A 44,101-nucleotide genomic window follows, 5' to 3' on the forward strand; every position below is an offset into this window, starting at 1 on the left:
AATCCGGTAACACTCAGACGTTATTCATGCCATTAAATCCGGCATTGCAGGGTCATTAAAATGTTTCCCAGTCATCGTCTGAGCTGTCTGTTTTTTTCTTCACTACAGGTGACGGCACCGGTATATTTTTACTGCTGTGATTCCGGAGATTCAGAGCGGATGCCTGAATGTTAAACACCGCTACCGCCTGAGTTAACCGGCTCGCCTGCTCTTCAAGTGATCCGGCAGCCGCTGCGGATTGCTCTACCAACGCCGCATTCTGCTGAGTCACTCTGTCCATCTCAACAACCGCCACACCAACCTGATCAATACCACGGCTCTGCTCATCAGACGCTGAAGCAATCTCACCCATAATATCGGTCACCCGGGTGACAGCACTGACGATTTCACCCATGGTTTCACCGGCACGTTCAACCAGAACGGATCCGGCATCAACTTTACTGACGGAATCCTCAATCAGGCTCTTGATCTCACGGGCCGCCTGCGCGCTGCGCTGGGCCAGATTACGCACCTCACCGGCCACGACAGCAAATCCGCGGCCCTGCTCGCCGGCACGGGCGGCTTCCACCGCCGCATTCAGTGCCAGAATGTTGGTCTGGAACGCGATACCATCGATCACGCTGATGATATCAGCAATTTTTTGTGAGCTGCCGCCGATATCACGCATCGTATCGACCACATCGTCCACAACCTTGCCACCGCGCTGAGCGGTATCAGAGGCCGTCTGAGCCAGATTACTGGCCTGACGGGCATTTTCCGCATTCTGACGTACCGTTGCCGTTAATTCTTCCATACTGGCTGCGGTTTCCTCAAGGGATGCCGCCTGCTGTTCAGTACGGGCCGACAGGTCGTTATTACCGGCAGAGATTTCACTTGCACCGTTGTAAATCGCATTAGCACCATCACGGACATCACTGACCGTATTTGCAAGTTCAACCTGCATATGACGTAATGCATCACCTAACTGCCCGATTTCATTCTTCCCGGTAACATCAATCGTTCTGACCAGATCGCCTTTGGCAATATACTGAATACTTTCAACAATACGGTTTAATGGTGAAATCAGTATCCGGCGGATACCTAACCATACTAAGCTGATAATAATAAATACACTGACAATAATGGCCAGAAGTATCCATATAGAACGGTTATATTCTATTGTATTCTCTTCAACGACTTTATTATAAAGAACACTGTTTAACTGCATATAATCATTATATTGATTTTCAAACGCATCCTGGAAATCCTGCGTCGGCTGAGCAATATATTCATCTATTTTCTCAGCGCGTAAAAAATTCACCAAACTACGCTGAGCGCCAAGGTATTTACTATATTCTTCTTCAAGGTATTTTGAATTATCATTTTCCAGTGTTGTCGGTAATGATTTAAACAGCGCCCACTGTTTTTCAGCATCTGCCATTGATTTTTCAGCAGAACTGATAAACTCCAGTGATTCCGGTGTTATTTTATCATTATTACGCAGCAGCCGTGATGATGCCCGGCTCAGTTCCATTCTGGATTTTAATAAATCAATCCAGACATCACCAAGGGCATCTGAACGTGCTTTTAAGTTATTAATCATGGTGAATTTTTCATTGTCATTCTTTACAGTCTGTAAGAAAAATCCACCGGAGACTAATTGCAACATACAAAAAATACCCAAAACAAGCAGTATGCTTGTCAGAATTCTTATTCTACTTAACATTTTTACCCTTTACCTCTATAGTAATTAAACAATTAAAATTTTCATTTTAAAATAAAGCAGCCATCCATTACGCGTTATTTTACAGCCAAACTTTTTTAAAAATATAAAACCACAAATCTAATTTTAATTACCGCAATTAAACCAAAAATTCAGAAATATAATTAATTTTAAAACCAGGAAACAACCAAATAAATCATGAAGCTATCGCCTTATAACCATAATATAAGGATGGTTATTCTTATTAATCACCAACCTTACTATTACTATCAAAACCGTCATCTTATTAACAGATAGGAGGCCAAAACCATATAAATCTAAGTGATTCAGAAAGATAGCCTCTTGCCACTCACACTTGTCACACTGACACTATCGGGAATTACACAAAAAAATATATTTAAAATAACGGAATAATGTCGTTTCATTATTGATATTTAATTACTACCAATAAAATTATTTTATAAAATCAAATCACTACTAAGATTTTTCTTAACCGTAGTATATTACATCACAGTAAAATCCTAATCGTTTATAAACGCTCAAAAATGCCTGTTTATATTAAACTAACATATCGTTATTTGGTTGGTTAATACTCTACCGATGTTTATAATATAAATATTGCAGAGGAGGATATTGACATGAGTTACAAAGCTGATCTAAAAGAAATGATGACAGAAATGCAGGAAATTATACATAACTATGTCGGGAACAATGCCAAAACAAAAATATCTGTAAATGAAAACAGGTTATCTATAAGCATTGGTATTGAAGGTGTTTCCGATATAGATATATCAATATCAAAAAATAAACCATCGGAAACACATGACACCAGAAAACAATAATGGTGGATCATCAATGATAGTGGTCCGTATTTTATGAAAAACGTTTGTCTTACCTCTGTTTGGATTCTCTGGCTTTACTTCCTGTACTCTGCGGTAACAAAAAATACCTTATGGCCTGTGCTTTTAATTTGCACTGTAATTTTGTCTGTAATAATCATTATATATAACCGGAAAAAAAACATGTTCAAGAATAAAAAAAATGTGAAACCTCAGGAAAAAAACGATCTGCAAAAAAAATCCAGTGCCATCAATGATAGTACAGATAATATCAATCTTCAGTCCGGTGATGCATCTCTGGTGCAGGAAGAAAAGCAAAAGGCACAGGAAGAACGACAAGTTACTGTTATAAGTAAAAAAACAAGTTTAACCGGTGATATTGAGTTTAACGGTGATCTGCAAATATGCGGAAAGGTAAAAGGACAGATCAAATCAACCTCAGGCACTGTCAGTATTATGCGTTCCGGGTTAGTTGAGGGTGATGTCTTTGCTGAAACCGTATTAATTGACGGATCGCTTGTCGGTTCCTGTAATGCCAAACAATTAGATATTCTTGAACATGGTGAATTAAAAGGAATTTGCCGTGTATCTAACCTGGCTATCCGCAAAGGTGGTTCGTTTATCGGACAATCTGAAGAATACGATGAAAAGAACGCAATAAAATCGTAATCGCAGGATAAAAAAAGGGCGGAATATCTATTCCGCCCTTTCGTATGTATGCCGGCAAATTATATAAAAAAGATCACTATCACATCATACTAAACAATGATGTATTCTTCATGGACTGAAAAACTAACATCGATGTCTGAAGCGCCAGCTCAGCCATTACCACCTGAGTCGGCATCTTCATAATTGAATCAGGATCAGCACCAATTGTTTCCGAATAACTGGTTTCAACCTGAATTTTGGTCAGATCAGAACTGAATCCCATCTGTTCCAGTTGTTGTAAATTAGTACCAACCTCAGCCTGTACCTTACCCAGGTTATCAATGCATTTATTGATTGAACGGTTTGTATCGTCAAGCACATCCCGTAATGCTTCACGATCCGCATCCGTTTCAATAGGTTGTCTTAATGCAGTAATCGCATTATCCAGTGCAACGAACAGGTCATCACCGGTTCCGCTCATAAAAACGTCGCTGCCGGTATGACCAATCTGCATTTCTGCACTGTCACCGACCTTCTGGGTCATCGCTTTATCACCGCCGACATAAGTACCATCCGGTAAAAATGGCGGAGAATCAGAATTATACCCACCAAAAATATAGTGGCCATTACTGTTCTTGCTGTTACCCAAATCCACCAGGCTATCACGGATACCTTCCAGCTCGACGGCTAATGCCTCACGGTCTGCATCTGAATAGGTATCGTTACCTGCCTGAACTATTTTTTCGGTCAGATTTTTGGTCAGAAGATTTGTAATCGAACTCAGTGCATTATCTTCATAACCTAATGCATCCTGGGCAAACATCCTTGCTGTACCGTACTGATTTATATCGGATAACGCATTCTGATAAACAATCGCCTGAGAAGCAGCGCCCGGGTCATCTGACGGTCTCAGCAGAGTTTGTAAAGCCGAGAACCGTTCAGCAATATACTGCCTGTTAACTTCCGCATTACTCATGCTGTTAACATTAGACTGATACATATAACTGGTACTAAGACGCATAATTAAACCTCTTGCTATCTCTGCTGATTAGCGAATGCTCAAAATCGTATCAAAAATCGTCACTGCCGTTTGCAGAACCTGGGCGTTGGCCTGGTAATACTCAGTGAACATCATTAAGTTCATATATTCTTCATTCATGTTAACCCCGGAAACGGATTGTTTCTGGAGTTCCCATTCATTTAAGACTTTCACAGACGTGTCCAGATTACCCTGAAGTCCTTTGGTCGTACTGCCGACGGAACTCACCATGCTGGCATAGGCTTCCGTAAACGTGGCATTACCGACCATTTTTTTATCTTTTAACGCCAGTAACTCCAGCAGGTTTTCATTATTGCTGCTTTCCGCGGTATCCGGTGAGCTTGACGCTGCAATGCCGTCACCATCGGTAAGTGCAACCGTGAGGCTGCCGGCAACACCGGAAACCGGATTCATGATAAAGCTGTCACCTTCCTCCGGGGTACCATTCGGTGTTACTGATATGCCTTCAAATAACAGTTCACCATTCGGCCCCACATCAGGGGTAATGCTGCGACCGTCACTGGTCTTAACCTGCCAGTCCGTGCCGTCAAAGGTCAGGTTGTATTCAACGGCATTAACTTCACTGATATTGGTGTACGCAATATCTAACGTTGTATCACTTTGATTATTCCGGTTAGCCAGTGCAACAGGATCAGAAATATTAAAAATATCCCCGCCCGGTCTACCCTCTGCGTCATAACCCTGAGCATTCACCGTATTGAACTCATTTGCCATCTGCAATGCCAGCTGGTTCAGTTCATTACGGGCAGTCACCAAATCATTATTACGGAACTCAAATAATCCGCCGAGCTTGCCGCCGGTGAATTTCTGTTCATCCAGCAACAATGCATTGCCTGATGCATCAATATAGGCAACTTCAGTAATATTCGGATTCGACGGTGATGGTCTGGCTTCCAGCGCGTAGGCTTTATCACCATTAACTAATGACAGACCATTGGCCAGTGTAACGTCAACCCGCCCTGTCTGCGGATTTTCATTGACTCTGATATCAACCTGACTACTCAGTTTATCCAGTAACAGATCCCGCCGATCTAATAAATCCGCCGGTAATGTACCCGTCTGACCATATACTTTGTCGATTTCTTTATTGACGTCAGCGAGTTGCTGAGCATAACTGTTAATATCATCAACTGATTGGCTAATCTGAGTATTCGTACTTTTTTCCAGGCCATCCAGTGTGTTACTGTCAGTCCGGAACTTGTAGCTGATTGAATTAAACTGAGCATAGGTTTCCTGACGTGCCGCAGGATCCGAAGGATTGCTGCTCATCTTTTGCATTGACTCAAAGATGCCGCCAAAAGCATTAGAGATATTGTTAGATAGATCGCCGAACATATTATCTATCTGGCTGACATTTTGATAACGTGAATACAGTGAGTTGAACTCAGAACTTGAATTTCGCACCTGATTGTTCAGGAACCCATTATAGGCACGCTGTACACCATCAACCTGAACACCGTATCCGAAAAAACCATAACTCGTCGTTTTACCGCCCGCCTCGCCCAGCATGATCATCTGACGGCTATAACCCGGCGTCAAAGCATTATTCATGTTATTACCAATGACATTTAACCCTGCCTGTGCAGAATTCAGCCCGCTGCGGGCCAGGTACATGAGATTCATTATTCACCTGCTTATGACAAATTTATTGAGTCTGATATTAAAAATATCGGCGAATTAAAAAATGACTAAACCTTTCCGGATTAAAATAATTCAAAAGCATCATTTTTATAGGCACTGATAGCCTGACCCGTGCTGTTTTTAACCTGCTGAATAATATTAATCAGCTTGCCGGAGTAATGCGGATCCGTTGCATATCCGCCGGATTGCAACGCTTTTGCCGCTATTTCAGGTGATGGGGCACTGACCACATGTTTATAACGCGGATTCTTACTCAATAAAGACGTATAATCAGATAACGCCGCAGCATAAGACGGATATACCCGGAACTCGGCTTTTACTTTCTGTTTTACACCACCGATATATTCTGTTGTGGTGATTTCTGTCCTTTCACCTTTCCAGTTCGGGGTCGCTTTGATACCAAATAAATTATGACTCGGTTTTCCGTCTTTGGTCACAATCTCTTTTCCGCCCCATCCGGATTCCAGTGCAGCCTGAGCAATAATCAGCTGGTGATGGATGCCGCTTTTTCTTTCCGCTTCAATCGCCGGTGCCAGCATTCTGGAAATAAAGCTGCCTGCCGGGCTCCCTTCCGATAACCGCGCCATCGCTGCTTTAGCCTGAGGCAGAACCTGTTCCGCACCGGCCATCAGTGCATTTCCGACTGTCCGTGACAGGCGGCCGGGCAGCTCAACGTGATTACCGCCGGTCAGCTGTTCACTGCTGACCTTTTCACCGGTAAGTTGCGACACAATCAGATCAGCAAGCCCCAGTTTGCCGGTCGCGGCAATTTCCTGGGAGATTTGCTGATCGTACATCGATGTAAACATATTGGACTGAGGGCTATCCAGAAGTCCGCCTTTGAACGAGGCATCCCGCATACTTTTCAGCATCATCTGGACAAACAGCCCTTCCATCTGATTAGCAACGGCCCTGACACCCTCTGAAGAGTCACTTTTGACCGAGGCTTTTAATGTATCCAGAGAACGTAAATCAAATACAGCGTCCCGGTTCAGTAACTCATTCATCAGTTTATCTCCAGTCGTGCCCGCAGACACCCTGCACTTTTCATTGATTGCAGGATAGACATCAGATCATTCGGTGTGGCTCCCAGGCTGTTAAGCGTCCGGATCACATTATTCAAATCAGCACTAGTATTGATCCGGTGAAGGGCGCCGCCTTTATCCGTCAGTGAAACCTGTGTTTCCTGTGTTACGACAGTCTGTCCGCCGCCAAACGGGGTATCCGGCTGACTGACCTGATTCGTTCTCGAGACCTCAACAGAGAGATCGCCCTGCGCCACCGCACAGGATTCCAGCGTGACGTGTCTGTTCATGACAACAGAGCCGGTTCGTGAATTGACGATAACCAGTGCATCCCCGGCATCCACTCTCACCGGCAGGTTCTGAATTTCCGCCAGGAAACGAACCCGGGCAGCGCTGTCCATCGGCGCATGCAGTAAAATACTCCGGGCATTTTCCGGTGTCGCCGCTGCGCTGTACCGGCGGTTAATCACATCACTGATTGCCTGCGCAACAGTAAAGTTTTCCTGATTCAGCTGTAACTTAAGTACCCGCTGATTGGCAAAATCCATCGGCACTTCACGTTCGACGGTCGCACCATCACTGATACGGGCACCGTTAAGCTGATTAACCTGGACACGGGAACCGCCGCCTTGTGCCGACGCACCGGACATCAGCAGGTTTCCCTGAGCAAGGGCGTACACCTGATTATCCGCCCCTTTTAACGGGGTCATTAACAGTGTTCCGCCGCGTAAGCTCTTGGCGTTCCCCATCGAGGAAACCACCACATCTATTTTTTCCCCGGGACGGGCAAACGGCGGTAAGTCCGCCGTTACCATCACCGCAGCCACATTTTTAAGCTGCATATTGGTCCCCGGCGGAACCGTGATCCCCAGCTGGGATAACATGTTATTCAGACTCTGCGTCGTAAATGGCGTCTGCATCGTCTGGTCACCGGTACCATCGAGCCCGACGACCAGTCCGTATCCCATCAGCGAGTTGCTCCGGACACCTTCGATCGTCGTTAAATCACGGATTCGCTCGGCATAAACGGAGTGTGAAAAAGTCAGCGTACTTAATACGCACAACATTCCCATCCAATACCTTAAAAATATATTTTTCATGATTCACTTAATCAGAATGGAGAAATATTGAGGAATAAACGCTGCAGCCATCCCATTTGCTGCGCCTCGTTGATGTAGCCGTTACCTACGTATTCAATACGTGCATCAGAGACCTGCGTTGACACCACAGTGTTACTGCCGCTGATAGTACGGGGGTTAACCACACCGGAAAAACGAATAAACTCAGTCCCCTGATTGATGGCTATCTGTTTTTCCCCCACCACACTCAGGTTACCGTTATCCAGCACCTGCCGGACCGTTACTGTAATCGTACCGCTGAAGGTATTTTTCGCTGCTGCACCACCTTTTCCGGCGAAATTACTGTCTCCGCTGATGGCCGTGTTCGCACGGTCGCCACCAAAAACACCCTGCAGCATATGAGGCGTCGCATCAAAAGACAGCCCCGTTGAACCGTCACGGGAAGCACCGGCAGAAGAACTTTTGCTGGCACTGACATTTTCCTGCAACAGGATAGTCAGCGTATCCCCGATGTTACGCGGGCGGCGATCTTCAAACATCGGCTGATAACCATAATTCATCATCTGCCCTGTCTGGAAAATAGAGCCGTTGGCGGCGACGGGTGAAGCCTGCTGCGGTGTGGCGGTCGTCGTTCCGGTCACCAGCGGTGTGTGCGGAAACTGCACACAGGCAGTCAGCAACAGTGGTAATGTCAGCGGGAGGATGCGGCGGGAAAGTGACTTATTCATCACGTTTTTTATCTGCCTGTCCGGCCGGGCGAAAAACAAAGTAGTTGTCATATTTTTCACTATAAGAAAGACAGTGACGGGCCATTGACATGACCCGTCACTGAAATCAAAGCTGTGCCAGACGTTGCAGCATCTGATCCGAAGTGGAAACAGCTTTACTGTTTATTTCATAAGCGCGTTGCGTCTGAATCATGCTCACCAGTTCTTCAGCAACATTGACATTGGAGGTTTCCACATAACGTTGTTTCAGCATACCTGCCCCGTTTAAGCCCGGTGTGGACTCATTCGGTGCGCCGGAAGACTGAGTTTCGAGATAGAGGTTACCGCCCATGCTTTCCAGGCCGGTATCATTAATAAACGTAGCCAGCGTTAACTGTCCGATTTGCTGTGATCCGGTTTGTCCGTTAACCGTGATACTGACGGTACCGTCATTACCGACCGTCAGTTGTTTCACATCCTGCGGGATCATGATAGCCGGCTGAACAGGATAACCATTCGACGTCACTAACTGACCATTCTGATCCGGCTGGAAAGAACCATCACGGGTATACGCCGTTGTTCCGTCCGGTAACAGCACCTGAAAGAATCCTTTTCCTTCAATTGCCAGATCCAGCGGATTATTGGTCTGCACCAGGCTGCCCTGAGTATGCAGACGCTCCGTGGCAACCGGACGAACACCGGTACCAATCTGCAGACCGGACGGGATCGTTGTCTGCTCAGAAGACTGAGCCCCCGGCTGACGCAGTGTCTGATACAGTAAATCTTCAAATACCGCGCGCTGACGTTTAAATCCGTTGGTACTGACGTTTGCCAGGTTATTGGAGATAACATCCATGTTCGTTTGCTGCGCTTCCAAACCTGTTTTTGCTATCCATAAAGAACGAATCATATTCCTGCTTCCTCTTCCTGTGACTAGCCGGCACTTAACAGCTGGTTAGCACTTTTGGCATTACTGTCAGCACTGGTGATCACTTTCATGTGCATATCGAAACTTCTGGCCGTGGCAATCATATCGACCATCGATTTAACCGGGCTGACGTTACTTCCCTCGAGCATTTCCGGCATCAGCTGTGCTTCCTGGTCAGCCGGTAACGGAGGTGCATCCGCAATTCCTGAGCGGAACAGGCCGTCATCGCCTCTGACCAGTGTCTGCACAGGGGCATTGACCAGTTTGATTCGTCCGACCTGAGCCAGTGCTGACGGTTCATCCCCTGCACCCTGTGCCGTGATGGTACCGTCAGAACCGATAGTCAGTGTTGATTGCGGCGGAACAGTCAGAGGACCGCCGTCCCCCATCAGAGGACGTCCGCGCACCAGTAATTGCCCTTCACTGTCAATTTCAATATTCCCGTTGCGGGTATATCCTTCCCCGCCGTCCGGCAGTTCAACCGCCAGCCAGATATCCTGAGGCAGTGCAACATCCAGTGCGCGCCCGGTCATATTGACAGGCCCCATTGCCGAACTGGACCCGGGGGTTGATTCAACAACCAGTGTCCGCGTTTCAACAGTCGGGCCGATAACAGGCACTGCACGATAGGCAGAAATCTGCTCCCGGAAACCGGTTGTTGATGCGTTAGCAAGGTTATTACTGGTAACAGCCTGACGATTAAGGGCGGCATTCGCGCCGCCCAGAGCTGTATAAATGACGTTATCCATAATTTATGTCAGCTTATGTTGACCAGTGTCTGTAACAGCTCAGACTGCGTCCGGATAGTCTGGGAGTTAGACTGGTAGTTACGCTGGAAAACAATCATGTTGACCATTTCCTGGCTGAGATCGACGTTGGATGCCTCAAGGCGTTGCCCGTAGAGCTTACCCAGATTTCCGGTCCCTGAAATACCGGTTGTCGGCTGACCGGATGACGGTGTTTCACTCCAGCAGTTATTACCTTCCGGCGTCAGTCCGCCCGGGTTGGTAAAGTTGCTCAGCAGAATCTGTCCCACGGTCTGACGCTGACCATTGCTGTAAGAGGCAATCACTTCACCGTTTTCACCGATAATGAAGCCGTTCATCTCACCCGGCGCATAACCTGTCGTGCTCGGGCTTTTCATTGAGGTGTCCGACGCCTGCTGGGTCATCCCGGTCAGATCCAGCTCAAAATCCAGCGCCTCCGCACCATTGTACGGATCACCTTTGACGCCCAGTTTAACCGGCGTCGTTAACTGGCCTGATGTATCGAATTCAAGGGTTGTTTCCTGCCAGGCCGGGTTAGTTGTCGGTGATGTGGTGTCCATAGAATAGGCTTTCCACTCGTTATCACCGGTCTTAACGTAATAAACGTTAATCGTATGTTTATTTCCCAGGCTGTCATACGCATCGACCTGGCTGACCGAGTTGTAACTGTTGCCATCTTCAGGATCAAACGGGTTCGTTGTCTGGTCGATAGCTTCCGTTCCGGAGGAGAGGTTTCCGTTCATTTTACCGGCGTCAGACGCACGCGGCGGCATATTGCCGTTCGGGATCTGAATAGGTTCAATAGCGGCACCCTGCTCAATGGTCGGTGGCGTACCGGTTGCCTGATAACCGGTCAGGTACATACCCTGGTTATTAATAATGTAGCCATCTTCATTCTGTTTGAACTGGCCGTTACGGCTGTAAAATACTTTACCGCCGCCATCAACCAGACGGAAAAAGCCATCGCCCTGAATACCCATATCCAGCTGACTCATTCCCATGCTCAGCACACCATCGCTGAAATTCTGGTTTACACCGGCAACCTGAACACCCATACCGATCTGTGAGCCTGCGAAAACATCCGCAAACGCGATAGAACCTGATTTAAAACCAACCGTCTGTGAGTTGGCGATGTTGTTACCAACAACATCCAGAGCCTGGGACGCGGCATTTAATCCACTGAGACCTTGTGAAAAACTCATATTTAATATATTCCTGAGGGGTTAATAACTGCGGTCCGGCCGTTACTGAACCTGATAAATCTCACCGAGCATAACGGTGCCGTTTAAGCCATTGAGATGTAAAACAGCCACACCGCTTTTTATGTCAACGCTTTCCACTTCAGCCGATTTTAATCCGACGATATCCGGTGCATCACCGCTGGCCGTTGTCGCCGAATACGTGACAGTGAACGGTCCGCCTTCCGGTTCTGCCGGCTGGAAGTTGGTCACATCGTCCATGGTGTAGGTATTGATACCTTTCTTCACATCCTGAATTTCACCAACATACGCATTGCCCTGATCATCGGTGAAGGTAACTTTGACTTTTTCAACATCACTGTTGATAGAAAATGCCAGCTCCGGATTTCCGTCTTCCGTGATGGTTACCACCGTATCGCCCTCAACGAGAACAGTACGGCCTATCCAGTTAACCGCATTATTCTGATGCATACTGAACACCACACCCGTATTCATGGCGACTGTGCTATTCAGTTTTTCGATACCGGCGGCGGTCTGGAACTGTGCCAGCTGAGAGGTCAGCTGGTTGTTATCCATCGGGTTAGTCGGATCCTGGTTTTGCATTTGTGCCACCAGGAGCGTCATAAAATTGCTTAATAAGTCATCAGCGGCGCTGACCTGATTTACTGCGCTGTAAGAGTCATCAGTGGTCGAATTTTGTGTTACGGGTGATACAGACATGTCAATTTCCTTACTGGCCTTACTGGCCTAACATCAATGTTTTCAGCATGAGTGTTTTTGCCGTATTCATAACTTCAACGTTTGCCTGATAACTGCTTGACGCTGAAAGGGTATTCACCATTTCACCCACGACATCAACATTCGGCATACGGACATAACCACTGTCATCTGCAAACGGATTTGACGGGTCATAAATCAGGCGGAATGGCGCATCACTTTCAATCACATCGGAGACCTGAACGCCGCCGATCTCTGTTCCGATGGACGGATTCACCTGAAAAACAACCTGTTTTGCCCGGTACGGCTGACCATCCGGTCCGGCAACACTATCGGCATTCGCCATATTGCTGGCACTGACATTCAGGCGCTTTGATTGTGCCGACATCGCGGAACCGGAAATATCAAAAATACTAAACAATGACATATAATTAACCCTGGCTGATAACCGTCATCATGCCTTTTAATTGTGAGCCGAGGATGGTTAAACTTGTCTGATATTTCACTGTATTATCAGCGAAATTGACACGTTCACGATCCATATCAACGGTATTACCGTCTGCACTTGGCTGATCAGGTACCCGGTAAAGTAACTGGCTGTTTTCCAGTACGGAAGATGCACCCGGAATATGTTTTCCGGATGTCATTGCTAATTTAACATTGCCCATTTTCCCCACACCGAGACGATCATTCGCCTCCTTCAGTTGTTGAGAAAAATCAATATCTCGTGCAAGATATCCGGGCGTATCTGCGTTAGCTATATTCGCAGCAATAATATCCTGACGCTGTGAAAGCAGCTGTAACGCCTCATGCTGGAAACGTAGTTCATTATCAAATTTATCTAGCATTACCACACCCGGACAATATATTTTTCAGTTCAATTTATATTCTCATTTTATGAGAGAACAGGATAAATCTAAACTTTGAAAACCTGACAAAAGCTGAAGCTTTTATCTTTTTAAAATGTATGTAAATCTATTTACGAAACATTAAACACGCTAATTGCCGTCAGTTATGACGCTATTATCGCGCTATGGTTATAAGATATTTAATATACAATATCCGGATATGTATATTGTTTGATTTAACTCATTGAGGTCAGTGTGGACTTTAGATTCATCCGTTATTTTCTCTTACTGACGATTACGTTCAGCCTGCCTGCATTCCCGGCATCTGAGCCGTCTGCGGTACTGGAAAAAAACATTCAGACACTGATTGGCGGGGAACTGCAGAAAAACACCGTACCGGATGATGACCTCAGAATTAAAATTCTTTCTTCAGGAAAACAGCTGGAGAGCCTTTGCGATAACCCTGCTCTTTCACTCAGCGGGCAAAACAGCAAAGTCACCGGAAACCGGACCGTACTGGCCCGGTGCGGGAAAAAAAATCATTACATCCGGATCAATGTGTCGGTCACCGGAACATACTGGGTTGCCGGACAGGCATTGTTACCCGGTGAAGCCATCACCGCGGCACAGCTGGAACTCCGCACAGGGAGCCTGGACGGGTTGCCTGCGGATATCATTACTGATCCGCAGCAGATAACCGATAAGATCCCCACCCGTTTAATCAAATCCGGGCAGCCGGTTACTGCCGGTTCACTGAGAAAAACATGGTCTGTACTGACGGGCGATGAAATCAGTGTCGTTGCTTCCGGTAATGGATTTCAGGTAACAACTGTCGGAAAATCAATGGATAATGGTGCTTTAGGTGACACTGTACGCTTCCGTACCCGTTCAGGCCAGATTCTCACCGGAAAAGTCACCGGAAAGAAAAAAGTCACAATAAATATGCAAAACTGACTTCAGTTCTTTTTGTGTCATGCCGATATAATAAGTAACCGACTAAAGAAATCGTTAGGGTGGAAAATGAAAATTGCCGTTGAACGCCTGGAACAAGTTAACCATCTTGCTGCGACTCAGCAGGATCCGTCAGCTCGTAACAAAGCCGCTGTATCAGAACAGAATGCATCTGATAAAAATAAAGATGCCTCGTTACAGGTTACTCTGAGTAAAAGAATCAGTAATATTAATACTGACACCACTCATGACGTTAATCTGGAAAATGTAAATAAAATTAAAATGCAGATCAGCGAAGGTAAATACCTGATCGATACTGATGAAATAGCACAACAGCTGGTTGGTGATATTTTTAATCTTTCTAAAACTTATTGATAATTTATTTTTATGGAAAAACTACGGCACACATTACTTAAATTACAAGAACTGCTGAACCAGATGGACAGTTTACTGGTAGAAGAAATTAAACAGCTTAGTTCTGTCAGAATAAATCCGATCGCACTTCAGCCTATTTCAGATAATAAAAGCCGGATTCTTTCTGCTATCAATTTTTATGATAACCAGAGAAAACAATTAGAGAAACAAGGTCAGTTCGCTGCACCTTATGATAACTCACCAAAGTTAGCTAATCTCTGGTCATCCATTGTATCTCAGACCAAAAACGCCAATGAATTAAATCAAAAGAGTTACGTGTTATTGGAACTTCATATGCAGAAAATGCAGGAGTTTACAAAAATGGTTCAGGATCTCGAGAAAAAAAATACAATGTACGCATCGAGCGGGAAAGCTGAGCAGAAAAACACCGGGCAAATGTATAATATATCCATCTGATTTAATTAAAATCAGAGGCCGGTAAATCACGTTTTTTGTTCAGATAATTTTATCAATGAACGGTTCTTCTGTTTGTGCCAATTACAATCACGATTAGTGACGGCAATTTCGTGCACTTTTAGCACTATCATATAGTCTTATTTCCGCTATAAAAGACGGTAAAATAACGCATCTCAGCGTTTCCTTTTTATCGTCAATAACGGAATAATATCACGTGGTAAAACCTTTTCTCCGCAGCGGCCAACGCAGCGATTATTTGCCGTTAGGTGAAAACGGCCAAACAGTCTTTGATTCCGCGTTGCAAATACGAGAAGCCCTGCGTTTACAGGGCTTTCATGATGCAGCCAATTGTCTGGCAATACCGCAATGCCACAGTGACAGTGACCGTATTGACTGGTATGCCCCCCGTCACGGAACACTGACATCATGGACGCATATCAGCCATCCGCAGCGTTTACACCTCATCAGCTATTTACAGGAACGCCACGCCGAACTGGACGCTTTCCGGCTGCGTTGCGGCAGTGCGGAGAATATTTCCCTCAGACTCTTTGCGTCATTACTCAAACATGTTCTGCAATTTCCGGGTGTCCAGCATATCTGGTTGCTGGATGATAAACCGGTCATTGAATTCTGGGGATTTTCTTCACTTCCTCTGCATTCGGATGCCCGTATGCTCGATATTATTCTGCGGGAAGAGGAAGAGCGCCAGCAGCAGCTGACACTGTCAGCAGAGCAGGCGGAACAGAGTGAACTGAGTGATGATCAGACCGCAGACGAACATCCCGGTGAACCGGATTCTGAAGAATCACCTCCGCTCGTTGTCAGCTTGTCGCAGACTAGTAACGTACCGGATGAAGAACCCGTAAAAACGGCAGAACCAGAAACCCGTAAAAAACGCAGGTTCCCGGTTAAATATGCCGTGCTGGCCGTCCTGCTTATCGCGGGAGCCACTGTATTATCGCTGCCGGTGTTTTATACACCGTCAGAGAATAAAAACAGCGGGACAGAACTCCGCCCGGCAGAGCCGGAACAGCAGACAGAACAACCGGAAAAAGCGCCTCAGCCTCTCCTTTCTGAGGTGATAGAAAGTACATTATCAACCGTGATGAAAACCATTTCGTCTGCAAAACCGGTCGTTGTGACCGCTCCGGCAGCGCCGGAACCGGAAGCATTACCGCCTGAACCGGCTGCACCTGAGATCCTCCCGGCAGAACCGGTACAGGATAAAGATACCCTGGTCCTTTTCCCCAATTCAGTCAGAGCCGGCTCGGTTAAATTTCTGAACGGTAACTGGCAGGCTGTTTTCTTTGGTGAAACCGCGAAACCGGAGACTTACCCTTCTGTGCGTCTGCAGATAATGAATGGTAAAGGTCATATACACCTTAATGACGGAAATAAGTCATGCCAGGCCCCTGTTTCTGCCGGCCTGCTGCCTTCCGGGACACTGTCCGTAAAAAGCCGCACACTGCGGGCACGGTGCAATGATGGTTCCCAGCAAACTATTCCGGATATCAGTTGCAAGCAGGGCACCGATTCCGTCGCAATTTGTCAGGCGAAATGGTCCGATAACGAGTCATCTCAGCTTACATTCAAAAAAATTATGGATAAATAATAACGATGTTAACCGACCTTATTCATTATAAACCCGATGTAACGCTGATCCGCGACAGTGGCATCCAGTTTCTCGATTTTGGCCTGTATTTGCCGGAAAACTCAGATAAAAAAGGCTATTTTGTCCGCCAGACCGCCAACGGCCCGCTCCTGCATCTTCATCACGATGAAAATGACGGAACATTTACTATCCCGTCATCACAGGGCGAAACGGCAGAGCGTGTCAGACCGGAAAGTGCCATTCTGCTGGCTGATTCACTCTCGGTATCCGAAGGTCAGTGGCTGCCTGTTCCCTGGCTCAGAGGCAAGACCGGGAATACATCCGCATCCGGTCCTGATAACTGGTCACGCATTCAGATAAACCGGCTTAACGAGCCGGACGCCGCCGGAAATAACATCCGGATAAGCATTGCGTTTGATACCCGCACACTTCATGAAAATGATGCCGACCCGCTTCTCGCCCCGGTTCAGTCTGATATCGATAACGGTATCCGTTTTTCATTCGTACGGGAAAATGATGATATCGCCGCATTCCTTGATAATACGTGGATTGACGGCTGGCTGCGTGAAGTCTTTCTGAGCTATGTTCAGCAGCATGAAGATCGTACTGAACAGGAAGTCGCATCGGCACTGAAATTATTTGAATATCAGGCTCATTATCTGAACATTCTTCATATGATGGCAGATCACCTTGCTTTGCCTGATGTTCTGTTAAGCAGCGGAACACTGTATACCCCGGCCATTCCGGTTGATCTGATTCTGGATGTCGGCAGTACTCATACCTGCGGCATGCTGGCAGAAGATCATCAACAGGAAAATGATGGTTTCCGTCAGTGTGAAGAGCTGCGTTTGCGCTCACTCAGTCAGCCGTATCTTATCAGTGATACGCTTTTTTCCAGCAGACTTGAGTTTAATGAAGCGCAGTTTGGTAAATCGCATTTTTCTCTCGAAAGCGGTCGTGAAAATGCATTTCAGTGGCCATCGATTGTCCGTCTGGGGGATGAGGCAAAACAGTTAATGCATCAGCGCGCCGGCAGTGAGGGATACAGCGGTATCTCGAGTCCGCGCCGCTATTTATGGGATTCAGCGCCGGTCAGTCAGCCATGGCGTTTCAGCGGTCGCCGGAAAGAAGCGCCGGCTATTGCCGCGCCGTCCATGCTGCTGATGAATGATGAAGGGATCCCCCTGCATACCCTGACGCCGGAGGTACGGTTACCGGTATTTACCCCGCGTTACAGCCGGGCCTCTCTGATGACATTAATGCTCAGTGAGCTGATCTCACAGGCATTAGTGCAAATGAATAATGTGGCAGCACGTCAGAAAAAAGGGCACCGGAACGCCCCGAGACAGTTACGTCATATCATTCTGACACTGCCGTCCGCAATGCCGTATGAAGAACAAAAGCATTTCCATAAGTATATGAGTGATGCCATCTCGCTGGTCTGGAAAAGCCTGTCATGGCATCCGCAGGATGCCGGATTCACCCTGCAGGAAGACAAAGCGAAGAGTTTATATCCTGTTCCCTCATTCTCATTTAACTGGGATGAAGCGTCCTGCAGTCAGTTAGTCTGGATATATAACGAAAGCCGCCGCTATGGCGGGAAAATTGATAAATTGTTCGGACTGCTCGGCCGCCCGGATCGCCGGTATGACAACGGGGAAATCAAAGGCAAATCATTACGTATCGCTGCAATTGATATCGGCGGCGGAACAACGGATCTGGCGATAACCCGTTATGACCTCGACACCCAATTAAGCAGTAACATAAAAATCACACCGCGGCTGCTGTTCCGTGAGGGATTTAAATGTGCCGGGGATGATCTTCTGCTTGATATTATCCGCCGTGAAATTCTGCCTGCATTTGAAAAAGCCATCGCACAGGCCGGGGTCAGTAACAGCAGGAGCGTCATGCAACAGCTGTTTCAGGCTCAGGGACGATTTGATGATCAGGGCACATTACGCCAGCAGGTCTCATTACAGCTGATCATACCGCTCGGCCATGCATTACTGAATGCGTGGGAACACGGTCGCACCGTTAATACCACATTCGGTGAATTGCTGGCGACATTACCGTCACCACACGTACTGGCATATATTGAAGAGACGGTAAGGTTATCCGGAGGGACATTAAATGTTCTGAATATTCCTCTGTACAGCGATCCTGAATCACTCAATCATGCCGCATTAACCGGTCAGCTTTCTCTTACCGGCGTGCTGAAATCGTTATGTGAAATCATTGAATATTACCGCTGTGATGTCCTTTTAATTTCAGGACAACCCGGCAGCCTTCCCGGAATACAAACGTATTTCCGCCGCCGCCAGCCGGTACCGTCGGTACGCATCATCATGATGCAGAATTATCCGTTGCACAGTGATTTTCCGTTCTGCCCGAAAAAAGGCGGTGAAAACGGTAAAATTACCGCCCTGCTCGGCGCCACGATTTTTCATCTTGCAACAGATCTCCGTCTTCCCGGATTCAATATCACACCCGGGAATATCACGTCAGATTCGACTCTCCGCTATATGGGGGTGCTCGATGAAAATAATTTACTCAGTAATGAAAACATCTGTTATCAGCAAAACGATGACGGCAGTTTTCCGCAAGTCATCGATATTCCGATCCGCGGAAATATCCGGCTGGGGTTCCGGCAGGCAGATAACCCTGAATGGCCTGCGACACCGTTATATCAGCTGACCATCTCAGATCCGAATCTGGCGAGAGAGCTTGCCGGGGGCGAAATTCTGCATGTCCGTTTGTTACGGGAAGCCGGTCATGACGTATTTACACTGAAAGACGCAACACTTCAGAGCGGAAAATCAATCACACCGGAATGTTTACGTTTATCGCTGCATACACTGACAGACAGTAATACAGCCAACCGGGAATACTGGATCGACAGCGGAAACTTATTTCAATAATGATGACTAAATTCAATACATTAATTAACCGGATACAGACTCTCCGTCCGGATAATATCTGGCTGAATAATGAAGCCGATATCCTTATCGATCGTTTACTGCGATACAAACTGAGCCTCAGTCATTCAGAAACGGTACCGGTCACTCAGGATCATATCCTTCGCAGTCCCACACCGGTACCTTTCTCTGATGAGCTGATTGCGCATGTGGCAAATGATCATCAGTGCATTAATATTATGCTGGATAATATAACGCTGGATTATCAGGCAGATATATTGCCTAATCTCAGAAATACCTCTCTGGCTGTGAGGTTTACAGATTCACAGCCACAGTGTTACGGTCCTTATACACTGACATTTCTGCTGATGAGCCCTGCAGAGAAGGCCTGCCAGCTGATCACCCGTTATCCCGCCGCGATACAGGAAGAGACTCTCCGGTATAAAATCACAGAGCTGGAAGAGCGTAAATTACAAAAAGCGCAGGAGATTCTCGATCCTGCTGAGTTTTTATCCGTTATCAGTCTCCGGGAAAAATGCCAGCCCGCCTCTCTGCCGCTTTCTGCCGCCCTGATACTCCGGATAAGTGAACTCGTTCCGTTTCTCAGCAAACATGATCTGACCGACTTACTGTCATTTTTCTGGGGCGGCGATCTGTCGGCCACGACTGAGTGGCTCCGGTATCTGCAGGCTAAAAATACGGTGAAAAATGCCCGTCAGGTTATTGCGCCGTCAAGAACCGTTATTTCATCCGGTCTGATGTCAGATCCGTTAACCACAGGAGAATATCCGGCCTGTTTTGATGATATTCCGCTGTGCCCGCTGGCTGACGGCGTTCCGTTATCTGTCGTGCCATTATCACGCCAGAGCCTGTTTGAGATAAGCCGGGAAATCACACTGACTGTTGCCCGCTCTTCACGCCGGGATACCGTGATTATTCCGGATGATCCTTTCTTCACGTTCAGTGATTTTTATCAGCAGCGTGATGATACTGATCTCCTGCTGCAACAGGAAAATGACGCATCACAGCTTTGCTCACACCTGGCTTTTCTGTTCCGTAATACACCGTTCAGTGAACATGACATTCATGCACTTATCCGGACATTACAAACCCGTTCTGATCGCCATGGTGAATTACTGGATGGCCTGATGATTGATGAAACGTTACTGGGCGCATTAACCTATACCTCATCACAGGATGAATCATCCGTGTTTCCGGGTACCATTTATTTCCCGGATGAAGAACCGGCAGCCGGTAAAAATAAGTCCGGCGGTTTTGCGGCCAAGGCCTGGCAGTTATGGGTTAACCATATCCGGAAAAAAGGCTTCAGCAAAACACTGAGAAAACGCAGCGGGCTGACAGACAACGAGCTCAGCATGCTCTGCCAGATTTTGATTCAGGCCGGTTATCAGGCAAATTTACAGGATCACCTGGCACAGACACTGGAAGGATTGGAAAATAATGCCGTTGCCGGCGTTTGCTGTGCAGCCCGGGTACTTAATGAGTTTGTCGCCTGGCTTGGCTACAGTGTTGTCCATCCGGATGAACGTCCTCAGAGTAAAATGAATCCGGGAGCGCCGCTTTTTACGCCTTCATCCGCTGCCGCCGGTGACCCTGCTTTCTTTTCTTCAGACAATACCGTTTCCGGTAATACGATCTGGTTAGGGGACTGGCTTATCGCCCTGTCACACAGAGCGGCAGAACTGCCGGAAGGATACGGATTAACAACAGCACAGCGCAGAGAAATGAACAAAATATTACCCAAAAACCTCAAAGAAAATTAAAGTGTCCGGTTACAAACAGAAATAACATAAAAAAACGGGTAAATGAGAAGTGGCTCATTTACCCGTCAGGAAGACTGATCCGGCCGGTTCATTCGTGTTTTATATAAACAAACACATTACTTTGGTGATGAAAATAATTCAGTAATCTGTTATCTCAGTTGTCAATTGAGCAAAAACAAAACAACAATGTGTTTATTTTTGCAATTAACCACTTTATGACTAGCTAATTACGATATTATATTACACCCTGATTGACATTCATTTATTCAGAGTGGACTTCCCGATTTTACACCATGAAAATAATCATCAATCATAGCTGATGTATCATTATAAAAATGATTATTTTCTAATATTCTTTCACGAAAAGGTAAATCAGAGAATAAATCATTAACGCTGCATTCAAAAACCAGGCTGATTTTATACAGAGTATCTGCACATATTTTATTAACACCACGTTCATAACGGGATAACTGCTGATGAGATAATCCTGTTTTTTCGGCAATGTCACTAATATTCATGCCATTATACTGCCTTATTTCCTTTATTCTCTTACCGACGATGGCTGATATATCATTCATATTATTTATCACATAGTTAGTTAATATTTTGATTGTTATATCGCCACGATTCTTCTGTGTTAACCTCTGTACGCAGCGCTTTTATCAATCATATCATTGGCAGATATGATGCCGGATTATGGAATAGCATCATTCTGTCATAATGCACTTACTGAAAAATAGTCAAAAAATGCATTGGATCATAATTAAATATCATAAACCCCTTACTCTGCGTTATAAAAAATAACCGTCAGACCCGGGTTTAATTATTATTGAAATTTGTAATTATGTTTACCGCGTAATGGTCATACAACCGAAGGTCACCATTACAAATAATGTTTGTATTCACCCTCATCACTCGTATTATGCAACCATAAGAATCAAAAAAACAGGAAATCAAAGCCGAGAAAACACGAAGAAAGTGAATTTTGTTAAAAAATACAACTATGATTTATGATAACGTCAATATGCATATCTGCATCGTATAATAACCTGACAGTTATTCGCTTATATTGTGCGTTATACCACTAAATGCCCGCAGCCTGTTGTTCATACGTTTTCGCACAATGTCCCTCAGACACCGATCTCTGACTTAAAATATTTTTTGTCTGAATTTAAGATGTGGCCTTTATAATCACCGCAAATAATACCCGCTAAAGAGTTTACTATGGACTGGTCATCACAATTCCGCCGTTTTGATAACGCCTTTAACCGTTTTTACGCCCGTAAAGCCTGGCTGGTATGGCTGATTTTACTCTCCCCGGGCCTGGGCAGTGTCGCCATGGCAGCGTTCGGACCGCCTGCCGGTGGTGTGACGCTGATTATTCACAGTAAACTGGATCGGCCTGTTCTGGGATTCAGTGTCAACGGCGTGGCCGGCGGTAATTCCTGGGCACATGACCCGGACAATAAATACGCCGGTGAGAACGGAGCAACAACCTGCTGCGGACGCATTACCGGAAAGACCGCCGAGGTGATCTGGACGTTAGATGTTACAGGTGATCAGTATGATGCCGGTATGCGCCCCGAGCAGCGGCGGGTGGTGATCCCGATGCCGGAAAGAAAGCGGGGCGAGAACGATCTGCATGTCCATTTTTTACCGGGCGACAAAGTCGTCCTCGGATGGAGTGATAACGCATTCTCACCCTATTCCCCCCGCAGCCCTCACTACCGTCCGCTGCCTGATACAGAGGAAGCCGTGCAGTGAGAAATGTTGTTGGCATCGCAGGTATTTTTTATTTTAATTTCTGATATGGCATTTATAATCACCACAAATAATACCCGCTAAAGAGTTTACTATGGACTGGTCATCACAATTCCGCCGCTTTGATAACGCCTTTAACCGTTTTTACGCCCGTAAAGCCTGGCTGGTATGGCTGATTTTACTCTCCCCGGGCCTGGGCAGTGTCGCCATGGCTGCGTTCGGGCCGCCTGCCGGTGGTGTGACGCTGATTATTCACAGTAAACTGGATCGGCCTGTTCTGGGATTCAGTGTCAACGGCGTGGCCGGCGGTAATGCTTGGGCACATGACCCGGACAATAAATACGCCGGAGAAAACGGTAAATCGACCTGCTGCGGACGCATTACCGGAAAGACCGCCGAGGTGATCTGGACGTTAGATGTTACAGGTGATCAGTATGATGCCGGTATGCGCCCAGAGCAGCGGCGGGTGGTGATCCCGATGCCGGAAAGAAAGCGGGGCGAGAACGATCTGCACGTCCATTTTTTACCGGGCGACAAAGTCGTCCTCGGATGGAGTGATAACGCATTCTCACCCTATTCCCCCCGCAGCCCTCACTACCGCCCGCTGCCGGATACAGAGGAAGCCGCACAATGATAAAAGATTCGGCGGCTGACAGACCAGGGTAAAAAGCAAAGACAGGATGATACAGCCGCTTCACCGCATTTTTATTGGTAACATATTGAAATATTGTTTTTTTGCCATTGATTTAGCTCATGGGTAACATTCTCAGATAAAAAAATCTAATGAGAATTTTCCCATGTCAGGATACCGGCCGAATATATTCGGCAAAGCCATGGCGATTGATGGTGACAAAACCACAACAGGCGCTACCTGTATCGCGTCGTCAAGCATGATAAAATACAAAGGCACCCCTGCGGTGATTGTCGGCGACCTCACCACCTCCTGCCCGCAGTGCAAACAGACCGGTACGATTGCAACCGGAGACAGCCGGATGATGAATAATCGCAAACCACAGGCCGTTGACGGTTCAATCGTGCAGTGCGGCTGCCCTTACGGTACCAATACCGTGATTGCGGTGACCTCACCGGCCGAATTTCAGGGATTCGGATCGGTTATCTCACAGGGGATTTCCGCCGTCACCTCCGGTATGTCCGCCGCAATGCAGAACGTCGCATCATGGCAGGAACATATCCCCCCGCAATATATCAATAACGCCCCGCAGGATAATGAGCGGATATTACACATCGCCTTCTTTTTTGACGGCGTTGGGCGCAACGCTGAACAGGATACGCCACAGGGACGGCTGAGTAATATCGCCCGGTTGTTTCGTGCATACCCAACAGAAGATGATGATACAGAGACTCAAAGTTGCCGTGCGCACTATATCCCCGGCATCGGCACACCGTTTGACGAAACTTCCGCCGAAAAAATCCAGGGCTTTATAGATAATACCCTCGGTGCCTTCGGCGATGAAATGAAAAGCAAACCCGGGGATATCGGCAAAGATGCCTTTCAGTCCTCAGTGAACGGGGTCAGCGGAAAAGACATCCTGGCACAGACGAAAAATACGCTGCTGACCCCGAAAGGCGTGATCGGAGAGCTGAAAAGTTCCGCCGTAAGCAGCCTGAAAAAGGCGGGTATCGAAGCCACACCCTCACTGCGTGATTCGGAATTTATTGCTTACACCGAATTAACCGGCGCGGATACCCGCCTCAACAGCGCAAAAATGCGCTTTGTGCAATCATGTGAGGACGTTATAAAAGACGGCGGCATTCCGGTGACTTCGATTTCTGTTTCAGTTTTCGGATTTGACCTTGGCGGAGCACTGGCCCGCGAGTTTCTGGATATCCTGCTCGGGGATATCTGCGAAAATAATGATGACAGCGAACCGACTTATCGCAATATTCCGGTTAAGATTGCGTTTGCCGGGTTATTTGACTGCTCGCGGGATTCGCCGCTGAGCAGCGATAACGGGCTGGATTATGCAGCGGCTGCCGTCGCGTGGCTGCCCGGGCCGTTCGCAAAAGTCGTGGGCATGGTGGGGTCAAACTTCGGACGCAAGTATCTTGAGCATATGTCCCCGTTACCGGAGGTTGTCAGCCACTCCCTGCATCTGGTTGCCGCCCATGAACGGCGGCAGTGGAAGTGTGTTTACCGGACCGGCCGGAACAACGAAAAACATCAGGAAATCCTGATGCCCGGGTGCAGTGAGGACATCGGCGGCGGCCTGAAACCCGGAGAGCAGAAACCCAGTGCCGAACTCTCCCGTGTCTCACTGCAAAAAATGTATGAAGCAGCAAGGCAGGCTGACGTTCCTTTTCTTCGTTTAACATCATTAAGAAAGAAATCGGCAACAGTTGCATCATACTTTGATATGAATGACAGAGTGAACGATAAACCGGTCAAAGAATGGGCTGAGAATTATCAGATGAAAGTCGGCATGGAAAAACTCAGCTACAACGCCATGAACCGGCACCTTGACGGGTACTTTGAGTGGCTGGGAAAACAGTTCTATGAATACAAAAGTGAACTCCGCAGGCTTGAAAAAAAGGAATCAGACATACTGACATCCGCAGGTTCGCTTCAGGGGCTGGGTTATACACGAGAGGCCAAACAGGAACTGTCCGATATCAATGGTGCTGTATATTTGCTGAAAAAACACTGGGGCTGGCTGTCAGAGGTATCAAAATCCGCAGATGTTTTGTTAACCCAGGAATATCATCGCCTGCCGCAGATATACAAGGATAATCTAATTATACCAGCGGAAAACAGGGCGAGGAAATTTATAGCGTACGGGACCGCAGGATACGACGGAAAACCGATGCCGTCCGCACAGTGTCCTGACACACCGGAACTTTATGCGTGGTTTTTGCATGATGTCCAGCGGTCAGAGGGCATCAACAACGGATATTTCGCCATACGGTGGATGGAGCCGCGCAATTCATAACACGATGACAGAAATAAAAATAACAGCGCTGTCCGGCTGATGATTATCGCATACGTTCGCTTGCCAGATTATAGACATCACTGCGCTCCCGCTTACCGACGGCCACAACAGCAATAACAAGTGTGTCATCGATGACCTGGTAAACCAGACGGAAGCCGGATGAGCGCAGTTTTATCTTATAACACGCCTTTATTCCCCGTAATTTTGCAGAAGGAATATGGGGATTTTCACAGCATTTTTTCAGTTTTCTGGCAAATTGCTGTTGTATCGTTTTATCCAGTTTTTTCCATTCTTTCAGTGCATCTTCCCTGAACTTAACGGTATAACTCATAAATAACTATCCAGATCAACATCCAGCAGTTTTTGGTTACTGCGTTCAGTAACTAACTTAATCAGTTCCTGGTCATCAAGCGCATCAAGTATTTTTTCGTAAAGCTCCGCCGGAACACAATAAAAAGCAGGCTGATTACGGTTAAGGATAGCGACCGGAAATCCATCACCGGCACTGACTGTAGCCATCGGGTTTTTTTTCAGTTCGCTGACACTGGCACTGGTATCACTTAAAATGATATTAGGCATCATATTCACCACTGAGACTTATTAACAGGTCTTTATAGTAAGTCAAAAAAGACCTGTTAACAAGTCTTTTTATCTTGTCGATCCTTAATGGATACACGCAAATCTATCCATAGCGGTCAGAGCCATCGACAGCACCTGACCATAACGCATTTTTATGCGCGTCAGCGCATGTCAGGCGGCAAAAATTGCCGGTCATCTCTCTGAGGTCAGATAGCCGCCGAAGCCCGGCAGAGCCGGTTGCTGAGTGTTATATCGCACATACCCTCCTCCGCCCTGCCGGAAAAATCGGATACTGAAACGGTTTTTTACTTTTTGATTCCTGCCGAAGGCCGCAGTTAGCCGGGCTTGCCCGGATGTACTGCGCGTTATGCTGCGTTTATGCAGCATTAGGAGGAATAGTTTGCAGGAAGTAAAGCATCTCTTTTCTGAGCGGCGGGAACTGTGTTCCCTGCTAGCGAAGGCAGTATTATTTTTACTGATGGGGTGCGCTTAAAGACGCGCCCCTATCTCCTTTTTTTAAAAGGATGTTTTGTTCAGAAACTAAGAACGAATTTATCCGGACTACAGGGGATCTGTTCGAAGTTAATTGTTTATTTTTAATACCATTCGAAGTTAACAGGTCATTTTTACGCCAAATAAGGTCCGGTACAGGTACGAGTACCGCCTTTCAGGGCAAAAGATATCAGGTAACAGCATAAAAACGGGGGGTTTCCGGTAAAAATCCAGCACAAAAACCGCCGGGTAGGCGGTTATTTCAGAGGCAGGCAACATTAATCGTCCGGAAGATTATCCAGGTAACACTGATACAGCAGCTCCCCCTTCAGCGCCGGGAACTGTGATTTAATCCGTTTTTCCAGTGCATGCACTGTCGCGACAGGGTTTATCTGCTTCCAGCGTTCATAGAGACGCCATGCTTCCCCCGGTGTCTCTTTCTTCGGACGGGAAGCTTCAAGCTGCGCTTTTTTCTCTTTCAGTGCTTTTTCCCGATGATCCTTTTCTCTTTCCAGCTCCTCATCGTCACCGATGACCAGGCGGCGCAGCTTTTTCAGCATTTTTTTCAGGGCGTGGTGGTTATCCAGTGATGCCACATTGGAACGATTCATACGCAGCACATGCCGGGCATAGCGTTTCTGATAGTCCTCCCGCAATCCGTTACGTTCCATCCAGCGCCTGAAGCTCCTGATGATTTTGCGCAGCGTCTCCAGATCAAAACCCAGCCCTTCAAAAAACTCCGGCCGCAGCCAGATGCGCATTGCTTTGTACTGTTTTGTTTCACTGTCAAAAGCACGATGAATAACGATCATTTTTGCCGCCTCCCAGTCATGCAGTGCGTGCAGCACCGGGTCATAACTTTTGCGGCCGTTTTCATACTGGTAAAGCTGACCGCATTGTGCAGCCAGCGCTTCCACTGAGCACATCACCTCAAATACATTCTCGCTCATCGGGTTGTAGTCAGCATTGGCGATCACAGCGAGTGCCAGAACACTCCAGGTTTCACGGCGCTCGGAACGCACGGTGACACGCTGATGACGGATACTGCGCAGCAGATAGATATGCTGATTACGGTTCCAGTCATGCTGGTCCAGCGCGGCGACAAGACGCTTGACAATCGGGAGATTAGGTAATTTACCGTTAAAGACCGGAAAAAAATGACGGTGAACTTTACCCTCATTCTCCTGTTGTTTGTGAAGTATCAGGGAGTCAGACACATGCTCCTGCGCTTATGTTGTGCTGAAGGAGTTGAATTTTGCTCTGCATAACTCTATACTCCCTGTCAGGAAGTTAACATTATTCCTGACAGTATTGATTGATTGAAGGCCCTGATATCTTGCCTCACCGCCAAGTCAGAGAAGATGTCGGGGTTTTTTATTCTCAGGGACAGTTTTGCTGCTGTTATCAGTCAGCTATCTGTTCATCTGCTCTCATCTCATGGCTGTCCGCTTCCCCGGCATAATAGCGTGTCAGCACCTTCTGTATCTCTTTATCAAGCTCATCCTGTAATGCTTTCGGCACACGGTTAAATTCATAACTGAATCCCCTGTCTTTGGCCCGTTTACGCGCATACGTATTTTTGTCATTAAACGTCCGGAGCGGAACAACCACGGCCACGTCCGGTTTGTTTCTGCGCATCAGGTTATCCGTCAGTGCCTTCAGTTCAGACAGAATAATTTTTTTCAGTTCATCCGGGATAGTCTGTCCGTTATTGATGAGCGTATTAACTTTATCGTTCATTTCCTTCAGAAGCGTTTTACGGGAAAGCGCCTCAGATTTGATAAGACTATCGATGAGCAGCAACAGCCGGTAATCATTATGGCCCAGCTCGGACTGAACCGGGAAAAGCGCGATAAGATCGCCGGGTACCGACGCCGCCTGGATTGCCCGCGTCACTTTTGCCGCAGACAACTGCTCTGACGCCGCAATTTCTTTCTGTGACATTCCTTTTTCACGCAGTTGCATAAGACGCAACCCGATCTCCCGCAGGTTATGCTCCTTCGCAGTCTGGATATCCGCGGCCAGCTGCCGGGCATCGTCAGTACTGATTTCGGTATCCGTTACCAGAACGTTTAACCCCACCTGGCACAACAGAGCGGCAGCGCGTCGCCGTGAACCATCCAGTATTTCTGTCTTTCCGTGCGTGCGGTAACCGATGGCCGGGAAGAACTGCTGTAAACTTAATGTCCGCGTGATATCCGTCAGTGACTCCGGGGTCAGCGCACTCTGATCCCGGCCGTTGACCGAAAAGCGGACAAATGTGCGCTCCTCAAGTTCCTCTGCCGGAATATGAACCAGATGAAAGAGTGCAGATTTACCGGATTTGAGAATGAATCTCCGGGACTCAGCGGCTTCTGCCGCCGGGAAAACCGGGGATACCGCACTCAGTGTCCTGCCGATTGTTTTACGTTTAGTTTGCATAGTAACCCCGATTCTGACGCAGGAACTCAATACGATCGAACACTGCTTTGGAAAAATCCTCTACTGCGGCTTTGGCATTTTTCAGCGCTTCCGCACTGCCGATATACGTGGCCGGGTTTGCAGAGATCACCGTATCAAATGACTCGCCGCAGCGCTCAAATCCGTCCAGCCGCGGAAGAGCCACATCGAGCATGTCACCGCCGAAGATCTCTTTGGCCAGACTGTGACACAATTTATGGTCTGTCTTGTTGACCAGTTTGGACATAAAACCAATATTACTGATGAGATTCACCTGCGCTCCTGTCGATTCGATCATGCCGATAAGTTCAGGCAGCCGCGTCAGATACTTCAGCGTGGAGTGGAAATCAACCTGAGCCGGCGGTACCGGTGTCATCAGAATATCAACCGCCGCAATCGCATTGGACAAAAACGCATCCAGGTGAGGGCCGCTGTCAATAAAGATAAAATCATAGTCCTGCCGCAATTTATTAATAATATTTTCCCGCAGCACCGTGTAGATGTTATGCCCCGGCAGGTACTCGTCGCACAGAACTTCCCATTGGGAGGCAATAAACGCATCCTCGATCGACGCCGGGATTACATCAACGCCCTGAACCACCGACGGCAGAATAAAATCACTGAGCAGTTCCTCGCGGGTCACATTCTGCAGCATGGCCTGGGCAGCCGTGGTTTCAACAGAGCCCACCGACTGCTTGTGATCAAGAAACATAGTGGCAGAAGACTGCGGATCCAGGTCAATGACCAGAATTCGCAGATCCTCACAAATCAGGTGCGGATGTGTGCGCAAACCGTGGGCCAGCGAGACCGTGCTGACGGTTTTCGACACACCGCCTTTCAGGTTACCGATAAAGAGTGTGAAGGCCTCCTTATAACGGTCGCGGTATTTCGGCACATTGCGGTGATGGTAAATATCAATGATATTCCGGATACTCATCGCATATTTCTGTGCGGTGCCGGCCTCACGCTTTTCAAATTCATAGCCCTGACTTTCCATTTCACTGACGGCGTAATCCACGCCGGCACGGGTCAGCCGGGGGAGTTTCGCCACCGCCGCTTTTGAATAAACCTGATAATAGGATGTCTCATTGAGCTCTTCCTTCTGCGTCTGAACCTGGGTGGTTAATGACTGCAGAAGCCGGACTGAACGGCCGGCTATTTTATTAAACTGATTATTTTCATTCATCACACCAAACTCCCCGAATGCAGAATTCTGAACTGAATATAATAATCCTACATATCATCAGCATTGTAAACACTTTATACCTGCATTCTTTCACCATTGCAAAGAGCAACTCTATTACTTTGATAATTAATGATTTTGTTAACTATTTCACGCAACTTTCATTCTGAAATCGCCCCAGTTAGTAGATCTAGTAATAAACGCTCATGTAATGTTAGTTTTAGTATTCCATAAAAAAAAACACTAACGCAACAGGAATGATCATTGTTATTTCTGCTTATGTGACGTGAGTGAGCAAAAAAAAGATAAAAATACGGATACGCAAAAATAGACAAGCCGGGCCTATGGACAACATAAAATTAACCGTGTATACAAATAAAAAAATATTTTTAGCTATGGATGAAGAAAATCACACAGAACGTATCAGAAAAAATCAGGGAAGCGATACCCCGGCGAATGCCGGGGACAAAAAAGAGAAACCGATCAGCGGAAGGAAATATCAAAGTGCAGCATAGCGTCAAGGGTGAAAATCCGGGTGTAAATGTCAGTTGACGCCGATTTTTTATGTCCGAGATAAGATTGAATGACTTTTACCGGCACACCGTGAAAAATAAGATGCATGGCAAAACTATGGCGAAGTGTGTGACAGGTGACGGATTCGGTTACTAAAGAAAAACCATCCTCTGCTGCAAGACGTACTGCTTCACGCAACCAGTTACGCACCGTATTGTCACTGCGGACCGGCCAGATCTTATTCTGATTCTTATAGCGCATAGTCGCAAAGTAACTTTTCATCAGCCTCACATACTCTGCATCAAATAACGGTACAGCGCGTTTTTTTATCGCCTGAGGTTTATGCTTTACCGTGATATCCACCGGCTGACGCTGTTTCAGTGTTTTCAGCACAACAAATGGCGTTTCCGTATCAAAATAAAAATCACCTTTAGTCAAAGCCATTATTTCATGAATACGACCGCCGGTATTCCACAGCGTATCAATAAGAGTTCGCTGATGCAGATCCGGAACATACTGCAACAGGCGGTTGATTTCAGGTGCCAGCAAATAGCGCGGGCAATCAAGTTCAGCTGCAATCGCCAGCGTACGCAGCTGACGGGCCCGTTCCAGATGACCGGTTGTCAGCAGGCCGGAACTCTGGCGGCGAAGGGATATCCTGCCGGTCTCCGGCAGATCAGGGAAGTTGTCTGTCATAACAGTACCTTTTTGCCAGTAACAGAAACGATATTAACGATGATTATCGTCATTCATCAGTACGACATCGAGCAGTGTATTAGGGTGATCAGTGTCAAAATATCATTTCACCTCTGAAACGACGGCGGAAACATGCCTCTGTTTTCTGCAGAGCAGGCAGGAAAAGATCTGCGCAGTTTGGTATCAGTACCTTTTTGCCGGTAACAAAGAGGGTATTAACGATAACTATCATAATACGTCAGCACTGCATCGTGCAGTCTGTGACAATGGCCGGAGTCAGAAATAATTTCATCTCTGAAACAATGATCGGAATACGTTTCTGCTTTCCGGCAGAGACAGTAAAAAAGATCGGTGAAATTGCTGTCAGTTTCTTTTCATCGGTAACGGAAATGATATTAACAATGATTATCATAATACATCCGTTTTTATAGCATGCGGTGTATTACAGCGCCCGGTGTCAGAACATCATTTCATCTCTGAAACGACAGCCGGAACACGTCTCTGCTTCTCTGCTGAGACGGTAAAAAGGATCCGCAGAATTCGGTATTATGGTATTTATACCGTAAAACCGCAATAATAAGCAGGCTTATGTTACAGCCATACGACTGTACTTATCCATATATAGTATGAGCCACACAGTCAGGCACAACATACTGCCAACCGGCAATAAATCTGCCGCCGATCAGCCATTGCGGAAAATGACAGTAAACCGCAATAATGAAAAATACATGATGATGTTCAAAAAACAGACAGCGCACGACGAATCAGGTGCGTTTTTTTTGCTGAAGGTAATATGAAAGCATGGGAAGATACGAAAACGTCTTACAGGTGCTACTAACGCGATTAAATAACGACAGGGAGAATGCGGTGACAAAAGCGTGACAGAGATCACTGCCTGTAACCGCAAAACCGGGCGGGTCAGACTGCAATTAAAAAATAAATAAAAGTATGACTGATGTGATCAGCAATGTGATTAATATAATTTTGGAAAGGGATTGCGGGGTTTCTGATGATTCAGCCACCGGCACCACCGGATTATAAATCGGCTGAATATTCTGCGGTTCCGGCGAATAACCGTTATTTTCAATACGGCGCCGGAAAATATAATTGATAAGCTCCTGTACCTGCACCGCTGTCAGGGGAGTTTGTACCTGAATCTTATAAGAATCCTGAGCGTACTCTTTAAGTATGATTAATTCTTCCGGTTTCAGTATTTGTTTCAGTGCCGACTGCATCGTATCCAATGTCATATTACTCCGCCCGGCCAACATAGTACGGGCCTGAAGCAGAGCAACCAGATGGGGATACACACCGGATGGAATTAACGCTGCGCTTTTACTGCCTGATATTTTCAGCAAAGACTGCCAGATTTGTTCTTCCGGGTTTTTTGTTATATCAGCCAGTGCAGAAACTAACTGACTAAGAAAATGATGTCCGGCCTTCTGTATATACAGGCCGGAATTTATGACTGCACTGCCTTTAATCAGAGAACTGCTGTCAGGTGTCTGCTGTAACAGCATCAGGACGTCTTTTATCTGCTCACGGCTTAGCTGGCTGAGTGCTGTATAACCGTATTGTGCCCGGATAAAATCTCTGACAACTGAACTGTTTTTTCCCTGTCCCATCAGCTCGGTTAATTGTATTAATTGCAGAGAATAAGTACGATCGCGGCCGCTGACCCCGAGTCTCTGAATAATATTTTTTTCTACCTCAGCAAAATGCCGGGACAATAAAGGTGCATTATTCCGGATCCCTGCTTCCTGCTTTATCTGTGACCATAAGTCAGCCTGCCGGAGTTTTGTCAGCGATGCCAGCTGCGTTATCAGTCTTTCAAGAACCGCACGTTGTTCTCCTGACAATGGCTGTTTGTCTGACACCACATTCAGCGGTTCCTCACCTGAAAGCGGAAGCTGAGAATTAGAAATATTAGGTAACATCAGCTTGTGACCCTTCCGTTATATGCGGGATGACAGAATAAGCTACCTGATCAAGGATCGCTTTACAGACTGAAAATGTAACAACAATTCTGACAGACTGCCCGGTAAAAATGATTTCAGAAAAAAAACTTTACATATTATACGTATAAAGTGAAACATTTGATTAAGAGTATAAAAATAACGCCTTAAATAATAGTAGCTTACACATATAAAACCCACAAAATTTACAATTTGTAACCTATTGTCGCGCTCAGACATATATTTCAGGGAAAATTCTTAGAAAACATGTATTTTTAACTTATTATGATAATCAAATTGACATAACCCTATAATCCGATTGCATTTTAGTGAAAAGCTTCACAACATCACTCGTCAAAAAATAGAATTTTTATATAAATCAATGTATTATTACAGTTTTACAAATAAACACTAAAACAATACCCTGTTGATCTTTAGTTATTTTTACCTAAAATACTCCTCATAAACGTGATTTTGGAGTAAAAAACCATTTTCTTCGTTTTTTTGTGTAAAAATTATTCTTGTGAACCTCAAATGACAGATGACGGTTTACCGGAAATAATCATCTTACTTTTAATATTAAGAATAATCCTATTATATAAGGATGTTATAACTATGTCACCCCGGCAAAAAAAACAACGTACCGAATCAACTTTTTCATTGAATGAAGAAGTCGGATTTCTGATACGAAAACTGAGAGCATCCAGAAAAATGAGCGGTGAACAACTCGCTCAGATTGTCGGAATAAGTCAGCAGCAGATATCACGTTACGAGAATGGAAAAACAAAGCTGACAATTGACCAGTTAGAAGTTATTTCTACTGCTTTTGATATGAGTATATGGCGATTCATGAACATATTGCAATTTAATTCATACATTGAAAAAGAAAATTGCCGAAATCAAATAAGAAAATAAAATGTAATCACCAACGCCTCTCTCTCTGATGAGATAACATAATAATTTTATCGTACACGAATAAAATTATTACACTTGAAAATCACCACCATTCGGTTTGTATATCATGAATAAAAATAATGTAATGAATCAGGTGCCGGTAAATATTACCTCAAGAGTCGGAAGAAGGATAAAAGAAATGAGGGTACACAGAAATATGTCAGTAAAAAAACTGGCTGATATGCTGTATGTATCAAAGAACACTATTCACTCCTATGAAAGCGGTAATGATCAGATCAGTATTGATGCAATACACAAACTAAGCTTTCTTTTCAATTGTAATATAAATGATTTCTTTACCGAATCACTTGTCACCAATCAGAATAATGATATTAAAAATAACAATGAAATATCACAAATGATTATCAATTACTTTAGATCAGAGTCATTTATGAAAATGATGTAGTTATACTTAATAAAAATGACATCATAGACTGTTAAAACAAACCCATACCATTATTACATTTTACGACAGCATCAGAAAAAATTCAGACCCTGGCTTATTATTATGTAAAAGTCATTCCGGATAACGCCATGACATAAAAACCCTATAAATTACATATAGTTATATTGGCATGATGTACATGTAAAATAGTAATGGCTGAAAATAGATATTTTCATTTTAAGGCAGTGAAATGGAATATAAAATTAATAAAGTAATAAACTTCCGGGATGATGACGGCAAAATATGGAGTTCACTGAGCCCTGATAAATCGGTAAGATTGTCCATAATACCAGCAAAAATACTGAGTTATCTTCTTGAAAACAGCAAAACTATTGTAAAAAGAAATGATTTGTTAGATGACATCTGGAATAAAAACGGACTTCAGGCATCAAATAATTCACTTTCTCAAAACATATCGATGCTGCGTAAAATTTTACAGGATATGGGGGCTGATAGTGATATCATCGTCACCATTCCAAAAGTAGGACTACGGATACATGAATCAGCGATCGTTGAAATTGAGCAGGGTTCATCATCAACGTCAGATACGGCTAAAGATAAACCTGCACCCACCTCCCTGTTAGTGGCCAATAAAAATAAAATAAGAGATGTTTCCATTGTTGTTTTGATCATAATATTAACATTCCTAATCTTATTTTTTTTGCAGCGCAATGGAACTGATAATGATTTTTATTTTGAAAAAGAACAATTATATTTAATGGGGAATATTGATAGCTGCTACGTTTATACTATCAAAAAACACTCTACTGAATATAATGAAGCAAATATGAAAATTGCCAGTCAGGTAATAAATAAACATATTCCATGCATAAAAAACTCGTCATTCATATTTCAGGCTGATGATAATAAGCTTTACAATGATACAGGGAAAGTTTTTATAAGCAGATGTATTACATCAACACCTGAAGGGAAGACATTCTCATCCTGCCAGGACATATATTTCAATGAATACCAATAAAAAAAACACACTGTTTCTTATTATTATAAGCATTATACCTTTGATAAGTTCCATACTCTTTATTTTTATTGATTACTCTCATTTTTTCAAAAGGTCAGTCAGTATTTCATGTATGTCACATTACTCAGCCCCCTTGCTTCCCGGTAATATCAGTATAAGAAGCAATATCACCATAGATTTAAGAAAAAACAATACGGGTTCACTTTATATATCAGGAGTACTGGAGAAAAAACAAGGTGATACTGAACAGAGTAAGACCAGCAGTGCGATTCTGAGAGAAATCGAGTTTGACTACTCGATTGAAGATAACGGATTTATATCAATCTACAACACAGAGGTCTATCATCTTGCTTCGGATAAAATCTCAGATGATTTTTTCAATTCAAACGTGTTTGATTTGTCACTTCCTAACAGGAAAGTAAAAATTAAGAAAATTAATAATTCGTGGTTATTAAGTACACCATTCTCACCGATTATGATGTGTGTTAATAAAAATTAAAGACCTGTACAGAGCAGCCGGACTTTATATTTGTCCGGCTGGCTGCACTCTATTTTTACATTCAGTAACCTGAGTGTTGTTCTTATTCATATTTGCTCATTTTATTGTAAATGTTTTTTTCCTGTTAAAATAAAATACCAGGGGATGTAACGATTTATATTCATGATTATATTCTCCTCCCCTTCGTGTAAGTCAGAAAATGGCACATCACCCTACGTATAATTACCTTATCAACATATAACGTTATGCCGGACTGTTGTTTAAAGCAGAAAGAATTTCACTCTTTTTTCCCGATAGCGTTTACCTGAAGCCGTGATTAAGGCTGTCATAGTCCAAAATAGGTCAGAATGTTATCGCTTATCCGGCTATGTGATTTTGTGTAAATCATTAATAATACGACTCATTGAATATAGATTGAGTCGATTATTGTGAATGGGATTTATACACCGGAAGGGACTGTCAATAAAGATGCACTGTGGGCTAAATATCAGTATTTAATCCGCTATGAGGCATTAAAATTACAGGCTAAACTTCCCGGTAGTATTGAGCTCGATGATTTGATTCAGGCTGCGTCAATAGCTTTTATGCATGCATTGGATCAATACGATAAAAATAAAGGTATTGCACTTAGTACATACCTGGCCAACCGTATTCGCTGGGCACTGATTGATGAGTTACGGGAAAATGATTGGGTTCCCAGACGAGTCCGGGCAAACAGCCGTGAAATATCATCAGTTATTTCCCGTCTGGAACAAAAACAGGGACGAATTGCGACTGAAAGTGAAATCGCAGAGGAGATGGGAATTTCATTAGATGAATACCATCAGATGCTGATTGACAGTAATACAAGTCAGATTTTTTCTCTTGATGAATTACAGGAGGAATATCCGGACAGTATTGATGAGATATCCTCTCAGCAGGAGTTTACCGATCCGGCGCAAAGCTTAATGGCCCAAAGTTTAACTGCGCAGATTAGCGATAGTATAAAAAATCTTCCTGAACGGGATCAATTGTTACTTTCGCTATACTATCAGCAAGAGTTAAACATGAAAGAAATAGCACTGATTTTAGGTATAAGCGAGGTCAGGGTCAGCCAGTTACACAGCCAGGCAATAAAGAGATTACGTGCTTATTTGTCACCAGATGCGTAATTTTATCATTTTTAGCTTAAAATCGGGAAAAAATTTCATATAATTAATCATCAGTAAATTAAAAAGTAGTTTTTTATATTATAACTTTTTTATAGATAAGTTTTAACCCTAAAGAGCACAATGTTAACACGTTGATTTTTAAAGGGTTTATGTTTTTGCTGCTTTTATTTTCGGCAGAAAAAATATAGGTGTACGTAAGTTTTGTTTATAACTGCACCAAACCAGGTAATTATCTCTTATTGTAGATAAGTTCGTATAAATGCTTGCATAACCCTATGCCCGCTAATAATCTTAATCAGGCCTTATCTGGTCAATATTATTTGCGTGTATTCTCATACAGGCTTATTTAATGATTTATTCTACTACATTTAATTACCTTTAGAGTTGGACATAATTATGAGTTATAACGAACATTTGCAGAACATCCATGATATGAACTTATCTTATTTACTCCTGGCTCAGCGACTTATCAGAGATGATAAATTAGCAGCCGGCTTTCAGCTCGGTCTTGATGAAGATACTATTGAGATAATAAAAGATTTGTCACTGCCTCAACTCATTAAGCTTTCTTCTATTGGTCAGTTAATTTGCCGGTTACGTGTAGACAACGATGCTGTTATTGATTGTCTGACAAAGGATTCCCGTATTGATGCACTTCAGCGCATTCATACCGGAATTATTTTATCGACAGAGCTTCTTGATTCTCTGTCAGAACAAGATATTTCTGTACAATAAAACGGAAGGAATACCTTATGTCAGATAAAAGTATTTTACATGAAATGAGAGAAGTGAATATTGCGATAGAATTAATTTCTCTCGGCGCACGTATGCAGGTATTAGAAACTGAAACCAGTCTGAGCCGCAGACGTTTATTACGCCTGTATAAAGAACTTAAAGGGTGTTCGCCTCCGCGGGGATTACTTCCGTTTTCACCGGATTGGTTTATGGCATGGGAGCATAATGTTCATTCTTCCATGTTCTACAATATTTATTTATATCTGCAAAAATCCCGGGCCGGCAGTGCTATTGAAAATACACTGAAAGCATACAAGCTTTACCTGGAACAATGCTCAGATGATACCAATGAGAAACCTGTTCTTGGTTTAACCCGGGCATGGACATTAATCCGTTTTATCGGATGTAATATGATCACGCACACAAAATGTTGCAGTTGCGGCGGCTCATTTATCGTCACAACAGAACAGAGTGACAGATTATTTACCTGCAGCCTTTGCTCTACACCATCCAGAGCAATAAAAAGAAGTCACGTAAAAGGTATATCTTCTGCCCCGGTTTCCGCATCAAATGAAAACATTTAAAAAATCACGCTATATAACGACTAACGCATCACCGAAAGCTGATGCGTTAGTCTCTTTTTATTTTATAAACAAAGATACTCTTATTTTCAGGTAATTAAGGAGTCGCTGTGCTTGTTATTCTAGGATACATCATCATTATTGCCACTGTGTTTGGTGGATTTGTTCTATCCGGCGGTAATCTGAGTGTTCTTTATCAGCCGACAGAACTTCTTATTATCGGCGGAGCCGGTGTCGGTGCATTCGTTGTCGGTAATAACAGCAAAGTTATTAAGAGTACACTGCAGTCATTTCCGCGCTTACTCCGCGGGTCTAAGTACAGTAAAGATCTGTACATGGATTTAATGGCCATGATTTTCCTTCTGTTAACGAAAAGTCGTCAGAACGGGTTAGTCGCACTGGAAAATGATATCGAAGATCCGCAAAACAGCCCTATCTTCACCGCCTATCCGCGCCTCATGGAAGACTCCGTATTAATGAATTTCCTCGTCGATTATCTGCGCCTGATGATCAGCGGAAATATGAATGCATTCGAAATGGAATCATTAATGGATGAGGAAATCGAAACCCGTGAACATGAAGATGAAGCATCCGCCAGTACGCTGAATGTGATGGGTGATGCCCTCCCTGCTTTTGGTATCGTTGCCGCCGTTATGGGTGTGGTAAACGCACTGGCTGCCGCTGACCGCCCTGCGGTGGAAATGGGTGAGCTGATTGCACACGCAATGGTGGGAACATTCCTCGGTATTTTATTAGCTTACGGCTTTGTTTTACCACTCGCATCGCTGCTGCGTCAGAAAAGTGCAGAACACACAAAGCTGCTGCAATGCATCAAAGTCACGCTGTTATCCAGTCTGCATGGTTATGCACCTCAGATAGCTGTTGAATTTGGCCGTAAAACCCTGTTCTCAACAGAACGCCCGAGCTTCGATGAGCTCGAAGAGCATGTCCGTCAGGCCAAACAACCTTCCGCCGGTACCACATCCACAACGGAAAATCCGTCATGAGTAAAAAGTCGGCTAAGATTGTTGTTGTTAAAAAATCAAAAGGTCACAGCGGTGGCGGGCACCATGGTGGTTCATGGAAAATTGCCTATGCCGATTTTATGACGGCCATGATGGCATTCTTTCTGGTCATGTGGCTGTTATCCAATTCATCACCGCAACAACGCAAACAAATAGCAGATTACTTTAAAACCCCTGTCAATATTGCCGTCGCCAATGGCGACAAAGACAGCCTCAGCAGCAACGTTATTCCGGGCGGCGGCGGCGACGATATGATGAAACAGGATGGTGAAGAATTTCAGCATGATATTAATCGTGACAAAGATGATTTAAGTGATCTCCAGGAAAAAATAGAAGAGTTAATTGAAGTTGATCCCCGTCTGAATGCGTTTAAATCGAACCTGTTATTACGCCTCACAGACAGTGGTTTATTAATTCAGATTATCGACAGCCAGGATCGCCCGATGTTTAAACTGGGCAGCAAAAAGCCGGAGGAATATATGGTGCATATCCTTCAGGCTCTGACGCCGGTATTCAATGATATTCCGAACCGTCTGACTCTCACCGGTCATACCGACTCCATTCCGTTTGCCAACGGTGAAGTCGGATACAGTAACTGGGAATTGTCATCAGACAGGGCCAATGAATCCCGCCAGGTTCTGGTTAACGCAGGACTGCACAGAGATAAAGTGCTGCAGGTAATCGGCATGGCAAGCAATATGGGAACGGATGAAACTCAGCCTGACTCAGCGTTAGACCGGCGTATGACAATACTTGTTGTCTCAAAAAGTAAAGAGAATCAAATCCTGCTGGATGATTCCATTATCAGGCATGTTGCCATCGATGAGAATGCTAACCGTATACAACCGCCGTTAAATATTGTGCCGGAACCGGCGCCTGCGCCGATCACTGCGCCTGTTTCTGTTCCTGTCCCGGTACCTTCCGCGTCGGTATCAGCGCCGCCTTCGGCGCCTGTTTCCGTTCCTGTTCCTGTTCCTGTTTCGGAGCCGGCCCCGGCACCGGAACAAGTAACGGCACCGGAAACGGCACCGGCTCAGAACACGACCCCGGATTCTAACTAATCTATTAATGTCAGGAAATAAGATGGATTTCAGCGATTTTTATCAGACATTTTTTGAAGAAGCTGATGAGCTTCTGGCAGATATGGAGAAGCATCTTTTAGAACTGGATTATGCCTCTCCGGATACTGAAAGCCTGAATGCTATCTTCCGGGCTGCACATTCAATCAAAGGCGGGGCCGGTACGTTCGGATTTACCGTTTTACAGGAAACAACCCATATTCTGGAAAACCTTCTGGATGATGCCCGGTGCGGTGAACTGGCACTGACCAGCGGAATTATAGATTTATTTCTGGAGAGCAAGGATATTATGCAGGATCAACTGAATGCTTATAAGTCTTCACAGGAACCTGACCAGGAAAGCTTCAAATATATTTGTGCCGCTTTACGTCAGATGGCTGAAGATGCAAAACAACAGACAGAGACTCCTGCATCCGGCACCGCCCCGGAACCGGCTGACGACATCCCTGAGAGCGAAAAGACAACGGCCGCAGCTGAAGATAAACAGGCCGGAAACGACGGAAACGTATTATCCGTCGAACTGCGTAATATAAAAGAAACAGAATACCAGCTGTTACTGGATGAGCTGATGTTGATGGGGAAAGTGGAAAACCCGCAACACAACGACAGTCTTTTAACACTGGAACTGACCACACATGAGTCAATACAGGATATTGAAGCGGTATTATGTTTCCTGCTCGACAGTGAGCAAATCGTGATAAAAAATCACGAAAAAGCCGCTGAAGACGCGATTGAAAAAGCGCCGGAAGAGACAAAAACAGAGGTGCCGGAAACCAGCCCCGTGTCAGCGCCTGCCGCAGCAGCAGCGCCGCGAAAAGAAAGGCCGAAACCAAACAGAACGCCGGCACCCGCATCCGAATCCGGCAGTATCCGTGTTGCTGTCGATAAGGTCGATCAAATCATCAACCTGGTCGGTGAACTGATTATTACCCAGTCAATGCTCAGCCAGCTCTCTGCAAATTTAGATCCCGCCGTCCATGATGAGCTGATCTCCAGTATTGCTCAGCTGGAACGTAATGCCCGTGACTTACAGGAATCGGTCATGTCTACGCGGATGATGCCGATGGAGTATGTCTTCAGCCGCTTCCCGCGTCTGGTTCATGATTTGGCCGGTAAATTAAACAAACAGGTTGAGCTCACGCTTATCGGGGGATCCGCCGAACTGGATAAGAGCCTGATTGAGCGCATTATCGACCCGCTGACACATCTGGTACGAAACAGCCTCGACCACGGTATTGAACCGATGGAAGTCCGCCGTGCGTGCGGTAAACCTGAACAGGGAAGACTGACACTGTCTGCGGAACATCACGGCGGTAATATCATCATTGAAGTGATTGATGACGGTGCCGGCCTTAACCGTGAAAAAATTCTCGCCCGTGCTCATGCCCAGGGTTTGCAGACCAGTGACAATATGCCGGATGAAGATGTCTGGATGCTGATTTTTGCCGCCGGTTTTTCCACGGCTGAAAAGGTCACCGATGTATCAGGACGCGGCGTGGGAATGGATGTGGTCCGCCGTAATATCCATGATATGGGCGGGCATGTTGAAATTCACTCGGAACAGGGCAAGGGATCGAAGATCCGTATTATTCTTCCGCTGACACTGGCGATTCTCGACGGTATGTCGATTCGTGCCGGTGATGAAATCTATGTCCTGCCGCTCAATACCGTAATGGAATCATTACTGCTCAGCGAGGCCGCAATCTACAACATGGCCGGTGGTGAGCGGGTATTGCAGGTCCGTGAAGAGTATCTGCCGCTTATTGAACTGCACAAAGTATTTGATATCTCCGGACAGCCGAATGATATCAATGAAAGTATTGCCGTCATTGTTCAGAGCGCCGGAAACCGCTATGCACTGCTGGTTGATCAGCTTATTGGTCAGCATCAGGTGGTCGTTAAGAATATGGAAAAAAATTACCGCAAAATCCCGGGTATCTCTGCCGCGACAATTCTGGGTGACGGAAGTGTTGCGCTGATTCTGGATGTCGCCGTTCTGACAGGATTGTCAAAAAATAAATAATGATCTGCACTTTTTTCAACCCTTTTACTGAGAACGAGAAAAATGAACTTTTCTAATTCAGAACAAGATATTACAAGCGACAACCATGGCCAGGAATATCTGGTCTTCCGGTTGGGCTCAGAAGAGTATGGTATTGAGATTTTAAAGGTCCAGGAAATCCGCGGCTATGACCGTGTCACCCGGATCGCCAATACCCCGGCTTTTATCTCCGGTGTGACAAACCTGCGCGGTGCAATTGTCCCGATTGTTGATTTGCGTGTGAAGTTTCAGCTGCCTTCTGCTGAGTTTAATGAAAATACCGTTGTTATTGTGCTGAACCTCGGCACCCGTGTTGTCGGTATTGTGGTTGATGGTGTTTCTGATGTGCTGTCGCTGACAACAGAACAAATCAAACCGGCACCGGATTTCACTGTCACATTATCAAGTGAATATCTGCTGGGCTTGGGCGCTCTCGATGAGCGGATGCTGATTTTGGTGGACATTGAAAAACTGCTGAACAGCGAAGAGATTGAACTGGTTGATAAAACAATTGATTTGGCTGGCTGATTAATCACCGGTCGTTTTCGATAACGCCTCGTTATTTTGGCTCAAAGTGCATTTCCGGAACACCATCCTGCCTGAATGCCTTTGGGTCTTTTTTTATCTTCAGAAAATACCTGCCTTTCGGTATTCCCTTCACGGTGTGACAGCCGGTTCGCAGGATCAAAAAAGCCCGGCATAATACGATGCCGGGCTTATTGATATCAGGACAGATTAACGCAGCAGAGTCAGAACGTTCTGCGGAACCTGGTTTGCCTGTGCCAGAACAGTA

General features: G+C 45.4%; 42 protein-coding genes. 21 read left to right on the forward strand and 21 right to left on the reverse strand.

Features of this window, described 5'->3' with window-relative positions; translation table 11 throughout:
• Nucleotides 1-55: 55 nt before the first annotated feature.
• The gene (locus N7387_RS16950) at nucleotides 56-1,705 is read right to left on the reverse strand and encodes a methyl-accepting chemotaxis protein (RefSeq protein WP_279800395.1); all 1,650 of its coding nucleotides are present in this window, start codon (nucleotides 1,703-1,705) and stop codon (nucleotides 56-58) included.
• Between the two features lie 635 nt (nucleotides 1,706-2,340).
• Here N7387_RS16950 and N7387_RS16955 point away from each other — a divergent pair.
• Together N7387_RS16955 and N7387_RS16960 are read left to right on the forward strand one after the other, a co-directional pair.
• The gene (locus N7387_RS16955) at nucleotides 2,341-2,544 is read left to right on the forward strand and encodes a hypothetical protein (RefSeq protein WP_262862861.1); all 204 of its coding nucleotides are present in this window, start codon (nucleotides 2,341-2,343) and stop codon (nucleotides 2,542-2,544) included.
• Nucleotides 2,545-2,724: 180 nt separating this feature from the next.
• Nucleotides 2,725-3,210, forward strand: coding sequence for a polymer-forming cytoskeletal protein (locus tag N7387_RS16960; RefSeq protein ID WP_262867990.1), 486 nt, complete (start codon nucleotides 2,725-2,727; stop codon nucleotides 3,208-3,210).
• Nucleotides 3,211-3,289: 79 nt separating this feature from the next.
• Here N7387_RS16960 and flgL read toward each other — a convergent pair whose 3' ends face one another.
• The 11 genes from flgL to flgB form a co-directional block, all read right to left on the reverse strand.
• On the reverse strand, nucleotides 3,290-4,210 hold the full coding sequence (gene flgL, locus N7387_RS16965) for a flagellar hook-associated protein FlgL (RefSeq protein WP_279800397.1): 921 nt from the start codon (nucleotides 4,208-4,210) through the stop codon (nucleotides 3,290-3,292).
• Between the two features lie 27 nt (nucleotides 4,211-4,237).
• Complete coding sequence (flgK, locus tag N7387_RS16970) at nucleotides 4,238-5,872, reverse strand: flagellar hook-associated protein FlgK (protein ID WP_279800399.1); 1,635 nt, start codon at nucleotides 5,870-5,872, stop codon at nucleotides 4,238-4,240.
• An 80-nt stretch (nucleotides 5,873-5,952) separates the two neighbouring features.
• Nucleotides 5,953-6,897: a flagellar assembly peptidoglycan hydrolase FlgJ gene (flgJ, locus tag N7387_RS16975; RefSeq protein WP_279800401.1), complete on the reverse strand. Its 945-nt coding sequence runs from the start codon at nucleotides 6,895-6,897 to the stop codon at nucleotides 5,953-5,955.
• The gene (locus tag N7387_RS16980) at nucleotides 6,897-7,988 is read right to left on the reverse strand and encodes a flagellar basal body P-ring protein FlgI (protein ID WP_051583020.1); all 1,092 of its coding nucleotides are present in this window, start codon (nucleotides 7,986-7,988) and stop codon (nucleotides 6,897-6,899) included. The genes flgJ and N7387_RS16980 overlap by 1 nt, the downstream gene beginning before the upstream one ends.
• A gap of 38 nt (nucleotides 7,989-8,026) precedes the next feature.
• A complete protein-coding gene (locus tag N7387_RS16985) occupies nucleotides 8,027-8,722 on the reverse strand; it encodes a flagellar basal body L-ring protein FlgH (RefSeq protein WP_025152307.1) in 696 nt (231 codons plus the stop codon).
• 106 nt (nucleotides 8,723-8,828) lie between these two features.
• Nucleotides 8,829-9,611: a flagellar basal-body rod protein FlgG gene (gene flgG, locus N7387_RS16990; protein WP_025152306.1), complete on the reverse strand. Its 783-nt coding sequence runs from the start codon at nucleotides 9,609-9,611 to the stop codon at nucleotides 8,829-8,831.
• Nucleotides 9,612-9,634: 23 nt separating this feature from the next.
• On the reverse strand, nucleotides 9,635-10,378 hold the full coding sequence (locus N7387_RS16995) for a flagellar basal body rod protein FlgF (protein WP_025152305.1): 744 nt from the start codon (nucleotides 10,376-10,378) through the stop codon (nucleotides 9,635-9,637).
• 8 nt (nucleotides 10,379-10,386) lie between these two features.
• Nucleotides 10,387-11,598 carry a flagellar hook protein FlgE gene (gene flgE, locus N7387_RS17000; RefSeq protein WP_262860387.1) on the reverse strand — a complete coding sequence of 404 codons (1,212 nt, stop codon included), beginning with the start codon at nucleotides 11,596-11,598 and terminating at the stop codon, nucleotides 10,387-10,389.
• Between the two features lie 42 nt (nucleotides 11,599-11,640).
• Nucleotides 11,641-12,315 (reverse strand): flagellar hook capping FlgD N-terminal domain-containing protein, encoded by a 675-nt coding sequence (locus tag N7387_RS17005; protein WP_262860386.1) that lies wholly within the window; start codon nucleotides 12,313-12,315, stop codon nucleotides 11,641-11,643.
• A gap of 19 nt (nucleotides 12,316-12,334) precedes the next feature.
• A complete protein-coding gene (gene flgC, locus N7387_RS17010; protein WP_025152302.1) occupies nucleotides 12,335-12,739 on the reverse strand; it encodes a flagellar basal body rod protein FlgC in 405 nt (134 codons plus the stop codon).
• A gap of 4 nt (nucleotides 12,740-12,743) precedes the next feature.
• A complete protein-coding gene (gene flgB, locus N7387_RS17015) occupies nucleotides 12,744-13,160 on the reverse strand; it encodes a flagellar basal body rod protein FlgB (protein ID WP_262860385.1) in 417 nt (138 codons plus the stop codon).
• Nucleotides 13,161-13,415: 255 nt separating this feature from the next.
• Here flgB and flgA point away from each other — a divergent pair, with 255 nt between their 5' ends.
• From flgA to N7387_RS17045, 6 genes are all read left to right on the forward strand, one after another.
• The gene (gene flgA, locus N7387_RS17020) at nucleotides 13,416-14,114 is read left to right on the forward strand and encodes a flagellar basal body P-ring formation chaperone FlgA (protein ID WP_025152300.1); all 699 of its coding nucleotides are present in this window, start codon (nucleotides 13,416-13,418) and stop codon (nucleotides 14,112-14,114) included.
• 66 nt (nucleotides 14,115-14,180) lie between these two features.
• Nucleotides 14,181-14,486: a flagellar biosynthesis anti-sigma factor FlgM gene (gene flgM / locus N7387_RS17025; protein ID WP_262860383.1), complete on the forward strand. Its 306-nt coding sequence runs from the start codon at nucleotides 14,181-14,183 to the stop codon at nucleotides 14,484-14,486.
• Nucleotides 14,487-14,498: 12 nt separating this feature from the next.
• Nucleotides 14,499-14,942, forward strand: coding sequence for a flagellar export chaperone FlgN (flgN, locus tag N7387_RS17030; RefSeq protein ID WP_279800403.1), 444 nt, complete (start codon nucleotides 14,499-14,501; stop codon nucleotides 14,940-14,942).
• 214 nt (nucleotides 14,943-15,156) lie between these two features.
• On the forward strand, nucleotides 15,157-16,554 hold the full coding sequence (locus tag N7387_RS17035) for an SrfA family protein (protein WP_279800404.1): 1,398 nt from the start codon (nucleotides 15,157-15,159) through the stop codon (nucleotides 16,552-16,554).
• 5 nt (nucleotides 16,555-16,559) lie between these two features.
• Nucleotides 16,560-19,472: a virulence factor SrfB gene (locus N7387_RS17040; RefSeq protein WP_262883132.1), complete on the forward strand. Its 2,913-nt coding sequence runs from the start codon at nucleotides 16,560-16,562 to the stop codon at nucleotides 19,470-19,472.
• Nucleotides 19,472-21,253, forward strand: a complete 1,782-nt coding sequence (locus N7387_RS17045; protein ID WP_279800406.1) for a virulence factor SrfC family protein — start codon at nucleotides 19,472-19,474, stop codon at nucleotides 21,251-21,253. The genes N7387_RS17040 and N7387_RS17045 overlap by 1 nt, the downstream gene beginning before the upstream one ends.
• A gap of 266 nt (nucleotides 21,254-21,519) precedes the next feature.
• Here N7387_RS17045 and N7387_RS17050 read toward each other — a convergent pair whose 3' ends face one another.
• Nucleotides 21,520-21,831: a helix-turn-helix transcriptional regulator gene (locus N7387_RS17050; RefSeq protein WP_279800408.1), complete on the reverse strand. Its 312-nt coding sequence runs from the start codon at nucleotides 21,829-21,831 to the stop codon at nucleotides 21,520-21,522.
• 646 nt (nucleotides 21,832-22,477) lie between these two features.
• On the opposite strand from N7387_RS17050, the gene N7387_RS17055 reads away from it, so the two are divergent.
• From N7387_RS17055 to N7387_RS17065, 3 genes are all read left to right on the forward strand, one after another.
• Nucleotides 22,478-23,017: a hypothetical protein gene (locus tag N7387_RS17055; RefSeq protein ID WP_279800409.1), complete on the forward strand. Its 540-nt coding sequence runs from the start codon at nucleotides 22,478-22,480 to the stop codon at nucleotides 23,015-23,017.
• A 91-nt stretch (nucleotides 23,018-23,108) separates the two neighbouring features.
• Nucleotides 23,109-23,648 (forward strand): hypothetical protein, encoded by a 540-nt coding sequence (locus tag N7387_RS17060; RefSeq protein WP_279800410.1) that lies wholly within the window; start codon nucleotides 23,109-23,111, stop codon nucleotides 23,646-23,648.
• A 163-nt stretch (nucleotides 23,649-23,811) separates the two neighbouring features.
• Complete coding sequence (locus N7387_RS17065) at nucleotides 23,812-25,962, forward strand: PAAR domain-containing protein (protein WP_279800411.1); 2,151 nt, start codon at nucleotides 23,812-23,814, stop codon at nucleotides 25,960-25,962.
• A gap of 43 nt (nucleotides 25,963-26,005) precedes the next feature.
• Here the strand turns inward: N7387_RS17065 and N7387_RS17070 are convergent, their stop codons facing one another.
• The 8 genes from N7387_RS17070 to flk all read right to left on the reverse strand — a co-directional run bounded on the left by N7387_RS17070 (nucleotide 26,006) and on the right by flk (nucleotide 33,801).
• Nucleotides 26,006-26,293, reverse strand: coding sequence for a type II toxin-antitoxin system RelE/ParE family toxin (locus tag N7387_RS17070; protein WP_025152291.1), 288 nt, complete (start codon nucleotides 26,291-26,293; stop codon nucleotides 26,006-26,008).
• Nucleotides 26,290-26,541 carry an antitoxin gene (locus N7387_RS17075; RefSeq protein ID WP_279800421.1) on the reverse strand — a complete coding sequence of 84 codons (252 nt, stop codon included), beginning with the start codon at nucleotides 26,539-26,541 and terminating at the stop codon, nucleotides 26,290-26,292. Before N7387_RS17075 ends, N7387_RS17070 begins: the two co-directional genes overlap by 4 nt.
• Nucleotides 26,542-27,311: 770 nt before the next feature.
• Nucleotides 27,312-28,250: a RepA family replication protein gene (locus N7387_RS17080; protein ID WP_279800412.1), complete on the reverse strand. Its 939-nt coding sequence runs from the start codon at nucleotides 28,248-28,250 to the stop codon at nucleotides 27,312-27,314.
• Nucleotides 28,251-28,437: 187 nt separating this feature from the next.
• Nucleotides 28,438-29,454 (reverse strand): ParB family protein, encoded by a 1,017-nt coding sequence (locus N7387_RS17085; protein ID WP_279800413.1) that lies wholly within the window; start codon nucleotides 29,452-29,454, stop codon nucleotides 28,438-28,440.
• Nucleotides 29,444-30,661 (reverse strand): AAA family ATPase, encoded by a 1,218-nt coding sequence (locus N7387_RS17090; RefSeq protein ID WP_025152286.1) that lies wholly within the window; start codon nucleotides 30,659-30,661, stop codon nucleotides 29,444-29,446. Before N7387_RS17090 ends, N7387_RS17085 begins: the two co-directional genes overlap by 11 nt.
• Nucleotides 30,662-31,138: 477 nt before the next feature.
• A complete protein-coding gene (locus N7387_RS17095) occupies nucleotides 31,139-31,864 on the reverse strand; it encodes a tyrosine-type recombinase/integrase (protein ID WP_279800414.1) in 726 nt (241 codons plus the stop codon).
• A gap of 238 nt (nucleotides 31,865-32,102) precedes the next feature.
• Nucleotides 32,103-32,276, reverse strand: a complete 174-nt coding sequence (locus N7387_RS17100; RefSeq protein ID WP_279800415.1) for a hypothetical protein — start codon at nucleotides 32,274-32,276, stop codon at nucleotides 32,103-32,105.
• 517 nt (nucleotides 32,277-32,793) lie between these two features.
• Nucleotides 32,794-33,801: a flagella biosynthesis regulator Flk gene (gene flk / locus N7387_RS17105; protein ID WP_279800416.1), complete on the reverse strand. Its 1,008-nt coding sequence runs from the start codon at nucleotides 33,799-33,801 to the stop codon at nucleotides 32,794-32,796.
• A 633-nt stretch (nucleotides 33,802-34,434) separates the two neighbouring features.
• Here flk and N7387_RS17110 point away from each other — a divergent pair.
• The 10 genes from N7387_RS17110 (at nucleotide 34,435) to cheW (ending at nucleotide 43,836) form a co-directional block, all read left to right on the forward strand.
• Complete coding sequence (locus N7387_RS17110; protein WP_025152282.1) at nucleotides 34,435-34,734, forward strand: helix-turn-helix transcriptional regulator; 300 nt, start codon at nucleotides 34,435-34,437, stop codon at nucleotides 34,732-34,734.
• A 674-nt stretch (nucleotides 34,735-35,408) separates the two neighbouring features.
• Nucleotides 35,409-36,197 (forward strand): winged helix-turn-helix domain-containing protein, encoded by a 789-nt coding sequence (locus N7387_RS17115; protein WP_279800417.1) that lies wholly within the window; start codon nucleotides 35,409-35,411, stop codon nucleotides 36,195-36,197.
• A gap of 112 nt (nucleotides 36,198-36,309) precedes the next feature.
• On the forward strand, nucleotides 36,310-36,696 hold the full coding sequence (locus tag N7387_RS17120) for a hypothetical protein (protein ID WP_279800418.1): 387 nt from the start codon (nucleotides 36,310-36,312) through the stop codon (nucleotides 36,694-36,696).
• Nucleotides 36,697-37,124: 428 nt separating this feature from the next.
• Nucleotides 37,125-37,847 carry an RNA polymerase sigma factor FliA gene (locus tag N7387_RS17125; protein ID WP_262860199.1) on the forward strand — a complete coding sequence of 241 codons (723 nt, stop codon included), beginning with the start codon at nucleotides 37,125-37,127 and terminating at the stop codon, nucleotides 37,845-37,847.
• 393 nt (nucleotides 37,848-38,240) lie between these two features.
• Entirely contained in the window at nucleotides 38,241-38,582 is a 342-nt protein-coding gene (gene flhD / locus N7387_RS17130; RefSeq protein WP_045139000.1) for a flagellar transcriptional regulator FlhD, read from the forward strand.
• 17 nt (nucleotides 38,583-38,599) lie between these two features.
• Entirely contained in the window at nucleotides 38,600-39,166 is a 567-nt protein-coding gene (gene flhC / locus N7387_RS17135; protein WP_025152276.1) for a flagellar transcriptional regulator FlhC, read from the forward strand.
• Between the two features lie 107 nt (nucleotides 39,167-39,273).
• Nucleotides 39,274-40,170, forward strand: coding sequence for a flagellar motor stator protein MotA (gene motA / locus N7387_RS17140; RefSeq protein WP_262860197.1), 897 nt, complete (start codon nucleotides 39,274-39,276; stop codon nucleotides 40,168-40,170).
• Complete coding sequence (motB, locus tag N7387_RS17145) at nucleotides 40,167-41,249, forward strand: flagellar motor protein MotB (RefSeq protein ID WP_279800420.1); 1,083 nt, start codon at nucleotides 40,167-40,169, stop codon at nucleotides 41,247-41,249. The genes motA and motB overlap by 4 nt, the downstream gene beginning before the upstream one ends.
• Before the next feature lie 22 nt (nucleotides 41,250-41,271).
• Nucleotides 41,272-43,290, forward strand: coding sequence for a chemotaxis protein CheA (gene cheA / locus N7387_RS17150; protein WP_262860195.1), 2,019 nt, complete (start codon nucleotides 41,272-41,274; stop codon nucleotides 43,288-43,290).
• A gap of 42 nt (nucleotides 43,291-43,332) precedes the next feature.
• The gene (gene cheW, locus N7387_RS17155; protein ID WP_025152272.1) at nucleotides 43,333-43,836 is read left to right on the forward strand and encodes a chemotaxis protein CheW; all 504 of its coding nucleotides are present in this window, start codon (nucleotides 43,333-43,335) and stop codon (nucleotides 43,834-43,836) included.
• Nucleotides 43,837-44,101: the final 265 nt, after the last annotated feature.

It is taken from the genome of Morganella sp. GD04133 (genome assembly GCF_029835375.1).
In the GTDB taxonomy this organism is placed as follows: Bacteria; Pseudomonadota; Gammaproteobacteria; order Enterobacterales; family Enterobacteriaceae; genus Morganella; species Morganella morganii_B.

Bases quoted from the DNA above. Each gene is read 5' to 3' on its own strand.
- N7387_RS17110 (WP_025152282.1), top strand. From the start codon at position 34,435: ATGTCACCCCGGCAAAAAAAACAACGTACCGAATCAACTTTTTCATTG.
- N7387_RS17040 (WP_262883132.1), top strand. From the start codon at position 16,560: ATGTTAACCGACCTTATTCATTATAAACCCGATGTAACGCTGATCCGC.
- N7387_RS17115 (WP_279800417.1), top strand. From the start codon at position 35,409: ATGGAATATAAAATTAATAAAGTAATAAACTTCCGGGATGATGACGGC.
- N7387_RS17120 (WP_279800418.1), top strand. From the start codon at position 36,310: ATGTCACATTACTCAGCCCCCTTGCTTCCCGGTAATATCAGTATAAGA.
- flgN (WP_279800403.1), top strand. From the start codon at position 14,499: ATGGAAAAACTACGGCACACATTACTTAAATTACAAGAACTGCTGAAC.
- cheW (WP_025152272.1), top strand. From the start codon at position 43,333: ATGAACTTTTCTAATTCAGAACAAGATATTACAAGCGACAACCATGGC.
- N7387_RS16985 (WP_025152307.1), bottom strand. From the start codon at position 8,722: ATGAATAAGTCACTTTCCCGCCGCATCCTCCCGCTGACATTACCACTG.
- flgK (WP_279800399.1), bottom strand. From the start codon at position 5,872: ATGAATCTCATGTACCTGGCCCGCAGCGGGCTGAATTCTGCACAGGCA.
- flgE (WP_262860387.1), bottom strand. From the start codon at position 11,598: ATGAGTTTTTCACAAGGTCTCAGTGGATTAAATGCCGCGTCCCAGGCT.
- flgC (WP_025152302.1), bottom strand. From the start codon at position 12,739: ATGTCATTGTTTAGTATTTTTGATATTTCCGGTTCCGCGATGTCGGCA.
- N7387_RS17085 (WP_279800413.1), bottom strand. From the start codon at position 29,454: ATGCAAACTAAACGTAAAACAATCGGCAGGACACTGAGTGCGGTATCC.
- flgL (WP_279800397.1), bottom strand. From the start codon at position 4,210: ATGCGTCTTAGTACCAGTTATATGTATCAGTCTAATGTTAACAGCATG.
- N7387_RS17100 (WP_279800415.1), bottom strand. From the start codon at position 32,276: ATGATAATCATTGTTAATATCATTTCCGTTACCGATGAAAAGAAACTG.
- N7387_RS17075 (WP_279800421.1), bottom strand. From the start codon at position 26,541: ATGCCTAATATCATTTTAAGTGATACCAGTGCCAGTGTCAGCGAACTG.
- N7387_RS17065 (WP_279800411.1), top strand. From the start codon at position 23,812: ATGTCAGGATACCGGCCGAATATATTCGGCAAAGCCATGGCGATTGAT.
- N7387_RS17070 (WP_025152291.1), bottom strand. From the start codon at position 26,293: ATGAGTTATACCGTTAAGTTCAGGGAAGATGCACTGAAAGAATGGAAA.
- N7387_RS17060 (WP_279800410.1), top strand. From the start codon at position 23,109: ATGGACTGGTCATCACAATTCCGCCGCTTTGATAACGCCTTTAACCGT.
- cheA (WP_262860195.1), top strand. From the start codon at position 41,272: ATGGATTTCAGCGATTTTTATCAGACATTTTTTGAAGAAGCTGATGAG.
- N7387_RS16995 (WP_025152305.1), bottom strand. From the start codon at position 10,378: ATGGATAACGTCATTTATACAGCTCTGGGCGGCGCGAATGCCGCCCTT.
- N7387_RS17045 (WP_279800406.1), top strand. From the start codon at position 19,472: ATGATGACTAAATTCAATACATTAATTAACCGGATACAGACTCTCCGT.
- flhC (WP_025152276.1), top strand. From the start codon at position 38,600: ATGTCAGATAAAAGTATTTTACATGAAATGAGAGAAGTGAATATTGCG.
- N7387_RS16980 (WP_051583020.1), bottom strand. From the start codon at position 7,988: ATGGGAATGTTGTGCGTATTAAGTACGCTGACTTTTTCACACTCCGTT.
- N7387_RS17055 (WP_279800409.1), top strand. From the start codon at position 22,478: ATGGACTGGTCATCACAATTCCGCCGTTTTGATAACGCCTTTAACCGT.
- motB (WP_279800420.1), top strand. From the start codon at position 40,167: ATGAGTAAAAAGTCGGCTAAGATTGTTGTTGTTAAAAAATCAAAAGGT.
- N7387_RS16960 (WP_262867990.1), top strand. From the start codon at position 2,725: ATGTTCAAGAATAAAAAAAATGTGAAACCTCAGGAAAAAAACGATCTG.
- N7387_RS16950 (WP_279800395.1), bottom strand. From the start codon at position 1,705: ATGTTAAGTAGAATAAGAATTCTGACAAGCATACTGCTTGTTTTGGGT.
- N7387_RS17095 (WP_279800414.1), bottom strand. From the start codon at position 31,864: ATGACAGACAACTTCCCTGATCTGCCGGAGACCGGCAGGATATCCCTT.
- flk (WP_279800416.1), bottom strand. From the start codon at position 33,801: ATGTTACCTAATATTTCTAATTCTCAGCTTCCGCTTTCAGGTGAGGAA.
- flgJ (WP_279800401.1), bottom strand. From the start codon at position 6,897: ATGAATGAGTTACTGAACCGGGACGCTGTATTTGATTTACGTTCTCTG.
- flgB (WP_262860385.1), bottom strand. From the start codon at position 13,160: ATGCTAGATAAATTTGATAATGAACTACGTTTCCAGCATGAGGCGTTA.
- N7387_RS17005 (WP_262860386.1), bottom strand. From the start codon at position 12,315: ATGTCTGTATCACCCGTAACACAAAATTCGACCACTGATGACTCTTAC.
- flgM (WP_262860383.1), top strand. From the start codon at position 14,181: ATGAAAATTGCCGTTGAACGCCTGGAACAAGTTAACCATCTTGCTGCG.
- N7387_RS16955 (WP_262862861.1), top strand. From the start codon at position 2,341: ATGAGTTACAAAGCTGATCTAAAAGAAATGATGACAGAAATGCAGGAA.
- N7387_RS17050 (WP_279800408.1), bottom strand. From the start codon at position 21,831: ATGAATGATATATCAGCCATCGTCGGTAAGAGAATAAAGGAAATAAGG.
- flgG (WP_025152306.1), bottom strand. From the start codon at position 9,611: ATGATTCGTTCTTTATGGATAGCAAAAACAGGTTTGGAAGCGCAGCAA.